Source organism: Mesorhizobium sp. 1B3, from assembly GCF_050958605.1.
Taxonomy (GTDB): Bacteria; Pseudomonadota; Alphaproteobacteria; order Rhizobiales; family Rhizobiaceae.
Window position 1 is genome coordinate 1 of the sequence record NZ_JBJHDO010000021.1, and the last position, 57,671, is coordinate 57,671.

The 57,671-nt window shown below is 64.3% G+C and carries 45 protein-coding genes and 1 other RNA gene (1 of these 46 running past the window's edge); 14 read left to right on the top strand and 32 right to left on the bottom strand.

What is annotated here, in order from left to right; all coding sequences use genetic code 11:
- Positions 1-160 precede the first annotated feature (160 nt).
- From ACCO56_RS31645 to ACCO56_RS31700, 12 genes are all read right to left on the bottom strand, one after another.
- Positions 161-904: an AzlC family ABC transporter permease gene (locus ACCO56_RS31645; protein ID WP_433644946.1), complete on the bottom strand. Its 744-nt coding sequence runs from the start codon at positions 902-904 to the stop codon at positions 161-163.
- Between the two features lie 45 nt (positions 905-949).
- Positions 950-1,249, bottom strand: coding sequence for an AzlD family protein (locus ACCO56_RS31650; RefSeq protein WP_433644947.1), 300 nt, complete (start codon positions 1,247-1,249; stop codon positions 950-952).
- Positions 1,246-1,962: an AzlC family ABC transporter permease gene (locus tag ACCO56_RS31655; protein WP_433644948.1), complete on the bottom strand. Its 717-nt coding sequence runs from the start codon at positions 1,960-1,962 to the stop codon at positions 1,246-1,248. Before ACCO56_RS31655 ends, ACCO56_RS31650 begins: the two co-directional genes overlap by 4 nt.
- A gap of 337 nt (positions 1,963-2,299) precedes the next feature.
- Complete coding sequence (gene ligA, locus ACCO56_RS31660) at positions 2,300-4,456, bottom strand: NAD-dependent DNA ligase LigA (protein ID WP_433644949.1); 2,157 nt, start codon at positions 4,454-4,456, stop codon at positions 2,300-2,302.
- A 287-nt stretch (positions 4,457-4,743) separates the two neighbouring features.
- Positions 4,744-6,420, bottom strand: coding sequence for a DNA repair protein RecN (recN, locus tag ACCO56_RS31665; protein ID WP_433644950.1), 1,677 nt, complete (start codon positions 6,418-6,420; stop codon positions 4,744-4,746).
- Between the two features lie 16 nt (positions 6,421-6,436).
- On the bottom strand, positions 6,437-7,291 hold the full coding sequence (locus ACCO56_RS31670) for an outer membrane protein assembly factor BamD (RefSeq protein ID WP_433644951.1): 855 nt from the start codon (positions 7,289-7,291) through the stop codon (positions 6,437-6,439).
- Between the two features lie 201 nt (positions 7,292-7,492).
- Positions 7,493-8,419 carry a UDP-3-O-acyl-N-acetylglucosamine deacetylase gene (gene lpxC / locus ACCO56_RS31675; protein ID WP_433644953.1) on the bottom strand — a complete coding sequence of 309 codons (927 nt, stop codon included), beginning with the start codon at positions 8,417-8,419 and terminating at the stop codon, positions 7,493-7,495.
- 270 nt (positions 8,420-8,689) lie between these two features.
- Complete coding sequence (gene ftsZ, locus ACCO56_RS31680; protein WP_433644955.1) at positions 8,690-10,357, bottom strand: cell division protein FtsZ; 1,668 nt, start codon at positions 10,355-10,357, stop codon at positions 8,690-8,692.
- A 52-nt stretch (positions 10,358-10,409) separates the two neighbouring features.
- Entirely contained in the window at positions 10,410-11,717 is a 1,308-nt protein-coding gene (gene ftsA / locus ACCO56_RS31685; protein WP_433644956.1) for a cell division protein FtsA, read from the bottom strand.
- Positions 11,714-12,649 carry a cell division protein FtsQ/DivIB gene (locus ACCO56_RS31690; protein WP_433644957.1) on the bottom strand — a complete coding sequence of 312 codons (936 nt, stop codon included), beginning with the start codon at positions 12,647-12,649 and terminating at the stop codon, positions 11,714-11,716. The genes ftsA and ACCO56_RS31690 overlap by 4 nt, the downstream gene beginning before the upstream one ends.
- Positions 12,637-13,563 carry a D-alanine--D-alanine ligase gene (locus tag ACCO56_RS31695; RefSeq protein ID WP_433644958.1) on the bottom strand — a complete coding sequence of 309 codons (927 nt, stop codon included), beginning with the start codon at positions 13,561-13,563 and terminating at the stop codon, positions 12,637-12,639. Before ACCO56_RS31695 ends, ACCO56_RS31690 begins: the two co-directional genes overlap by 13 nt.
- 527 nt (positions 13,564-14,090) lie before the next feature.
- On the bottom strand, positions 14,091-14,378 hold the full coding sequence (locus tag ACCO56_RS31700) for a GIY-YIG nuclease family protein (RefSeq protein WP_433644959.1): 288 nt from the start codon (positions 14,376-14,378) through the stop codon (positions 14,091-14,093).
- 419 nt (positions 14,379-14,797) lie between these two features.
- Here ACCO56_RS31700 and ACCO56_RS31705 point away from each other — a divergent pair, with 419 nt between their 5' ends.
- From ACCO56_RS31705 to ACCO56_RS31745, 9 genes are all read left to right on the top strand, one after another.
- On the top strand, positions 14,798-16,231 hold the full coding sequence (locus ACCO56_RS31705) for a xylulokinase (RefSeq protein ID WP_433644960.1): 1,434 nt from the start codon (positions 14,798-14,800) through the stop codon (positions 16,229-16,231).
- A gap of 20 nt (positions 16,232-16,251) precedes the next feature.
- Positions 16,252-17,169, top strand: coding sequence for a sugar ABC transporter substrate-binding protein (locus tag ACCO56_RS31710; RefSeq protein ID WP_433644961.1), 918 nt, complete (start codon positions 16,252-16,254; stop codon positions 17,167-17,169).
- Positions 17,170-17,360: 191 nt separating this feature from the next.
- The gene (locus ACCO56_RS31715) at positions 17,361-18,911 is read left to right on the top strand and encodes a sugar ABC transporter ATP-binding protein (RefSeq protein ID WP_433644962.1); all 1,551 of its coding nucleotides are present in this window, start codon (positions 17,361-17,363) and stop codon (positions 18,909-18,911) included.
- Positions 18,912-19,393: 482 nt separating this feature from the next.
- Positions 19,394-20,320, top strand: coding sequence for an ABC transporter permease (locus ACCO56_RS31720; RefSeq protein WP_433644963.1), 927 nt, complete (start codon positions 19,394-19,396; stop codon positions 20,318-20,320).
- A 196-nt stretch (positions 20,321-20,516) separates the two neighbouring features.
- The gene (locus ACCO56_RS31725) at positions 20,517-21,446 is read left to right on the top strand and encodes an endonuclease NucS domain-containing protein (protein WP_433644964.1); all 930 of its coding nucleotides are present in this window, start codon (positions 20,517-20,519) and stop codon (positions 21,444-21,446) included.
- 373 nt (positions 21,447-21,819) lie between these two features.
- On the top strand, positions 21,820-23,436 hold the full coding sequence (locus ACCO56_RS31730; protein WP_433644965.1) for an N-6 DNA methylase: 1,617 nt from the start codon (positions 21,820-21,822) through the stop codon (positions 23,434-23,436).
- Positions 23,426-24,721 carry a restriction endonuclease subunit S gene (locus tag ACCO56_RS31735; RefSeq protein WP_433644966.1) on the top strand — a complete coding sequence of 432 codons (1,296 nt, stop codon included), beginning with the start codon at positions 23,426-23,428 and terminating at the stop codon, positions 24,719-24,721. Before ACCO56_RS31730 ends, ACCO56_RS31735 begins: the two co-directional genes overlap by 11 nt.
- Before the next feature lie 3 nt (positions 24,722-24,724).
- The gene (locus ACCO56_RS31740) at positions 24,725-25,417 is read left to right on the top strand and encodes an abortive infection family protein (RefSeq protein ID WP_433644967.1); all 693 of its coding nucleotides are present in this window, start codon (positions 24,725-24,727) and stop codon (positions 25,415-25,417) included.
- Positions 25,417-28,539: a type I restriction endonuclease subunit R gene (locus ACCO56_RS31745; RefSeq protein WP_433644968.1), complete on the top strand. Its 3,123-nt coding sequence runs from the start codon at positions 25,417-25,419 to the stop codon at positions 28,537-28,539. Before ACCO56_RS31740 ends, ACCO56_RS31745 begins: the two co-directional genes overlap by 1 nt.
- A 340-nt stretch (positions 28,540-28,879) precedes the next feature.
- Here ACCO56_RS31745 and ACCO56_RS31750 read toward each other — a convergent pair whose 3' ends face one another.
- The 13 genes from ACCO56_RS31750 to mraZ form a co-directional block, all read right to left on the bottom strand.
- On the bottom strand, positions 28,880-29,296 hold the full coding sequence (locus ACCO56_RS31750; protein ID WP_433644969.1) for a hypothetical protein: 417 nt from the start codon (positions 29,294-29,296) through the stop codon (positions 28,880-28,882).
- Between the two features lie 306 nt (positions 29,297-29,602).
- Complete coding sequence (gene murB / locus ACCO56_RS31755) at positions 29,603-30,568, bottom strand: UDP-N-acetylmuramate dehydrogenase (protein ID WP_433644970.1); 966 nt, start codon at positions 30,566-30,568, stop codon at positions 29,603-29,605.
- Positions 30,565-31,971 carry a UDP-N-acetylmuramate--L-alanine ligase gene (murC, locus tag ACCO56_RS31760; RefSeq protein WP_433644971.1) on the bottom strand — a complete coding sequence of 469 codons (1,407 nt, stop codon included), beginning with the start codon at positions 31,969-31,971 and terminating at the stop codon, positions 30,565-30,567. Before murC ends, murB begins: the two co-directional genes overlap by 4 nt.
- Positions 31,968-33,095 carry an undecaprenyldiphospho-muramoylpentapeptide beta-N-acetylglucosaminyltransferase gene (gene murG, locus ACCO56_RS31765; RefSeq protein WP_433644972.1) on the bottom strand — a complete coding sequence of 376 codons (1,128 nt, stop codon included), beginning with the start codon at positions 33,093-33,095 and terminating at the stop codon, positions 31,968-31,970. Before murG ends, murC begins: the two co-directional genes overlap by 4 nt.
- 228 nt (positions 33,096-33,323) lie before the next feature.
- Positions 33,324-34,472 (bottom strand): putative lipid II flippase FtsW, encoded by a 1,149-nt coding sequence (ftsW, locus tag ACCO56_RS31770; protein WP_433644973.1) that lies wholly within the window; start codon positions 34,470-34,472, stop codon positions 33,324-33,326.
- A 260-nt stretch (positions 34,473-34,732) separates the two neighbouring features.
- Complete coding sequence (murD, locus tag ACCO56_RS31775) at positions 34,733-36,133, bottom strand: UDP-N-acetylmuramoyl-L-alanine--D-glutamate ligase (protein ID WP_433644974.1); 1,401 nt, start codon at positions 36,131-36,133, stop codon at positions 34,733-34,735.
- Positions 36,134-36,144: 11 nt separating this feature from the next.
- Positions 36,145-37,227 (bottom strand): phospho-N-acetylmuramoyl-pentapeptide-transferase, encoded by a 1,083-nt coding sequence (mraY, locus tag ACCO56_RS31780; protein WP_433644975.1) that lies wholly within the window; start codon positions 37,225-37,227, stop codon positions 36,145-36,147.
- A 19-nt stretch (positions 37,228-37,246) separates the two neighbouring features.
- On the bottom strand, positions 37,247-38,680 hold the full coding sequence (locus ACCO56_RS31785; RefSeq protein ID WP_433644976.1) for a UDP-N-acetylmuramoylalanyl-D-glutamyl-2,6-diaminopimelate--D-alanyl-D-alanine ligase: 1,434 nt from the start codon (positions 38,678-38,680) through the stop codon (positions 37,247-37,249).
- Complete coding sequence (locus ACCO56_RS31790; protein WP_433644998.1) at positions 38,677-40,131, bottom strand: UDP-N-acetylmuramoyl-L-alanyl-D-glutamate--2,6-diaminopimelate ligase; 1,455 nt, start codon at positions 40,129-40,131, stop codon at positions 38,677-38,679. Before ACCO56_RS31790 ends, ACCO56_RS31785 begins: the two co-directional genes overlap by 4 nt.
- A gap of 53 nt (positions 40,132-40,184) precedes the next feature.
- Positions 40,185-41,882, bottom strand: coding sequence for a peptidoglycan D,D-transpeptidase FtsI family protein (locus ACCO56_RS31795; protein ID WP_433644977.1), 1,698 nt, complete (start codon positions 41,880-41,882; stop codon positions 40,185-40,187).
- The gene (gene ftsL, locus ACCO56_RS31800) at positions 41,879-42,256 is read right to left on the bottom strand and encodes a cell division protein FtsL (RefSeq protein ID WP_433644999.1); all 378 of its coding nucleotides are present in this window, start codon (positions 42,254-42,256) and stop codon (positions 41,879-41,881) included. The genes ACCO56_RS31795 and ftsL overlap by 4 nt, the downstream gene beginning before the upstream one ends.
- Before the next feature lie 6 nt (positions 42,257-42,262).
- Positions 42,263-43,273, bottom strand: coding sequence for a 16S rRNA (cytosine(1402)-N(4))-methyltransferase RsmH (rsmH, locus tag ACCO56_RS31805; protein WP_433644978.1), 1,011 nt, complete (start codon positions 43,271-43,273; stop codon positions 42,263-42,265).
- Entirely contained in the window at positions 43,270-43,737 is a 468-nt protein-coding gene (gene mraZ / locus ACCO56_RS31810; protein WP_433644979.1) for a division/cell wall cluster transcriptional repressor MraZ, read from the bottom strand. The genes rsmH and mraZ overlap by 4 nt, the downstream gene beginning before the upstream one ends.
- A 404-nt stretch (positions 43,738-44,141) precedes the next feature.
- On the opposite strand from mraZ, the gene ACCO56_RS31815 reads away from it, so the two are divergent.
- On the top strand, positions 44,142-45,254 hold the full coding sequence (locus ACCO56_RS31815) for a cystathionine gamma-lyase (RefSeq protein WP_433644980.1): 1,113 nt from the start codon (positions 44,142-44,144) through the stop codon (positions 45,252-45,254).
- 435 nt (positions 45,255-45,689) lie between these two features.
- Here ACCO56_RS31815 and rnpB read toward each other — a convergent pair.
- From rnpB to ACCO56_RS31845, 6 genes are all read right to left on the bottom strand, one after another.
- Positions 45,690-46,138, bottom strand: an RNA gene (gene rnpB / locus ACCO56_RS31820) — RNase P RNA component class A.
- An 83-nt stretch (positions 46,139-46,221) separates the two neighbouring features.
- Complete coding sequence (locus tag ACCO56_RS31825; protein ID WP_433644981.1) at positions 46,222-46,893, bottom strand: lytic transglycosylase domain-containing protein; 672 nt, start codon at positions 46,891-46,893, stop codon at positions 46,222-46,224.
- A gap of 251 nt (positions 46,894-47,144) precedes the next feature.
- Positions 47,145-47,906: an N-acetylmuramoyl-L-alanine amidase gene (locus tag ACCO56_RS31830; protein ID WP_433644982.1), complete on the bottom strand. Its 762-nt coding sequence runs from the start codon at positions 47,904-47,906 to the stop codon at positions 47,145-47,147.
- Positions 47,903-48,622 (bottom strand): TerB family tellurite resistance protein, encoded by a 720-nt coding sequence (locus ACCO56_RS31835; protein WP_433644983.1) that lies wholly within the window; start codon positions 48,620-48,622, stop codon positions 47,903-47,905. The genes ACCO56_RS31830 and ACCO56_RS31835 overlap by 4 nt, the downstream gene beginning before the upstream one ends.
- A gap of 151 nt (positions 48,623-48,773) precedes the next feature.
- A complete protein-coding gene (locus tag ACCO56_RS31840; protein ID WP_433644984.1) occupies positions 48,774-49,160 on the bottom strand; it encodes a hypothetical protein in 387 nt (128 codons plus the stop codon).
- Positions 49,161-49,412: 252 nt separating this feature from the next.
- The gene (locus ACCO56_RS31845) at positions 49,413-49,613 is read right to left on the bottom strand and encodes a hypothetical protein (protein WP_433644985.1); all 201 of its coding nucleotides are present in this window, start codon (positions 49,611-49,613) and stop codon (positions 49,413-49,415) included.
- A 183-nt stretch (positions 49,614-49,796) separates the two neighbouring features.
- Here ACCO56_RS31845 and ACCO56_RS31850 point away from each other — a divergent pair, with 183 nt between their 5' ends.
- From ACCO56_RS31850 to ACCO56_RS31860, 3 genes are all read left to right on the top strand, one after another.
- A complete protein-coding gene (locus ACCO56_RS31850; protein ID WP_433644986.1) occupies positions 49,797-53,435 on the top strand; it encodes a hydantoinase B/oxoprolinase family protein in 3,639 nt (1,212 codons plus the stop codon).
- A gap of 78 nt (positions 53,436-53,513) precedes the next feature.
- On the top strand, positions 53,514-54,761 hold the full coding sequence (locus ACCO56_RS31855) for a DUF3419 family protein (protein ID WP_433644987.1): 1,248 nt from the start codon (positions 53,514-53,516) through the stop codon (positions 54,759-54,761).
- Positions 54,761-55,423 carry a class I SAM-dependent methyltransferase gene (locus tag ACCO56_RS31860; RefSeq protein ID WP_433644988.1) on the top strand — a complete coding sequence of 221 codons (663 nt, stop codon included), beginning with the start codon at positions 54,761-54,763 and terminating at the stop codon, positions 55,421-55,423. Before ACCO56_RS31855 ends, ACCO56_RS31860 begins: the two co-directional genes overlap by 1 nt.
- Before the next feature lie 109 nt (positions 55,424-55,532).
- On the opposite strand, the gene ACCO56_RS31865 is transcribed toward ACCO56_RS31860, so the two are convergent.
- Positions 55,533-56,918 (bottom strand): serine hydrolase domain-containing protein, encoded by a 1,386-nt coding sequence (locus ACCO56_RS31865; RefSeq protein ID WP_433644989.1) that lies wholly within the window; start codon positions 56,916-56,918, stop codon positions 55,533-55,535.
- 222 nt (positions 56,919-57,140) lie between these two features.
- Here ACCO56_RS31865 and ACCO56_RS31870 point away from each other — a divergent pair, with 222 nt between their 5' ends.
- Positions 57,141-57,671, top strand: the 5' portion of a protein-coding gene (locus ACCO56_RS31870) for a glycoside hydrolase family 25 protein (protein WP_433644990.1). The gene runs 276 nt beyond the window's last position; the window shows 531 of its 807 coding nt (coding positions 1-531); it begins with the start codon at positions 57,141-57,143; its stop codon lies beyond the right edge, outside the window.

Consider the following 57,671-nt stretch of genomic DNA (forward strand, 5'->3'; position numbering starts at 1 on the left):
GCTGGGGAGAAGGAGGCTGTCGTCTCGTCTTTCGCCATTCGCCAGCGTTGCTGGTTGGCGAAACCCAAGCGGCAGGCGTCTCTCGCCCCGCTTGCGGGGAGAGATGTCCGGCAGGACAGTGAGGGGGCGCTCGCGACCGGTCAAGGATTTGCGTCCCTGCTCAGACTTCCGCCTCCAGGCCGCCCTGGAGATTCGCCCGGGCACGCGGCGGCATCGCCGCGGCGAGGGCAACGCCGGCGGCGGCGCCGATCGACACATGCCAGGGCGAGCCGACGAATTTATAGGCGATGACGGAGACCACGGCGCTCGCTACGACGATCGGCAGCCAGAGCGGCCGCTTGCGGAATCCCATGACGAGGCCGAGGAAGTAGATCGGCAGGAGGAAATCGATACCGAGCGCGTGGGTATCGGGCAGCAGCCTGCCGAAGATCGCTCCCAACGCGGATTCGACAACCCAGAACAGGTAGATCGGCAGGGCCATGCCCATGTACCAGGCAAAGCCGACGCTCTCGCCCCTCTCCGCCTTCCCCTCCGCTTCCGCATATTGTGGATCGACGAGGAAAAAGAAGCCGATCGTCTTTTGCAGGAATGTCCAATGAGCGATGCGCCGGCCGACAGCGGCCGAATAGAGCACGTGCCGGAAATTGACCGCGAAGATCGAGAACACGACGAGCCAGGGCGGAATATCGTGGCCGAAGAGCTCGATGCCCACCATCTGGCTCGCGCCGGCGAAGATGGTCGCGCTCATCAGCGTCGCCTCGAAGACCGATATGCCGTTGTCGACGGCAAGCGCGCCGAACAGGACGGCGAAGGGCGCAGAGGCTATCACCACCGGCATTCCGAGCCGCGCCCCGCGCAGGAATTGGCTCGTGCCCGATCTCAAGAGGATTGCTTCTGCGGTCATGATCCATCCGGAACGGCAACGCCGCGAAATCTGGGGAAAGGGGCTTCAGCCGACGAAGTGGCGAAGCGCGATGAGGACGGCGGCGCCGGTCAGGAACATCGGCATCATGCCGCCCCAAAAAAGAGCGACGGCGCCGGCGGCGGCGAGGGAGATCATCTCGGCCGGGCCGCCCGACACGGCGGCCGGCGCGACAAGCGTCGTGAGCACGGCTGCCGGCACGGCGTTGAGACCGGCTTCGACGCGCGGATGAACCCTATCGAAACGCGACAGCACGAGATGTCCGCCGACGCGCGTGAGATACGTCATCAACGCGCCCGCCAGGATGATCCAGACCGTCGTGCTCATGCATTCGTCTCCACGGATTGAATGATACGCGGCGGCATCGATGCCGCCAGCAGGATGCCCGCAACAGCGCCGATCGACACGTGCCACGGGGAGCCGACGGTCTTGTAGGCGATGACAGAGGCCACCGCACTCACCAGAACGACTGGCAGCCATAGCGGCCGTTTGCGGAAGCTCATCACGAGGCCGAGGAAATAGATCGGCAGCAGGAAATCGATGCCGAGCGCGTGGCTGTCGGCGATGAAGCCTCCGAAATAGGCGCCGATTCCCGTCTCGGCCACCCAGGCGACCCACCAGAATGCGGCCATGCCGAAATACCAGGCGAAGCTGACACGCTTTCCGTTTTCCCTACGCCGCTCGGACTCGGCGAATTGGGGATCTGTCAGGAAGAAAAATCCGACGGCTTTTTCCAGCAGCGGCCAATCGCGAATCTCGCGCCCGAAGGCGGCGGAGTAGAGCACGTGCCGGAAATTGACGGCGAAGATGGAGAGTACGATCAGCCATGGCGCCACGTTCTGGCCGAACAGTTCGATGCCGACCATCTGGCTGGCGCCGCCATAGACGGTGGCGCTCATGAGCATGGCTTCCCAAACAGTGAAGCCGTTGCCGATCGCCAGCGCGCCGAACAGCAGGCCGAAGGGAACGACGGCCAGCACGACAGGCACGCCGGCGCGGGCACCCGCCATAAATTCGCTCAGGGTTGATTGCGCAACCATGGATCCTCCCGACGCGGACCGATCTAGGTCAGCCCGCCCCGCCTGTCATATGAATTCGCTTGAGCCACTCTTCAGGGAAAATCATTGAAGGGGCCGATTCATCCCACGATGTTGAGCGGTGGCGAGCCGCCCTTCACTGTCCTGCCGGACATCTCTCCCCGAAAGCGGGGCGAGAGACGACGGCCGTTTGGGTTTCGCCAATCGCCAACGGCGGGCGATTGGCGAAGGAGAAGACGACGTCGGTCTTCTCCCCGTCCTTCTGTTCCCGATGTCCCCAGTCCAAACACCTTCACGGGGAGAAGAAGCCGGCAGGCAGATGAGGGGCTTCCCCTCGACCTCACAAATTGTTCCCCACCCGCTCGAACCACTGCTCCTCGTCTATCACCTCGATGCCGAGTTCCGTCGCCTGCTTGAGCTTGGAGCCCGCGCCGGGCCCGGCGACGACGAGGTCGGTCTTCTTGGAGACCGATCCCGAAACCTTGGCGCCCAGCCTTTCTGCCATCGCCTTGGCCTCGTCCCGTGACATCTTTTCCAGCGCGCCGGTGAAGACGACCGTCTTGCCGCTCACGGGCGAAGAGACCTCGCCGACGCGCTCCTCGTCGAGCACCTTCACTTGAGCCAGCAAAGCATCGACGACTTCGAGATTGTGGCTTTCGTTGAAGAATTCGACCAGCGCCTCGGCCACGACCCCACCGATGCCGTTGACGCCGTTGATCTCCTGCCAGGCCGCATTGCCCTTGTCGCCCTTCCCTTCCGGGATCTCCGCCGCCCTTGCCGTTTCCATGAGAGCGGCGAAACCGATGAAGTGGCGCGCCAGCCTCTTGGCGTTGGTCTCGCCGATATGGCGGATGCCGAGAGCATAGAGGAAGCGCGAGAACTCGATGTTGCGACGATCGTCGATCGCCCCGAACAATTTGCGCACCGAGACCGCGCCGAATCCATCGACATTCTCCAGCTTGGTCAGCGAGCGTTCTTGCCGCTCCTTGAGCGTGAAGATGTCGGCCGGCGAGCGTACCCTCAGCGCCGGATCTTCCGCGTTGAAGAAGAACTCGATCTGCTTCTCGCCGAGGCCTTCGATATCGAAAGCATTACGCGACACGAAATGCCGGAGTCGTTCCACCGCCTGGGCGGAGCAGATCAGGCCGCCGGTGCAGCGACGCACCGCCTCGCCCTCCTCCCGCACGGCATGACTGCCGCAGACCGGGCAACGGTCGGGAAAGACGTAGGGTTTGGAATCGGCTGGACGTTTCTCCGGCACGATATCGAGGATCTGCGGGATCACGTCGCCGGCCCGCTGGACGATGACGGTGTCGCCGACGCGTATGTCGCGGCCGTCGCGGATGGGCTGGCCGGTGTTGCCGATGCCGCGAATATAATCCTCGTTGTGCAGCGTGGCGTTGGTAACGACCACACCGCCGACGGTCACCGGCTCCAGTCGAGCCACCGGCGTCATGGCGCCGGTGCGGCCAACCTGGATGTCGATGCCGTTCAGCACCGTCATCGCCTTCTCGGCGGCGAATTTATGCGCCGTCGCCCAGCGCGGGCTGCGCGAGCGGAAGCCCAGCCGCTCCTGCAAGTCCAGCCGGTCGACCTTGTAGACGACGCCGTCTATGTCATAGGGGATATCGGCCCGTTCCGCCTCGATCGCATGGTAATGCTTCAGCAGCGCCTCGACGGAATCGCAACGCACCATGCGGTCATTGACCTTGAAGCCCCAGTCGCCGAAGCGCCTGACCACGTCGTATTGCGTCTTGCCCAAGGGTTCGCTGGTCTCGCCCCAGGCATAGGCAAAGAATTTGAGCGGGCGCGACCGCGTGATCTCGGGATCCAGCTGGCGCAGGCTGCCCGCCGCCGAATTGCGCGGATTGGCGAAGACGCGGCCGGTCTCGGCCATGCGCTGGTTGAGCGCCATGAAGTCGTCACGGCGCATGTAGACCTCGCCGCGGACCTCGACCACGTCGGGCGCATCCTCCGGCAGGCGTTCGGGGATTTCCTTGATGGTGCGGATGTTCGCCGTCACGTTCTCGCCAGTCGAACCGTCGCCGCGAGTCGCCGCCGTCACCAGGCGGCGGCGCTCATAGCGCAAGGACATCGACAGCCCGTCGATCTTCGGCTCGGCGGTGAAGACAAGCTCCTGGTCCGGAGGGAAAGCCAGGAAGCGCCTGACGCTCGCCACGAAATCGCGCACGTCGTCATCGGAAAAGACGTTGTCGAGGGAGAGCATCGGCCGCGCATGGACGACTGGCCCAAAGGTGCCTGTCGGCGCCGGCCCGACCTTCAGCGATGGCGAATCCACACGCACGAGTTCGGGAAAAAGCGCTTCGATCTCGGCATTGCGGATCCTCAGCGCATCATAGGCGGCATCGGAAATGACCGGCGCGTCCTCGAGGTGATAGAGGCGGTCGTTCTCGGCGATCTCCGCGGCGAGCCGTGCCAGCTCCTCGCCGGCTTCTTCCGGGGTCAGTTGGTCGACAGGTTTTTCGGCAGGACTCATGGATATATCCCCGGCAACGTTTGCCGGACTATGGCCGTGGCTCGCGGCGAGTTGCAAGTGGCGGGCGCAACGTTGCTGCCAACCACCCCTCCTCCGACCGCGCTTCGCGACCTATCCCTCATCCGACCTCGCTTCGCGAGGCCACCTTCTCCCACAAGGGGAGACGGGAAGACCGGCCGCAGCGCCGATGCCAATCGCCAGCGTTTGCGATTGGCGGGAGCGCTTATGCAAAGCTCCCGCTTCTCCCCTTCTGGGAGAAGGTGGCCCGAAGGGCCGGATGAGGGTTCTCACTCCGCTGCCGCGGTATTCTCCCGCAGGAGCCGTTCGGCGGCGGCGCGTGCTTCCTCGGTGATCGTGGCGCCGGCGAGCATGCGCGCGATCTCTTCCTGCCGCGCCTGGCGGTCCATTTCGGACACGCCGGTGGCCACGCGATCGGCTCCGCCGGATTTCGAGATGAGGTAGTGCGTGTGGGCGCGGGCCGCGACCTGCGGGGCATGGGTCACCGACAGGACCTGGACGCGCTGCGACAGCCGCGCCAGGCGTTGGCCGATCGCATCCGCGACCGCACCGCCCACGCCTGTATCGATCTCGTCGAAGACCAGCGTCGGCGCCGAGCCGCGATCGGCGAGCGCGACCTTGAGAGCTAGGAGGAACCGCGACAGCTCGCCGCCGGAAGCCACTTTCATCATCGGCCCAGGACGCGTTCCCGGATTGGTTCGCACCCAGAACTCGACCTGATCGATGCCCTCTCCGGCCCGGTTGGCGGCGTCGCTGACGATCTCGACGATGAACTCCGCGCGTTCGAGCTTCAAGGCAGGAAGCTCGGCCATGACCGTGCGGGCAAGCACCTCCGCCGTCGCCTTGCGCTTTTCGGAAAGCCGGGCGGCAAGATCGTCATAGACGTCGCGCGCGGCCGCCGCCTGCTGTTCCAGCTGGGCGAGGCGTTCCTCCCCGGCGTCGAGGTCGGCAAGGTCCGCGACCATCGTGTCGCGCAACTTGGCGAGATCGTCGACTGGGACGGAATGCTTGCGCCCGGCCGCACGCAGCGCGAACAGGCGCTCTTCCGTAAGTTCCAGCTTCTTGGGGTCGTATTCGGTGGCGCGTAGCGCCGCCTCTACGCCCGCCTGCGCGGCGTCCAGCGCGATCAACGCATCGTCGAGCGCCTTCAGCGCATCGTCGAGCAGTCCGGGCGCGTCGCCCGCCTTGCGCTGCAGCCGCCGCATCAGGCTGGCCAGCATGGGCGACGGCGCGGACGAGCCGGTCAGGACCTCATTGGCCTCGTTTATGTCGGAGGCGATCTTCTCGGCCCGCATCATGACGGCGCGGCTTTCGGCAAGCTCGGTCTCTTCGCCCGGCTGCGGATCGAGCTTCGACAGTTCGGCGACGGCGGCGCGCAGATAATCGGCCTCGCGCGCCGCGGCCTCGACCTTGGCACGGTGCCGCGTCAGCTCCTGCTCCATGCTACGCCAGCGCCGCCAGGCCTCGGCCGTCGCCTGGGCATCGCCGACATGGCCGCCGAAGGCGTCGAGCAACTCGCGATGGGCGGCCGCGTCGACCAGGGCGCGATCGTCGTGCTGGCCATGGATTTCCACCAGCGCCCGCCCGACATCGCGCATCAGCGCCACGCTGGACGGCTGGTCGTTGACGAAGACGCGGGTGCGCCCGTCGGCCGCCTGCACGCGGCGCAGGATGATATCGCCGTCGTCATCGATGGCGTTGTCGGCAAGGATGGCCCGGGCCGGATGGTTGCGCGGCACGTCGAACACGGCCGTCACCTGGCCCTGCGCCGCGCCATGGCGCACCAGCGAGGCGTCGCCGCGCGCCCCGAGCGCCAGGGAGAGGGAGTCGAGCAGGATGGATTTGCCCGCGCCGGTCTCGCCGGTCAGCACGGAGAGCCCGGCTGAAAAGTCGATGTCCAGCCGTTCGATCAGGACGATATCGCGGATCGACAGATGCGCCAGCATCGATCGGCCGGGCCGGTCAAGTGCCGAGGATCAGCGCCCCGGCCTTGGATATCCAGGAGCCCGCATTCTCGCGCGGCTCCAGCCCGCCGCTCTGCAGCAGCTTGAAGGAATCCGCATACCACTGGCTGTCCGGATAGTTATGGCCGAGCACGGCCGCCGCCGTCTGAGCTTCCGATGTCAGGCCCATCGCGTAATAGGCCTCGGTGAGGCGCGCCAGCGCCTCTTCGACCTGGCGCGTGGTCGGATATTGCTCGACCACGTAGCGGAAGCGCTTGATGGCGGCGAGATATTCGCGCCGCTCGAGATAGTAGCGGCCGATCTGCATTTCCTTGCCGGCGAGTTGGTCGCGCGCGAAGCGGATCTTGGCCTTGGCGTCTTCCACATATTCCGAATCGGGCCAGCGGTTGACGACCTCTTCCATCGCCTCGATGGCGCGGCGCGACTCCTTCTGGTCCTGCGTGACGTCGCGGATCTGGCGGAAGTAGCTGAGCCCCACGATGTACTGCGCGTAAGCCGCGTCGGGGGTCGATGGATAGAGCTGGACGTAACGCTTGCCAGCGTTGATCGCCTCCTCGTACTTGCCCTGCCGGTATTCCGAGAAGGCGCTCATCACCATCGATTTGCGGGCAAATTCCGAATAGGGATGCTGACGGTCGACCGCGTCGAACTTCTTGGTGGCTTCCTTCAGACGCCCGGCTTCCAGGTTGGCCAGCCCCTGATTGTAGAGAACGTCCGCCGGCTCGGTCTGCTCCACATAGGTCGCGAGGTCGATGTCGTTGTCGGAAGCGCAGGCGGAAGCAAGGATCGGTAACAGGACGACCGGCAGCGCCTTCAGGGCGCGCCGGCTCTTGGCGGCATTCGCAAACAACATGGTCGGTTTCCGCCCCTCCGGCGTCATCGAAAACGTAAAGAAATTGGTCGCAGCCATAAATCACACAAGCCACGGCACGGCAACGCTATCGCCCTGCAATGGCGCGATTTTGTGGCGGAACCCGCCAAGATCGGCTGTTGGCGTGAGATGGCATCGCCGTGTTGCAGAAGCGACACGGCAATTGGTCCGCAAAACGACGAATCAGGGCGCCGGGACAGGCCTGCCCACGGCGATCGGCTCACGGCCGCGGCCGGAGGCCTCCACGATCTGATAGGCCGATGGATCCGATAGCAGGCGGCGCAGCGCGGTCGCGTTGAGCTTGTGCCCGCCGCGATAGGAGCGGAAGCAGCCGATGAAGCGCATTCCCGCCAGCGCCAGATCACCGACGGCGTCGAGCATCTTGTGGCGCACGAACTCGTTGGGATAGCGCAGGCCTTCCATGTTGATGACGCGATGATCGTCCCCGATAACGACGGTGTTCTCCAGCGACGAACCAAGCGCGTAACCTGCGGCCCACAGCCGCTCGACATCCTTCATGAAGCCGAAGGTGCGGGCGCGGCTGATCTCTCGGCGGAAATTCTCGGCATTGAGGTCGACGGCAAGAGACTGGCGACCGATCGCCGGGCTTTCGAAGTCGATCTCCACCTCGAAACGTATCCCGTCATGCGGCCGGAACTCCGCCCAGGAGCCGCCATTGTCGACCCGCACCGGCTTGACGACGCGGATGTAGCGGCGCCTGGCGGCAAGCTTCTGGATGCCGGCCTGGTCGAAGGCTTCGACGAAGGCTGCCGAGCTGCCGTCCAGGATCGGCACTTCCCTCCCGTCTATGTCGATCGAGACATTGTCGATGCCGAGCCCGAAAAGCGCGGCCATCAGGTGTTCGACCGTCGCGACATGGGCGCCGGCGGGATCGCCGAGCACGGTGGAAAGGTCGGTCGCGCCGACCATTGCCGATAACGCTTTCAACTCCACGGTCCCGTTGCGGCCCTGGCAGTGGAAGACGATACCGGAATCGGCATCGGCGGGGTTGAAATGGATGGAAACGGGCTTGCCCGTATGGACGCCCGTGCCCGAAAGCGACACGCGCGATTTGATCGTCGTCTGATGATCGTACAAGTTGAACCCCATATGCCCGCCCGCTTCAAATTCCGTTTCGCGGCGTCGCCGCGTTCACCGGTCGCAATGGCGGGACTCCATCCCCTTTCCCGCCAACGGGCCTAAGATTCCAGGAAAATAGTGGCCGCGCCGCACCCGGCCAAATCACGGTTTCTTACTCGATGTAACGGCCTTCATTGTCGCCGGCCGGCCGTCAAGCCTCTGATTTTGGCTATATTTCCAAAAAGTTCGGGCGGGTGCCGAAGCGCCCGCCCGAACTTTGTTGCGGCAATGTGACCCGACTCAGTTCGCTTGCCGGCGCAGGAATGCGGGGATCTCGAGCTGATCGTCTTCCTGGGTCATGCGCGGCTGCGGCGTCAGGCGGCCGTGCTCGTCGAGCTGGCCGCGGCGCGGGGCGTAGACCTGGGCGTCCTGCGGCGCGAGGCGACGGGCCTCGGGCGCCGGCTGTCGCAGCTTCGGCTCGCGCGGCTGGGCCGGTTGCAGGCGGGCAGGCTCTTCCTCGCGACGCGTCAGGCCGTTGGTCAGGCGCTTGAGGAGGCCCATCGGGCCGCGGTCCTCATGCTCGGCCGGACGCGGATTCTGCGCGGCCTGGATCTCGGCCTTGACGACCGGCGGGAAGTCCTCGACGCGCGGCATGCGCGGCTGGACAGGCGCGGGTGCGGGCATTTCACGCATGACTGGAGCCGCCTGGACGGGAGCCGGCTGCGGCTGGACGTGCGCGGCCGGAGCGGCGGGGGCCTGGAACAGCTTGCTCTGCGGGCGGAACTCCTCCTGCGGCGCCGGCGCGGTGCGCTGATGCGCGACCCCGGCGGCGCTGTTCTCGGCCATGCGGATCGCCTCGGCGACCGGATCCGCGGCACGCGGCTCCAGGCGCGCTTCCGGGGCGGGCTGCTGTACCGGCCGCGGCGGCTCGGCCGGACGCTGGGCCACCGGCTTCGGCTGCGGCTGGCGCATCTGGATCGGCGGCGCGGCGATGTCGGCCGCCGATTTGTCGATGCCGGTAGCGACCACGGAGACGCGGATAACGCCTTCCAGGCTCTCGTCGAAGGTGGCGCCCAGGATGATGTTGGCGTCCTGGTCGACCTCCTCGCGGATACGGGTCGCTGCCTCGTCCACCTCGAACAGGGTGAGGTCGCGGCCGCCGGTGATGGAGATGAGCAGGCCCCTGGCCCCCTTCATCGAGGTCTCGTCGAGCAGCGGATTGGCGATCGCGGCTTCCGCCGCCGCCATGGCACGGCCCTCGCCCGAGGCTTCGCCCGTGCCCATCATGGCCTTGCCCATCTCGCGCATCACCGAACGGACGTCGGCGAAGTCGAGATTGATGAGGCCTTCCTTCACCATCAGGTCGGTGATGCAGGCGACGCCCGAATAGAGCACCTGGTCGGCCATCGCGAAGGCGTCGGCGAAGGTGGTCTTGTCATTGGCGATGCGGAACAGGTTCTGGTTCGGGATGACGATGAGCGTGTCGACGCATTTCTGCAGCTCCTCGATGCCGGCATCCGCCGTTTTCATGCGGCGCTGGCCCTCGAAATGGAACGGCTTGGTGACGACGCCGACGGTCAGGATGCCCTTCTCGCGGGCCGCACGCGCCACGACCGGCGCCGCACCCGTGCCCGTGCCGCCGCCCATGCCGGCGGTGACGAAGCACATATGCGTGTTGGACAGATGATCCATGATCTCGTCGATGCACTCTTCGGCGGCCGCCCGCCCGACCTCGGGCTGGGAGCCGGCGCCGAGGCCCTCGGTCACATGCGCGCCGAGCTGGATCAGCCGCTCGGACTTGGTCATGGTCAGTGCCTGGGCATCGGTATTGGCGACCACGAACTCGACGCCGCGCAGCCCGGCCGTGATCATGTTGTTGACGGCATTGCCGCCGCCGCCGCCGACACCGAACACGGTGATGCGAGGCTTCAGCTCGGTAATGTCCGGCTTTTGCAGATTGATCGTCATTGTCCTCGTCCTTTTGCCTCTTCACGCCGCTTCGCCGTCGCGGCCGCTAACCCTAGAAACTGTCTCTCAACCACTGACTCACGCGCTGGAACCGTCCCCCGGTTCCGGTCAGGCGCATCCTGAATCCACCCTTGGCCTGATTGGTCTCGAAGGCCGCGACCTGCGGATAGATCAGCAGGCCGACCACCGCCGAGAAGGCAGGCCCCTTGGCCGCTTCCGGCAGGCCGGCCACGCCGAGCGGGCGGCCGATGCGCACGTTGCGACCCAGGATGCGCCGCGCCGCCTCCGGCAGCCCCGCCAATTGGGCGGCACCGCCGGTCAGCACGACTCGTCGGCCCACCGCATTGCCGAAGCCGGATTGCGCGAGCCTGTCGCGCACGATCTCCAGCGTCTCCTCGGTGCGCGCGCGGATGATGCGCGTCATCACCGAACGCGGCACCTGGAGCGGCACCTCGCCGTCGTCGCCGATCGGCTGCACCGTGACCACGTCGCGGTCGTCGGCGCTGCCCGGCAGCGCCGAGCCGTGCATGACCTTCAGGCGCTCGGCATCTTCGAGGCGGGTCGAAAGGCCCCGCGCCAGATCCATTGTCACATGGTTGCCGCCGAGCGGCACGGAATCGGCATGCACGAACTTGCCGTCGCAGAAGATCGACATGGTGGTCGTGCCGCCGCCCATGTCGATGCAGGCCGCGCCCATCTCCAGCTCGTCGTCGATCAGCGCGGCGAGGCCCGAAGCGTAGGGCGTGGCGACAAGGCGCTCGACCGACAGATGCGAGCGGTTGACGCAGAGCTCGAGGTTGCGCAGCGGCGCGGCGTCGGCGGTGACGACATGCATGTCGACACCCAGCGTCTCGCCCACCATGCCGGACGGATCGCGCACACCGCGTTCGCTGTCGAGCGAGAAGCCGGTGGCCAGCGAATGCACGACGTCGCGCTCGGCCTTCAGCGCCTGGCGGGCGCCGGCGGCGAGCACGCGGGCGACATCGCCGGCGGAAGCCTCATGGCCGCCGAGATTGATGGTGGCCGAGAAGGTCTCGCTCTTCAGCCGCCCGGCGGTGAGGTTCACGATGAGAGAATCGACGGTGAGCCCCGCCATGCGCTCGGCGGCATCGACGGCAAGGCGGATCGCCTGCTCCGCGCGGTCGAGCTCGATGATAACGCCCGATTTCACGCCCTGGGATTTCTGATGGCCGATGCCGATGACCCTGGCGCGATGCGTGCGCCCCTTCAGCACCTGGCTGCCGTCCTGCGGCTTGAGCTTGGCCACGACGCAGCAGACCTTGTTCGACCCGATGTCGAGCACGCTGACCACGCCGGAGCGGCGCGATGGATCCTTTGTCGGGCTGCCAAGCCAGCTCATATTCTCTTCCCCGCCGCGGACTTGCGTGCCTTCGCCATTTCGGCCAGCGCCTTCGCGCGGCGCACCACCGCATCCGGCGTGAGCTGGACCACGACACGATCTGAGAACCGGAGATCGACCGACTTGATATCGCGCGCGAGCAGCCCCTCTTCGCGATCCATCTCCAGAAGCGCCGTGATGGCTTCGTCCTCGCCACGTTCCGGCAGCTTGATGGTGACGCCGTTCTCCAACCAAAGGTCCCAGCGCCGCTCGGCGACGCGAATGTAGCCCTTCACGCGCCCGGCGAGCTCGGGATAACCCTTGACCTTCTTCACGAAAGCGTCGGCGGCCTGAGCCGCGCCGATGCCGACGACCAGCGGCAGGCCGGCGTGACGCCCCCCATTGAAAGGCGCGATCACCCTGCCCGCGGCGTCGACGATCGACAGCTCGCGCCCCTGCTGCCAGATGGCGAAGGGCTTGCGCTCCTCGATCTGCACTTCCAGCGTGTTGGGATAGACCTTGCGCACCGAGGCGACCTGCACCCAGGGCAGGCTCGCGACGCGCTCGCGGGCGGTTTCGGCATTGAAGCCGATCAGCGACGTCCAGCCGTCGAGCTCGAGCTTCTCCAGAATGTCGATCTCGGAGGTCTCGCGGTGACCGGTCACGCGCACCTGGTCCACTGCGAAGCCGGTGCGCGACGTGATCGCCTGGACGACGGTGGGGATATGCCCGCCGACATAGGAGCCGTAGAGACCCGTCACGGCGAAGAAGGTGGCGGTCATGATCGTGGCGGAATAGCGCGGCGGAACGATCTCGCCGCTGGTCAGGCGCGCGAGCACGCGCGCCGGCCGGCGCAGCAGGCGGGGCAGCACGAGCCCTTCGTCGGAATAGGAAAAACCGAGCAGGCCGGCACCGGCCATTCCCCGATTCCGTCCCGACCTCAACGCAAACACGAAGCGTCCTCCACCATCCAACTCAACAATTCACCGAACCTATGCCCCGCCTGGGCGGCAATCTCAGGCACCAGCGACGTGGGCGTCATTCCCGGCTGCGTGTTGACCTCCAGCCAGATGAGCTCGCCATCCTCGGAATGGCGGTCGTCGTAGCGGAAGTCCGACCGGGATACGCCCCGGCAGCCGATCGCTTGGTGCGCCTTGAGCGCCAGTGTCTGTATTTTTTGGTAAATATTCGGTGAAACTTTCGCGGGGCATTCGTGTTTTGAGCCCCCGACGACGTATTTCGAGTCGTAATCGTAGAAGGAATGCCCCATCGGGATGATCTCGGTGACGCCGAGTGCCACGTCGCCCATCACGGCACAGGTGAGCTCCCGGCCATGGACGTAGCGCTCCACCATCACCTGCGCGCCATAGCGCCACTCCGGCGAGGCGATGATCTGCGGCGGATGCGACTGATCCTCCTTGACGATGACGACGCCGAAGCTCGACCCCTCGCTGACCGGCTTCACCACATAGGGCGGCTTCATCGGATGCCTGTCTACGATGGCGAAACGATCGACCACCTTGGATTCAGCGACCGGAATGCCCGCGGCCCGAGCCACCGTCTTGGCCTGCTCCTTGTCCATGGCGAGCGCCGAGGCGAGCACGCCCGAATGGGTGTAGGGGATCTCCAGATATTCGAGGATGCCCTGAATCGTGCCGTCCTCGCCGAACGGGCCGTGCAGGGCATTGAAGGCGACATCCGGCTTGAGCTCGGCCAGCACCGAGCCGACATCGCGGCCGACATCGACGCGCGTGACGCGATAGCCCTCGGCTTCCAGCGCATCGGCGCAGGCCGCGCCCGACGAAAGCGACACAGGCCGTTCGGAGGAAAATCCCCCCATCAGAACGGCCACGTGCTTCTTACCCATACCCCGTCAATCCCCTCGGACAGGCGCCTCTCCAAGCTTCCCGAAAGTTGAATCGAAGTCCCCGCCGGCACTTAACAGCACCGACCGCAACGAACGCGTCAAACGACTCAAATCAGGAAACGCTCTAGGCCAAAGAATCAGAGACTGGATTCTCTGACAAGCCCTTATGATTCCGAACGATTCACTTTCTTGATTTTATTTCGACAGGAACGTGAGCGGGAGACTCTGCCTGGAGCGTCGGGCAGACGGCCACCGGAGTTCGGCACCGTCGGGCAGACGGCCGCAACGGAACGGAATGGATACTCGGATCACCTCGCTTCGCTCGGGTCCAGTATGACGAAGCTTCTATGGCGAATGCCTATCGTCAGCGTCGCAGTTGGCGTCAGGCCTCCTGCGCAATCGCCAACGCTGGCGATTGGCGGAGCACATAAACGCCATCGTCATACTCGGACCCGAGCGAAGCGAGGTGATCCGAGTATCCATTCCGTGCCGTTTCCGACAGCCGCCCGACGGCGCAGAACGACCGCCTACCACCCTGTCCCGCGAAACAGCTCGAACCACTCCGGATTGAGGCTCTCGATCAGCTCGATCTTCCATTGCCGCGGCCAGTGCTTCAGCGTCTTCTCGCGCTGGATCGCGTCGCGGATGTCGAAATGTTCCTCGTACCAGACGAGGCGCTGAACGCCGTAGCGACCGGTGAAGCGCGATCCCTCGCCGGCCTTGTGCTCCGGCATCCGCCGGCCGAGGTCGTTGGTCACGCCGATATAGATCGTGCCGCGCTTCTTGCTGGCGGTCATGTAGACATAGCCGGTCATGGAGCGATGGTACAATCGGGGCGCTGAAATGCAATCTTCGATTGCAGCGTTGTGGCAGTTGCGAGGTCACGGAATGGATACTCGGATCAACCTCGCTTCGCTCGGGTCCGAGTATGACGAGTTGCGTTTATTGGCTCCGCTAATCGCCAGCATTGGCGCTTGGCATGGGCGCGGAAGCTTTTATGGCGAATGCCAATCGTCAGCGTCGGCGATTAGCTGAACACATAAACGCCATCGTCATACTCGGACCCGAGCGAAGCGAGGTTGATCCGAGGATCCATTCCGTTCCGTCTCCGACAGCCACCCAACGGCGCAGAACTGCCCCCGCCACGCCCGACATTTTTTCCCCACCCCCGCTCCACCCCGATTGACATCCCGCCGCGCCTGCGGGATTCGGCATTCCAAAGGTTTAGCGAGCAATGGACGATCTTCTGCTCATATTCGACGTCGGCTCCTCGGCGCTCAAGGCGGTGCTGTTTTCCCGCACGGGCGCAGTGGTGGCGGCGGCGTCGAGCCCGGTGCCGACAGCGACCGCGACCGACCGTTCGGCCGAGCAGAATGTCGAGGACTGGTGGAAGGCGGCGCTGGAAGCCGCGGCTGCCCTGCCCCGGCGCGAGAATGTGGCGGCGATTGCGCTTTCCGGCTCGATGCAGAACCTCATCGCGCTCAAGGACGACGGCTCGGCCGTCGGCCCCGCCGTGCTCTATTCCGACCGGCGGCTCGACGCGGGCGATGTCGAAGCGATAGGCCGCGAACTGCCCGACGACTATGCGCTGCGCACCGGTAACAAGCTCGACGCCGCCCATACCATCCTCAAGCTCATGCGGCTCGACCGCTACTACCCGGCGGGCGCCGAAAAGGCGCATTTCCTGTTCGGCGCCAAGGACGCGGTGATCGAGAAGCTGACCGGCCAGCGCGTGATCGACCCCACAACCGCCACCACCACCGGCCTCTTCGACATCCGCACCGGCGCCTGGGATGCCGGCCTCGCGGCCGCCGCCAGCGTCTCGCTCGAACGCCTCCCCAACATCCTGCCGGCCGATGCGGTCGTCGGCGGGCTGCGCGACGCGCCCGCCGCGGCGCTCGGCCTGACGCCAGGCATTCCCGTCTTCAACGGCGCGGGCGACGGCGCGGCCGCCACCTGGGGTGCCTTCGCCGACCGGCCGGCCTCTGCCTATGTCTATCTCGGCACGACCGGCTGGGTGGCCGCGACCACCACGCTCGACGAAGCCGACCCGCCGCGCGACATCTACACGCTGGCCGATCCGATCCGGCCCGACCGCACCATCCTGATCTCGCCCTTCCTCACCGCCGGCTCGGCGCTGGAGTGGCTCGCCGATGTCGCGGCCGTTCCCGTCGAGACCCTGCTCGGTCAGGCCGAGCGCGAACGCTCCGGCCCGCTCTTCCTGCCCTATCTCGCCGGCGAGCGCTCGCCCTTCGAGGACCAGGCGGTGCGCGGCGCCTTCCTCGGCCTCGACCGCAATCATCGGCCCGGCGCACTCTGCCGCTCCGTGCTCGAAGGCATCGCCTTCGCCGTGCGCCACAATCTGGAAAATGCCGGCCTGCCGGTCTCGCCCCTCACGGCAATAGGCGGCGGGGCGAGGAGCCCGCTCATGCGGCAGCTGCTGGCGGATGCGCTCGGCCGCGGCGTGAGCGTGCCGCCGGAGAGCCGCGACGTGCCGGCGCTCGGCATCTACCGCATGGTGGCCGGCGAGCTCGGCTTCGCCCCGGTCGAGCCGCAGCACGAGGCCGAGACCGTCGAGCCGCAAGACGCCAAGCGCGCCGCCCGGCGCTACCGTGCCTATTGCGAGGCTTCCCAATTCGCGCGCGCCATCGCGCCTTCCCTGACATGATTTTCCGGAGGAGAACGACAATGAAACGCACTCTATCGACGCTAGCAGGTCTCGCCGCTTTGCTGCTTGCCGGCACCGCCCAGGCCGAGGACGTGGCCGTGCTCACGCCCTATATCAGCTCGGTCGCCACCAACGAGATGGTCGAGACCTTCAAGGCCGACGCCGCGGCCAAGGGCTGGACCGTGAATGTCGTCGACACGCGCGGCGACTTCCAGCAGCTCGCCAGCCGCGTCGAAGACGTCACCAATGCCGGCGTGAAGGCGATCGTGCTGGTGAGCGTCGACCCCAACCAGATCGCCGACCAGGTGGCCGCGGCGGCGGAAAAGAAGATCCCCGTCATCGCGCTGGATGGCGCCGTCGCGCCGGGCGTCGTCGCCAACATCACGACCGACAATTTCGCGCTGGGGACAATCCTCTCCGACTATTTGTTCAAGCAGCTCGGCAACAAGGGCAACATCGTCAAGTTCTTCCACTCGGCGCATCCCGGCGTGCGCCAGCGCGAGCTCGCGCTGGACAAGGCGCTGGAATCCCATCCCGACATCAAGGTGATTGCCGAACACTATGTGCAGGTGCCCGGCCCGATCGACAATGCGCGGCTTGCCATGGAAACCTTCATCCGCCAGCACGGGGCCGAGATCAACGGCGTATGGGCCGCCTGGGACGAGCCGGCCATCGGCGCGCTGCTCGCCCAGCAGAGCGACGCGCCCGACGCCAAGATGATCATCGCCGGCATCGACGGCAACCCGCAGGCGGTGGAGCTGATCAAGCAATGCACCAACCTCGTCGCCACCGTGCGCCAGGATTTCCCGGGCATCGCCAAGGCGGCCGTGGCCGAGATCGGCAACGTGCTGGAGGGCAAGCCGGTGAGCAAGCAGGAGATTTTCGTGGATGCGACGGTGGTTGATCGGGAGAGTCTGGGCGTGACGTGCGGGCAGTAGAATGAGCGGCCGAGTGGCGCCAACGCTTCCCTCCCCCTTGAGGGGAGGGTGGCTGCGAAGCAGCCGGGTGGGGTCGCCTCCGCCAGGCTCGACGTCACTTATGGCGTCGCGCGCTGCCGCTCGTACCCCCTCTGGGTGCTTCGCACCCATCTCCCCCTCAAGGGGGGAGAACGCGCCGCGCGCTCCATCCCATGCTTGAAATCACCAACCTCGCCAAACACTTCGGCGGCGTTGCCGCACTCGACGGCGTGCGCCTCTCCGTCGCTGCCGGCCGCGTCCACGCACTGCTGGGCGAGAACGGCGCCGGCAAATCCACCCTCCTCAAATGCCTCTCCGGCGCCTATCGCCCCGACCGCGGCGAGATCCGCCTTTCCGGCCAGCCCTTCGACCCGCGCAACCCCCGCGACGCCGAAGCCGCCGGCCTGCGCTTCGTCCACCAGGAGCTCAACCTCGTCCCCGGCTTCACCGCCTACGAGAACGCCTTTGTCGGCCGCCCCTACCCGCGCCGCTTCGGCCTGATCGACTGGGCCGGCATGCGCGCCCGCATGGATGCCGTGCGCCGGCGTCTCCGCCTCGACCTGCCGCTCGACATTCCCGTGCGCCGCCTCTCCGTCAGCCAGCGCCAGCTCGTGGAAATCCTGCGCGCGCTGATGGACGACGCCAGGATCCTCGTGCTCGACGAACCCACCGCCTCCCTCAGCGAGGCGGAAGCCGCGACTCTGCGCAAGGTGACGGCCGATCTGGGCCGGGCAGGCTGCGCCGTCATCTTCGTATCGCACCGCATGGACGAGGTGTTCGAGGTGGCGCAGGATTACACCGTGCTGCGCAACGGCCGCACCGTGGGCCACGGCGAGCTTGCCGGCACCACGCGCGACGAGATCGTGGCCATGATGGCGGGGCAGGCCCTGTCGCATCAGCGCCCTGCCGCCCTGCCCCCCACCGGCGCCCCGGTGCTGACGCTTTCCGGCTTCGCCGCCGGCCCGCACCGCAGGCCGCTCGACCTTACCGTCTCCTCCGGCGAGATCGTCGGGCTCTACGGCATTGTCGGCTCCGGCCGTTCGAGCCTGCTCAAATCCATCTGGGGCGCCACCCCCGCAGCGAGCGGCGGCATCGCCATCGCCGGCCGGGCGCTGCCGCCTTCCGGCATCGCGGCCCGCATCCGCGCCGGCGTCGCCTTCGCGCCGGAGGACCGCCGCTCGACCGGGCTGATCATGAGCCATTCCGTGCTCGACAATGCCGTGCTCCCACGCCTGCCCCGCTATCGCGCTTTGCCCCGCCTGCCCGTGCTTTCCCGCCCCGCCATGCGACGCGGCGCGCGCGCCATGCTCGGCGCGGTCAACGCCAAATTCGGCCGGCTTACGGACCGGATCGCCACGCTTTCCGGCGGCAACCAGCAGAAGGTGCTGATCGGCCGCTGGCTGTCCCCGGAGACGCGGCTTCTCCTGCTCGACGAGCCGACGCGCGGCGTGGACGTGCGCTCCAAGGCCGAGATCCATCAGCTCTGCCGCGACCTCGCGGCCCGAGGCACGCCGGTCGTCTTCGCCACCAGCGACATCGAGGAGCTGTTCATGCTAGCCGGCCGCATCATGGTGCTCGCCCACGGCGCGATCGCCCTGGACGCGCCGGCCGAAAGCCTCACGCGCCAGGACGTGCTGACGGCGACGTTTGCGGATGCCAAAGGCCCCCTCACCGGCCTGCCGGCCACTTCTCCCCGCGGGGGAGAAGAAGGACTGCCGCGATGATTTCGCCAATCACGACCGCCCCAAATTGCAAACCCTCATCGCGGCAAGCCTCCTTCTCCCCGTCGGGGAGAAGTGGCCGGCAGGCCGATGAGGGGGCTCTTGCAACCACCGCCCCACAATCACCAGCCATCGACGCCTCCGATTGCCAGCCGCCGTTGCGACAATCTCCCTTCTCCCCGCGAGCGGGGAGAAGGTGCCGGCAGGCGGATGAGGGGCGCTCGCAACCGCCGCTCCACAAATCATCAGACAACAACGCCTCTCACTACGAACCGCCGTCGCGGCAGGCCTCCTTCTCCCCAGCGGGGAGAGTGGCCGGCAGGCGAATGAGGGGGCGCTCGCAACCGCCGCTCCACAAATCATCAGACAACAACGCCTCTCTCTACGAACCGCCGTCGCGGCAGGCCTCCTTCTCCCCAGCGGGGAGAAGTGGCCGGCAGGCCGATGAGGGGGCCCACCCCACCGCCCCATAAGAAGGAACCCCCGTGGCCCTCACCACCCGTTACGGCACCCTCTTCGGCCTGCTGGCGATCATCGCGCTCTTCTCCGCCCTCTCGCCCGCCTTCGCCCAATACTCCAACCTCATCAACATCACCCAGCAGATGTCGCTTTTGGCGATCGTGGCGCTGGGCGCGACCTATGTGATGGCGCTGTCGGAATTCGATCTTTCCGTGGGCGCCGTTGTTTCCTGGGCCGGCATCCTGGCGGTGACCCTGTTCGGCGCGGGCTGGGGCTTGCCCTCAACGATTGCCGCCACGCTCGTCTCCGCCTTCGCCATCGGCTGCGCCAGCGGCTTCCTGGTGGCGCGCTTCCGCATGCCGAGCTTCATCGTGACGCTGGCGCTGGGCACCATCATGGGCGGCGCCACCTTCTGGCTGAGCAACGGCGCCACCCTCTTCGCCAACATACCGCCTGAGTTCCGCAATCTCGGCCGGGGCACGGTGGCCGGCATTCCCGTCCTCACCCTCTGGGCGCTTGCCATGACCGCCCTCACCGTCTTCGTGCTCGACCATACCGAGCTCGGCCGGCGCATCCACGCCATCGGCGGAAACCGCGAGGCGGCAAGGCTCACCGGCGTGCCCATCCCGCGCAACATGGTGGCGGCCTTCGGCCTCTGCACGCTCCTCGCCGGCATTGCCGGCCTGCTGCTCACGGCGCGGCTCGGCAGCGCGCACCCGACAGGCGGCAACGGCTTCCTGCTCCAGGCCTACGCCGCCGCCTTCCTGGGCATGACCGCCTTCCGCGACGGCGAAGCCAACGCCCTCGGCACGCTGCTCGGTGCGGCAATCATCGCGGTGGCGGCTAACGGCCTGACGATACTCGGGGTGCCGAACTACCTGCAGGACATTTTTACGGGGTTGATTATTGTGGCCGCGGTGCTGGTGCGGAATGTGGGGAGACGGGAGGAGTAGGTAGTGGAGCCTCGATCCTGACAGGCGGCTTGCATTATGGCGAGTACTTGCCGAGCTATACATAGCTGACGTCCGCAAGGAGCTGATTCGGCACGCCTATCCTGGTGTTGTCGGCGTGCTGCCGAACCAGATTTCTCAGGACTGCGCCGTTAGACAGGGTGATTTAAGTGCTGCTTTCCCGGGAAGGCCAGATTATATGAGGGCTTACTATCGTGTGATGTTGGGGAAAAAGAGTGCCTTTGCCAATGAATGCTTCACCGCTGGCTTCATCGGCGCCGATTTTGAGATCGGCGAGGACCTAACCAACAAACTTCCCGACGAGTGGCGCGCATTCAACAAGGCCTTCATTCCAGTCTATCTCGCCGGCCATCCCGGCAAATCAAAAGTGACTGCCGGCTTAGCCTGTGGCTCGTTATGGACCATCGCCAAAGGGATCAAGATCGGTGATGTCGTACTTTGCCCTGACGGCACAGGCTCTTATCGGGCCGCGGAGGTCACAGGCGGCTATGAGTTTGTTCCGGGCGGCCCGTTGCCCCACCGTCGTCCAGTAAAATGGTTCGATCTCGCGATAGCTCGGAGTGCGATGAGCGAGGCCCTACGGAACTCGACCGGATCGATTGGTACAGTAAGCAACATTTCAGCCTACGGGCCCGAAATCGAGACATTTCTAAACGCTGCGCCAGCTCCTTTGGCCATCATCGCAGCTGATCCATCTATCGAAGATCCCGTGGCTTTCGCGATGGAAAAGCACCTTGAAGCCTTTCTCGTCGCAAATTGGGATCAGACAGAACTCGCCAAGGACTTTTCTATCTTCGAGGAGGATGGCGAAAAGGTTGGCCAGCAATATGAGACCGATGCCGGGCCAATCGACATCTTGGCAATATCCAAAGACAAGAAGCGCCTGCTCGTCGTAGAGCTCAAGCGTGGTCGGGCAAGCGACGTCGTTGTGGGCCAAGTGTTGCGTTACATGGGGTACGTGAAGAGCGAAATCGCTGAACATGCCCAAATGATCGAAGGTGCGATCATCGCACTTGATGACGACCGGAAACTACGTTGGGCGCTAGCAGTCGTGCCGAACGTCTCGTTCTACCGCTACGAAATCAAGTTCAAATTGGTCAAAGCATAGCTGAGATGTGCAGCGCACTGAATAGGATTGGCGGTAAAACGCGTTGACCACCGTGCTGCTAGGCGATACCGCTGCCGCGGATCGGAACAACAAGGCCTTAAGCGAATGCACGTCTCACGACCGCCGCGACGCTTCTCGCCCGCGCAGCTCTGCGGAGCGCTCCGCCGATTGATCGAGTCGCTAAAACTTGTTGCCACGATTAGCTAGCGTTGTTAACGCTCCCGGGTGCAGCCGTAACGCGCATTCGCCGGTAGTCGGAGCGGTCCCACGGATGCCAAGTGGGAACAGTTTGGATGGGCGTTTCCGAGGTTGATCTCCTCACCGTCGCGTGATCTGTGCTTGACAGCCGCTAGCAGTGATTTGGAGACGGGGCATGCCAAGAGGCGAAGCAAAAACTAATCAAAAGCCTAACGGCAGGGATAAATCGACATCGCTCGGATTCGAAGCCAAGTTGTGGGCGATGGCCGACAAGCTGCGTTCCAATATGGACGCTGCGGAATATAAGCACGTCGTCCTGGGACTAATATTTCTGAAATTTATCTCCGACAAGTTCAACGCAAAATATGAGGACCTGAAGGCTCGCCAGGATACCGACTTCACAGACCCGGAGGAACGCGACGAATACGTTGCGGAGAATGTCTTCTGGGTGCCGAAGGGGGCGCGCTGGCAGGATATTCAGGATCGCGCGACGACGGCCGAAATCGGGCAGATCGTCGATGACGCCATGCGTGCCATCGAAGCGGAAAACCCGACTCTAGAAGGTGTTCTTCCGAAAGATTATGCGCGAGCCGATCTTGATAAGCGACTGTTGGGCGAGGTGATCAATCTCGTCGGCAAGATCGAGCTTGTTGCTAAGGAGGCGCACCATCAGGGCAACGACCTTCTCGGCCGCACCTACGAATATTTCATCGGTCAGTTCGCCGCTGCCGAGGGCAAGAAGGGCGGCCAGTTTTATACCCCGGCGCGTGTGGTCGAACTGCTCGTTCGTATGATCGAGCCTTACAAAGGGCGCGTCTACGATCCTTGCTGCGGGTCCGGCGGCATGTTCGTGCAGTCGGAGAAGTTCGTCGAAGCCCATGGCGGCGGGCGCGACGACCTATCCGTCTACGGACAGGAATCCAACCCACAGACCTGGCGTCTCGCTAAAATGAACCTTGCGATCCGGGGGATCACGGCCAATCTCGGTCCGCGCGCGGCAGACACATTCCACGACGATCTACACAAAGACCTCAAGGCCGATTTTATCCTCGCCAACCCGCCCTTCAATATCTCGGACTGGGGCGGCGAGCGGCGACGTTCAGACGTTCGCTGGAAATTCGGGGTGCCGCCTCTCTCCAACGCGAATTTCGCGTGGGTACAGCACATAGTGCATCACCTCGCGCCTCACGGATTGGCGGGCTTCATCCTCGCCAACGGGTCGCTGTCGTCGAACCAGTCGGGCGAGGGCGAAATTCGTGCCGAGATGATCCGCCACGACATCGTGGACTGCATCGTTTCGCTACCCAGCCAACTTTTCTACACGACACAGATTCCCGTCTGCATGTGGTTCCTTGCGCGCGACAAATCGAACGGCCTTCTGCGCGACAAGCGGCTCCGCGACCGGCGCGGCGAGACGCTGTTCATCGACGCGCGGTCACTTGGCCACATGGAAACACGTACCCTGCGGGCGCTGTCCAGCCCGAACGAGGTTGAGGAAAGCGACATCGGGAAGGTCGTGGAAGCTTATCATACGTGGCGTGAGGGGCGGTCCGAGTATGCTGACGTTCCCGGGTTCTGCAAGGCGGTGAAGAATGAAGACATCGAAGCGCAAGGCTTCGTGCTGACACCGGGTCGTTATGTCGGGGCGGCGGCCACAGAGGAGGACGATACGCCATTTGCAGAACACTTCTCTGAACTCAGAGAGCGACTCGAAGGACAAATTCTGGAAGGCGAGCGTCTGAACGCCATCATTAGATCGGGTATTCTTGGGGTTGTCTCGAATGCCCGCTGAACAGATCCAACTACTTGGCGAGGTTGCCGACCTGCTCTCTGGAGGGACGCCTAGTAAGTCAACACCGGAATTCTGGGGAGGTGACATACCTTGGCTGACGCCGAAGGACATGGGCAACTGGACCGGGGGAACCGAAGAAACAGTTAGCAATTCAGCAATCGGAAGCGGGACTCGACTTGCGCCGCCGGAGGCATCGTTTATTGCCGTGCGCGGGATGTCTTTGCATAACGAGATACGGATTGTTCGAGCTAGGAAAGCGATTGCTTTCAACCAGGATATTAAAGCAGTTGTTCCTCGCGCGGGCATTCACCCGGATTATCTGTTTCAAGTTCTAGTAAGTAAAAAGACCAAGCTCTTAGGGCTGGTTGAGTCAGCAGGTCACGGAACAGGGCGGCTGCCAACGGATCAACTGCTAGCCTTGGAGATTGCTCGCTTCGACCAGAAGACGGAGATGGCTATCGCCGAACTCATCTGTGCGCTCGACCAGAAAATCGAGCTGAACCGCCAGATGAATCGGACACTTAAGGCGATGGCGCAGGCGATCTTCAAAAGCTGGTTTATCGATTTCAATCCCGTCCGCGCCAAGATGGAGGGGCAGAAACCCTACCTTTCCCAAGAGATTTGGTCTTTGTTCCCGGACCACCTTAGCGAGGACGGCTCGCCATCGGGTTGGAGTCATAAGCCGCTAACACATTTCTTCGAGATCGTCGGCGGAGGTACGCCCAAGACTTCTGAGGTGTCCTACTGGGGCGGGGATGTTCCGTGGTTTTCAGTCGTCGACACGCCGTCCGGTGCTGACACTTACGTGATCGACACGGAGAAGACGATAACAGCGGAAGGCCTCCAGAATAGTTCGGCACAACTCATCGAAGCGGGCGCGACGATCGTCTCAGCGAGGGGAACGGTGGGCAACCTGGCTAGAACCGGACGTGCGATGGCATTCAATCAATCGTGCTACGGTTTGCGCGGCGCAAATGGCTATGGACCGTCGTTCGTGTTTCTCACCGCAAGCCACATGGCCTCAAAGCTACAGTCTTTGGCGCATGGCTCAGTTTTCTCAACGATAACGCGGCAAACATTCGAGGCTATTTCGCTCTTTGCGCCAAGCAGTGAACTAGCTGAACAGTTCGAGATAGCTTCCAGTCCCCTTTTTGATCGCATGCTGGCGAATGTTCAGGAGTCCCGCACGCTCTCTGCCATCCGTGATTTGTTGCTTCCAAAGCTCATGTCAGGCGAAATCTGCCTCAAGGACGCCGAAAAGCTTGTCGGCAAAGCGGGGGCATGATCGATGGTGTTCGTCATGCAGCAGATGCGGCGGGTGTGCGCCGAATTCGCTGATGGGACAGCAGGTTTCGTCCCGCATCTTGAAGCCGTTGAGGACGCGGCGGAGAAAGCGCCGTTCACTTCTGCAGAGCGGGCCAAGGCGCTTTTGGAAATCTGTTGCAAGACGATCGCCGAGGAACGTGGACTTCCCCGCGCCAAGGCCGATCTCAACGACCTCGTTTCCGACCTGATCAAGCAGATCCCGTTCGCTGGCCTCAATCATCCGGACGAAAAAAGCATTGAAGAAGCGCTCACTAAGCTGACGCGTTCCGTGAACGCGTCCATTGGCGCACTTGCACAATTAAACAACATCGAGGGCTTGCGCCACGGCGGATCGGCCAATTGGGAAACTCTCGCGTTTCACCATGGCGCTATGCTTCTGAGCCTGAGCGACGCGCTTTGCGCGTTTCTCTATGAGGCGCACCGCCGCACGGTGCGGCGCGAACCGATACGCGCTTATGAGGACGAGGCGGAGTTCAACGTTGAGCTTGATGAAAACCACGTCGCAGAGCGAGGTGAAATCGTCGTGGTCGGCGTGCCGTTCAGGCCAAGCGAAATACTTTGGATGCTGAACCGATCCCGCTATGATGAAGCGCTTCAAGCTTGGCAAGTGGAGGCATCCGAGGCGGGCGCAAACGATGCTGGCAAGGTGGTTTAGTGGTCGAATATCAGCAATCAGCGCCACGACCCTCGCTTGGCTTCCGCGAAGCCGCAGTCGAAAGCGCCGCCATGGCGTGGCTGGAAGTCGTCGGATGGCGCACGCTCGATGGAACCTATCTCGCTCCCGATGGTCCCGGTGCCCCACGCGGTACATATTCGGACGTCGTGCTCCTCTCGCGCCTTGAGGATACGCTTTTCAGGCTCAATCCCGATATTGGCTCGGACGGCATAACGGCGGCGCTGCGCAAAATTCAGGACGTCGAAAGCCAAGACCTGCTTGATCAGAACCGTCGCATGATGCAGCTGATGCGGGACGGCGTCGATGTTGAAACTAACAATCCGGAACACGGCGTCATAACCCGGAAGGTCCGCCTCTTCGATCTAGAAAAGCCAGAGCGTAACGATTTCCTAGCGGCAAACCAGTTTACGGTGGTGGAGAGCAAGGAGCATCGCCGGCTCGACATCGTCTGCTTCGTGAATGGATTGCCGCTCGCGATTATCGAACTCAAGGATGCGGTCAACGCCGACGCGACGCTGCTCAGGGCATTCAACCAGATACAGACCTACAAAACCTCGATCCCGACGTTCTTCCGTTATAACGGCGCAATCGTCATCTCCGACGGGATGGAGGCGCGGATCGGCTCATTGACGGCGAGCTTCGACCGTTTCGCGCCATGGCGCACAATTGACGGCCGCGACATCGCCGACAAAGGGGCAGCCGAACTCGAAACCATCATCAAGGGCGTGTTTCACCCGGACCGCTTCCTCGATCTCGTGATCAATTTCGGCGTCTATGAAGTGCGGGGCGGCGCGGCGCGGGCGAAGAAGCTCGCCGGTTATCATCAATTTCATGCCGTCAACAAAGCCGTCCGGGCGACCGAGAGCGCGACAGCGACCAGTTCCCACAAGGCTGGCGTCATCTGGCACACACAAGGCTCGGGCAAGAGTCTAACGATGGCGCTCTACACTTCGAAGCTGGAGCGTAGCGAACGGCTTAGGAACCCGACTGTCGTTGTCGTGACCGACCGCAACGACCTTGACCAACAGCTTTTCGGCACCTTTGCCGACCACCCCGACCTTTTTCGGGTTGCGCCGGAAAATGCCGAGGATCGGGAAGAACTGCGGCAGAAGCTAAATCGTGCGTCCGGTGGTATTATTTTCACGACGATGCAGAAGTTCGGGCCGGAGGGCGAGGCGCGCAACGACGTCATAAGCGACCGTGAGAACATCATCGTCATTGCGGATGAGGCGCACCGAACTCAATACGGGCTAGGCGCACGGATCGACAAGAAGACCGGTCAGACTAGCTATGGCCTGGCAGTCCATCTTCGGGACATGCTGCCGAATGCCACGTTCATCGGCTTTACTGGCACCCCTATAGAACTGGTCGGACGCGATACCTATCAGGTGTTCGGCGACGTAATCGACACCTATGATATTGCCCAGTCCGTTGAAGACGGCGCAACAGTGCCGATTTACTACACGGCCCGGCTTGTTCAGTTACATCTTGATGCGGACGCACGGGCGGTGTTGGACGAGGGCTCGGACGAGTTGCTCGAAGGGGAAGAAGAAACCGAGCGGGAGCGGCACAAATCGAAGTGGTCGCGGCTTGAAGCCGTCGCCGGAGCACCAGAACGGATCAAGATCGTAGCAGAGGATATCGTCTCGCATTTTGAGAAACGTCAGGATGCGATGGGCGGCGGCAAGGGCATGGTCGTAGCCATGAGCCGCCGCATTGCGGTTGCGCTATATGACGAGATTGCCAAGCTGCGGTCGGAATGGGCGGAAAGCGGCCGGATGAATGTCGTCATGACCGGCAATGCGTCTGATCCGCCCGAATTCAAGCCACATATTCGCAAGAAGAGCGAGAACAAGATACTCGCCAACCGCTTCAAAGACCCTGACGACCCGTTCAATCTGGTCATCGTTCGCGACATGTGGCTGACAGGGTTTGATGCCCCGTGCCTGCATACGCTTTATGTGGACAAGCCGATGCGCGGACACGGGCTCATGCAGGCCATTGCGCGCGTCAATCGTGTGTTCGGCGAAAAGCCCGGCGGGCTGGTTGTCGATTACATGGGTATCGGCGCTGAACTGCAACAGGCTCTTGCGGCCTATAGCCAAACTGACCGGGAGCAAACGGCACGGGATCAGGAACTGGCGATCCAGCAACTTGTTGCTCGCCATGAAGCTGTCAGCGATTTCCTGAGTGGCGTCAACTGGCGAGACTTCTTTAAGGGTGAGGCCGGTCGGCGACTGACCGTGTTGAAGCAGACCGTAGAGCTCGTCCTTTCGCAAGAGAGCGGGCGGAAGCGCTATCTCGATCTTGCTACGGCTCTGGCCAGTGCCTTCGCCCTTGCGGCTGGCACGCCGGAAGCCGCGCGCTTGCGTGAAGATGTCGCCTTCATGCTCGCGGTTAGGGCCAATCTCGTAAAATACACGGGTGGCCGTACCCGTGATCGTCATGAAATTGAGCTAGAGCTTTCTCAACTGCTGTCCCGTGCCGTGGTCGCGGACGGGCTATTGGACGTCTTCCGGGAAGCCGGGTTCGAGCAACCGAACATCGCTATTCTTTCCGATGAGTTCCTTGATGAGGTCCGGTCTATGGAGCAGAAGAACCTCGCGATTGAGGCGCTGCATCGCCTCATTAACGGCGAGATTCTCTCCCGCGAGAAACAAAACGTCGTGGAGGCGCGGCGTTTCTCCGAACGCTTGGAGGAAGCCATTGCCCGATACCACAACAGGGCAATCGATAGTGTCCAAGTCATCCAGGAACTGATCGATCTCGCCAAGGAAATGCGGGCATCACTTGGTCGCGGCGAAAACCTTGGTCTCGATGCCGATGAAATTGCGTTCTACGACGCGCTTGCCGAAAACCGATCGGCTATCGACGTGCTAGGCAGTAAGGGTTTACGCGAGCTAGCCCAAGAATTGGTGCGGCGGATGAAGCCTCTGGTGACCGTTGATTGGGCGGTGAAAGAAAACGTGCGCGCAAGGCTCCGTGTGGAAGTGCGCCGCCTTCTGCGTCGATACGGCTATCCGCCGGATTTGCAGCAAATGGCAATTGACCTCGTGATGGAGCAAGCTAACGTCGTTTGCGAAAAATGGGTGGATACCTGAGTGGGACCACTAAAGTGGTCGTGCGCTTCGCGATGCTCACAGATCAAGAACCTACTGGGCCATTATAACCACCGCGCTAGGGGTCCTAGTGAAGCCGCACTTCGAAATTCTCTAACCCGGCGGGCGCGCACGGCTTCAACCAGATGTGCGAGGCCGTGGCCGATGTCGATCAGGAAATTGTAGTTCCATGGGCGGCGATATCATTGGTCCGCCCCACAGCCCGCACAATACCCCACCCGCCGCGAGCTGATCCCTATCAGCACCGGTGAAGCTTTCCCCGTCTCCGTCTGTCCCACTGTCCCACTCCCTTAGGGCGTGGGACAGTGGGACAGTTCTCACCTCACAGCCTGCCCTCCGTTCGCAGCTTCGCCTGGATGCGGTTGATCTTGCTTTTGGAAAGGCCGGCTTCCTCCGCGATGTCGCGCACCGACATGCTCTCGCGGGTGAGTTCCTCGACCCTCTCCGCCTCCGCGTCGGTCAGGTCGCGGACGTGCCAGGAGGTCACGCCGTCGCGGATCTCCAGCCGCGCTTCGAAGGGCGCGGCGTCCTCGCCGAAGATGCCGCGCGCTTTGGTAAGATGAACCTCGAAGCAGGCGCCCTGCTGGAGCTGGTAATCCTCGCCGCGCTTGAGCTGGATGACGGTGTCGAGCACGTCTTCCCGCTTCGACGTACCACGCGCCTCGCCATTGCGCCCGGCAGGCTCCAGGATCAGCACGCTCAGGCCCTTGCGGCGCAGCTTGAGCAGCCAGGATTGCATCGAGTTCCAGGATTCCGCGTCGTTCTCGCGCCCGCTCGAAACAAGCGTCGAGCGGTTGTCGAGGGATCAGGAGCTCGGTGTCGCCGAGCAGGGCCTCGACGCACTTCTGGTCTTCGTCGGCCGCAATTTTGGCAGGCGCCCCAACTCCTGCTCGTCGATGGGCAGGCACGGAGCGTCTGGCTCGGCGCGGTCGGGCGGCGGCCGCGAGGGAACGGAATGGATTCTCGGGTCAGCTTCGCCCTTCGGGCTCAGCGCCCGAGAATAACGAAGGAGAAGGAGCGGCCTCTCGTGCGCTGAGGCGCGCCCCTACAACAACTGTCCCAGGAACTCCTGCACCTCGTGCCCCGGCTTGAACTGGCCGATGCGCTTGATTTCCCAGTGGAGTCGCTGGCCGGAGTGCTCCAGAACGCGGGCGCGGACGGTTTCGCCGAGATATTCGAGGTCGTAGCCGGTGGCGTTGCCGGTGTTGATCATGAAGTTGCAGTGCATGGGCGACATCTGCGCCCCGCCGATCATCAGCCCGCGGCAGCCGGCGTCGTGGATGAGCTTCCAGGCAGAGGCGCCCTCGGGGTTCTTGAAGGTCGAGCCGCCGGTCTTCTCGCGGATCGGCTGCACCGTCTCGCGGTGTTGCTGCACGGCGTCCATCGCCGCCTTGATGGCGTCCTGGTCCTCCGGGTAGCCTTCGAACACGGCCGAGGTGAAGATCAGCCCCGCCGGCGCGCCGGAATGGCGGTAGGCGTAGCCCATGTCGGCGTTGGAGAGCGTGCAGGGATTGCCCTTGCGGTCGAGCGCGCGCACTTCCACCACGCGCTCGCGCGTCTCGACGCCATTGGCGCCGGCATTCATGCGCAGCGCGCCGCCCACCCCACCGGGAATGCCGTGATAGAAATGGAAGCCGCCAATGCCGGCCTGGTGCGCCACCGCCGCGAGCCGCTTGTCGGGCGTGGCCGCCCCTGCCCTGATGCGCGTATCCGAAATCACCTCGGCCTCGCCGAAACCCTTCGCGGAAAGCCGGATGACGAAACCGGGAATGCCGCCCTCGCGCACAAGCAGGTTGGAACCGATGCCGACGACAGTGAGCGGGATCTCCTCGGGCACGGCGGCGAGGAAGGCCGCGAGGTCCTCCTCGTCGGCCGGCTGGAACAGCGCCTCGGCCTGGCCGCCGGCACGGAACCAGGTGATCTTTTCCATCTCGGCATTGGGCGTGATGCGACCGCGCAAGCCGGAGAGCTTGTCGCCCAGCCTCTCGATCAGTCTTTCGCCATGCATCATGACGTCGCCCCGGCCAATTCCTTCGGCAGGGCATATGCCCATTGCGTGATGTTGCCGGCGCCGAGGAACACCACATAGTCGCCCGGCCTGGCGAGCTCGCGCACGATGGGCGCGATCTGCCCCGGTCCTTCGATATAACGCGCGTCGCGATGGCCGCCGGCACGGATGCGGGAGACCAGCGCCTCGGAAGAAGCGCCGTCGATCGGGTCTTCGCCGGCCGCATAGACCGGCGCCACCATCACCGTGTCGGCATCGTTGAAGCAGGCAGAGAAATCCGCGAAGAGGTCATGCAGGCGCGTGTAGCGATGCGGCTGGGCAATGGCGATGACGCGCCCCTTGGCGGAATCGCGCGCGGCGCGCAGCACCGCCTTGATCTCGACGGGATGGTGGCCGTAATCGTCGAACACCTCGACGCCGTTCCAGGTGCCGGTATGGGTGAAGCGGCGCTTCACGCCGCCGAAGGCGCTCAAGCCGCGCCGTATCGCCTCGTCGGAAAGGCCGAGCTCATGCGCCACCGCGATAGCGGCCGTGGCGTTGGAGACGTTGTGGCGGCCCGGCATGGGCAGCCGGAGGTCGCGGATCGCGGTCTCGGCGCCGCTCTTGCGGTCGCGGATCACCACGTCGAACAGCGAGGCCCCGCCCTCGGAACGATGGTTGCCGAAGCGCACATCGGCCTGCGCATTCTCGCCATAGGTGATGACGCGGCGGTCTTCGATGCGCGACACCAGCGCCTGCACTTCCGGATGGTCGGTGCACATCACGCCGAAGCCGTAGAAGGGCACGTTCTCGACGAATTGCCGGAAGGCCTCGCGCACCTTCTCGAAGCTCCCGTAATGGTCGAGATGCTCGGGGTCGATATTGGTGATGACGGCGATATCGGCCGGCAGCTTGAGGAAGGTGCCGTCGCTCTCGTCGGCCTCCACCACCATCCATTCGCCGGCGCCCATGCGGGCATTGGTGCCATAGGCGTTGATGATGCCGCCATTCACCACGGTCGGGTCGAGGCCGCCGGCGTCGAGCAACGTCGCCACCATCGACGTCGTGGTGGTTTTGCCATGGGTGCCGCCGATGGCGACCGCGTTGCGGAAGCGCATCAGCTCGGCCAGCATCTCGGCGCGGCGCACCACCGGCAGCAGCTTCTCGCGGGCGGCGGCGAGCTCGGGATTGCTCTTCTTGATGGCGGTCGAGACGACAACCACCTCGGCATCCCCGAGATTCTCGGCCTTGTGGCCGACGAAGCAGGAAATGCCCTTGTCGCGCAGGCGCTGGACATTGGCGCTCTCGGCCTGGTCGGAGCCCTGCACGTGATAGCCGAGATTGTGCAGCACCTCGGCGATGCCGCTCATGCCGATGCCGCCGATGCCGATGAAGTGGACGAGCCCTATGGTCTGCGGCATCTTCATGACCGCACCCCCTTCTTGAATTCTTCTATGGTCTGACCAGACGCAATAGCCTCTGCGAGGTCGGCGAGCAACCGCGCAGCATCCGGCTTGCCCTGGGATCGCGCGGCCTCAGCCATATTGATGAGGCGGTCGGGCGCGTTCATCAGCCCGCCGATGAGTTCGGCAAGCCGCTCTGTGGAAAGGCTTGCCTGCGGGTGGACCTCGGCGCCTCCCGCAGCGGCAAGGGTGGCGGCATTGGCCGCCTGATCGTGGTCGAGCGCATGTGGATAAGGCACGAGCAATGCCGGCCGGCCGATCACCGCGATCTCCGATACCGTGGAGGCGCCCGAGCGCGAGATCACGAGATGGGCGGCGGCGAGGCGCGCCGCCATGTCGGTGAAGAAGGGCGAGACCTCGGCCTCGACGCCCATCGCGGCATAGGCGTCGCGCACCCCAGCCTCGTCTTCCCGGCGGGCCTGCTGTGTGATTTTCAGCCGCTTGCGCTGGGGTTCGGGAAGCTCCGCGAGGGCCGGCGGGATGGCCTCGGAGAAGAAGGACGCGCCCTGGCTGCCGCCGAAAACGAGCAGGCGGAAGGGCTCGTTCGCCGCCGGCGCGGCGAATGGTGTGTTGGCCGCTTCGAGCACGGCCGGGCGAACGGGGTTGCCGGTAACCACGATCTTCGCCGCATAGGGCCCGGCCGCGTCTGAAAGGAAGCCGCCGGCAATGGCTTTGACCCTGGCGGCGAGCGCCTTGTTGGCGCGGCCCATCACCGCGTTCTGCTCATGCAGCATGGAAGGCACGCCGCGGCGCGCGGCGGCATAGAGCGGCGGCAGCGTCGGGTAGCCGCCGAAGCCGATCACGGCGGCGGGCTTGATGGCGGCGATGACCTGGGAAGCCTGGCGCACGCCGCGCCAGATCGTCCAGAAGGCGCGAGCGAGCGCGACCGGGTTGCGCGACCCGATGGTGGAGGAGGAGATGGCGTGCACCGCGTCGGCCGGAAAGCCGCCGGCGAAGCGCCCTGCCCGGTCGTCGGCGGCCAGATGCACCGCCCACCCCCGCGCCTTCAACTCATGCGCTAGCGCCTCGGCCGGAAACAAATGCCCGCCGGTGCCCCCGGCAGCGAGCAGGATGGTGCGTTGGGGCATTAGGATGGTCGTCCCGCATGGCCGTCATTGTGAGGGCGGTGCTTTACGACGCCCCCCTCTGTCCTGCCGGACATCTCCCCCACAAGGGGGGAGATTGGCAGTTTTGGTGTCGGCACCTCTTCTGTCACGTCGACGATTGGCGAAAGCACGCGTGACAGCCGATCTCCCCCCTTGAGGGGGAGATGTCCGGCAGGACAGAGGGGGGTGTCGTAGAGCACCATCGCCACCCTATTCCGTCGCCACCGCCCGCCGCGAGAAGCCGAACTGCGTGCGGCTTTGCGGGCGTTTGCGGGTCAGGGCCAGCACCATGCCCATGGAAATCGCGATGGCGATGAGCGAGGAGCCGCCATAGGAGATGAAGGGCAGCGTCATGCCCTTGGCCGGCATGAGCTGCAGGTTGACGCCCATGTTGATGACCGACTGGAAACCGAAATTGGTGACGAGGCCCGCCACCGCGTAGCGCGTGAAATCGTCATGCTCCCTGAGCGCGGTGCTCAGGCCCCGCAGCACGACGAAAGCGAAGATGCCCATGATGAGGAAGAGCAGGATGATGCCGAATTCCTCGCCGGCCACGGCGAAGACGAAGTCGGCATGGCTGTCGGGGATGATGCGCTTGATGGTGCCCTCGCCCGGGCCGACGCCAAACCAGCCGCCATTGATGACGGCCTCGCGGCCCATATCGACCTGGAAGGTGTCGCCCTCGCCGGTGATGAAGCGGTCGATACGGCCGGCAAAGTGCGGGAAGAACGTATAGGCGCCTGCGGCGCCCGCGATGCCCACGGCGCCGAGCAGGATGATCCACAGCCACGGCATGCCCGCCATGAAGAACATCACGCCCCAGGTGCCGAGCACCAGCAGGGTCTGGCCGAGGTCGGGCTGGGCGACGAGGAGCGCCAGCACCACGCCGAGCAGGATCATGGCGAAGAGATTGCCGGGAATGTCGGGCTGGCGCTGATGTTCGGCGAAGAGCCAGGCGCAGATGATGACGAAGGCGGGCTTCAGGAACTCCGAGGGCTGGATGGAGAGGCCGGCGATCGACACCCAGCGGCGCGCGCCCTTCACTTCGACGCCGACATAGAGCACGGCGAGCATCAGGAGCAGCGACACGCCGAGCATGACGATGGCGAGCCGCCTTATCTGGCGGGCATCGAGGAAGGAGACCGAGAGAAGTGCCACCAGGGCCGGGATCATGAAGACGATCTGGCGCGTGGCGAAGTGGAAGCTGCCCAGCCCGATGCGCTCGGCCACGGCGGGGCTCGCCGCGAAGGAAAGCACGATGCCGAGCCCCATCAGCGACAGGAATGCGGCGAGGAACCAGCGGTCGACTGTCCACCACCATGTTGCGACCGGGCTGCGGTCGAGACGGCTAGCCTGCATTTCTCACGCTCCATGTGGTCGGGTTGTGATGGACGATCGGGCGGAAGAGGACTCTGGACGCCCCCTCATCCGACCGCGCTTCGCGCGGCCACCTTCTCCCCTAAGGGGAGAAGAGAAGGCTGGCCGCAACGCCAGTGCCGATCGCCAGCGTTTGCAATTGGCAGGAGCGCTTGTGCAAAGCTCTCCCTTCTCCCCCGGGGGGAGAAGGTGGCCGCGCAACGCGCGGTCGGATGAGGGGGATCTGGCGAAACGCTGCGCCACTAGCCGGCTCCTCCAATGGGCTTCACGCCGGGAATAGCATTCACGGCTTGCCTGAAGGCTTCGCCGCGGATTTCGAAATTCTTGAACTGGTCGAAGCTGGCGCAGGCCGGCGAGAGGAGCACCACCGCCTCGCCGCTCTCGTCTTGCGCGGCTTCCGCCGCGGCATGTTCCACCGCCGCGGCCAGCGTGCCGGAAATCTCGTAGGGAACGGTCTCGCCAAGCGTCGCGGAGAAAGCGGGCGCTGCCTCGCCGATCAGGTAGGCCTTGGCGATGCGCGGGAAGAAGCTGCGCAGCGGCTCGATGCCGCCTTCCTTGGCAAGCCCCCCGGCGATCCAGTAGATGCGGGGGAAACTCGACAGCGCCGGTGCCGCGGCATCCGCGTTCGTTGCCTTGGAATCGTTGACGAAGAGCACGTTATCCTTGCGCGCCACCTGCTCCATGCGGTGCGCAAGGCCGGGGAAGCTTTCCAGCCCCGACTGGATCTCGCCGAGCTCGAGGCCGACTTTCAGGCAGGCGACGACGGCGGCGAGCGCGTTCTGCGCATTGTGCTGGCCGCGAAGCGAGCCGATGCCCTCGAGGAAGCCGATGCGCTCGTAGCGCCCGTGCACGGCCTCCATCAGGTCGGTGCCGTCGGCGAAATAGCCGTCGGTCAGCGGCAGGCGCTTGGAGATGCGAACGACCTCCTTGCCGGCGCGCTCCAGCCGGTCGGCGATCTGCTGGCAATAGATGTCGTCGACGCCGATGATGGCCGTATCGCTGCCGGCCACCAGCCGCTCCTTGATCGTCGCGTAGTGCTGCATGGTGCCATGGCGATCGAGATGGTCGGGCGTGAGGTTGAGCAGCACGCCGGCGGTCGGGTCGACCGAAGGCGCGAGGTCGATCTGGTAGGACGAGCACTCCACCACATAGTGGCGGCTATTCTCGGGCGGATCGAGCGTCATCACCGCCCGGCCGATATTGCCGCCCATCTGCGTGTCGCGGCCGGCCGATTGCAGGATATGGGCGGCAAGCGCCGTGGTGGTCGACTTGCCGTTGGTGCCGGTGATGGCGATGAAGGGGGCGGACGGCGCGCGAGCGCGGCGCTCGCGGGCGAAGAGCTCGACGTCGCCGATGACTTCCACGCCGGCCCCGCGTGCGAGTTCCACCGACCAGTGCGGCTTGGGGTGGGTGAGCGGCACGCCGGGCGACAGGATGAAGGAAGCGAAGCCAGCCCAGTCGGCGCCGCGCAGGTCCGCGGTATCGATGCCGGCTTCGGCCGCCTTGGCCACGCTTTCGGGATTGTCGTCCCAGGCCAGCACGCCGGCCCCGCCGGCCTTGAGCGCCAACGCCGTCGCGATGCCCGAGCCGCCCAGGCCGAAGAGAGCGACCCTTTTGCCCTTGAAGGACATTGCTGGGATCATAAACCGGCCTCTTAGCGCAGCTTGAGCGTGGACAGCCCGATCAGGGCGAGGATCACGGCGACGATCCAGAAGCGGATCACCACCTGGCTCTCCGTCCAACCGAGCTTTTCGAAATGGTGATGGATCGGCGCCATCAGGAACACGCGGCGGCCGGTCATCTTGAAGAAGCCGACCTGGATGATGACCGACAGCGCCTCCATCACGAACAGGCCGCCGACGATCGCCATGACGATCTCGTGCTTCGTGGCGACGGCCACCGTGCCAATGAGGCCACCCAGCGCCAGCGAGCCCGTGTCGCCCATGAATATAGCCGCTGGCGGGGCATTGAACCACAGAAACCCGAGGCCGGCGCCGATCACAGCTCCGAGAACGACGGCGAGCTCGCCGGTGCCCGGTACGAAATGGATCTGAAGATATTCGGCGAAGACCGCGTTGCCGGAGAGATAGGCGATCACGCCGAAGGAGGCGGCGGCGATCATGATCGGCACGATGGCCAGGCCGTCGAGCCCGTCGGTCAGGTTCACCGCATTGCCGGCGCCGACGATGACGAAGCCGGCGAAGGGGATGAAGAACCAGCCGAGATTGAGGAGAAGGTCCTTGAAGAAGGGGAAGGTGAGCGAAGACGAGAACGGCGACTGGCCGGCGCGCATGATCACCCAGGCGGCGATGCCGGCGATCACGAACTCGATGCCCAATCGGGTCTTGCCGGAAAGGCCGAGATGCGACTGCTTCGTGACCTTGAGATAATCGTCGTAAAAACCGATCGCGCCGAAGCCGAGGGTGACGAGCAGCACCACCCAGACATAGACGCTGGAGAGATTGGTCCACAAAAGCGACGAGCCGATGATGCCGGTGAGGATCATCAGGCCGCCCATGGTCGGCGTGCCGGCCTTCTTGAAATGCGTCTGCGGGCCGTCGGCGCGGATCGGCTGGCCCTTGCCCTGGCGGATACGCAGCGAATTGATGATCGCCGGACCGAAGATGAAGACGATCAGTGCGGAAGTGATCAACGCGCCGCCGGTGCGGAAGGTGATGTAGCGAAACACGTTGAAGACCGAAATCTCCTCCGCGAAAGCAACGAGAAGGGTCAGCATGAAATCTCTTTCAGCCGGCTCATGCCGGTGTGGATCGTTCGGCCTCGGCCGCGAATTGGGTGACGAGCGCATCGACCAGCCTGGAGAAGCCGATGCCCTTGGACGATTTGACCATGACGGTGTCGCCCGGCCGCAGCGCGTCGAGCAATACCGGTTTCAGTTCCTCGGCGCCGGCGCGATAGCCGGCCACGAGGTCGGGGGGCAAGGTTTCGGCCAGCGCCTTCATTTCAGGCCCGGCCAGGAACACCAGATCCGTCCTGGTTTCCCTGAGAACGTCTGCAAGCGCCTGATGCAGCTTGGCCGAATGGCTGCCGAGCTCCAGCATGTCGCCGAGAACGGCGATGCGCCGCCCATGGCCCTGCACCGGCGTCGCGTCGAGCAGCGCGATGGCCGCGCGCATCGAGGCGGGATTGGCGTTGTAGCTTTCGTCGATCAGCGTGACCTCGCCGCCGGACAGGCGCAGGAGATGGCGCCTGCCGCGCCCGTTCTCGGCGGTGAGATCGCCGAGCGCCATGGCGACGCGGTCGAGATCGGCTCCCAAGAGATAGGCCGTGCCAAGCACGGCGAGCACGTTCTGCACCGTGTGCCGGCCGGGCACGCCGACCCTGGCGGCCAGCTCCTGGCCTTCTATGCTCGTGGTGATGGTGGACTCCTCGGCGTGCAGCTTGCAGGCCAGCAGCCGGAAATCGGCCTCTTCGTTCTCGCCGAAACCCAGGACGCGCTCGATCCCTCGCGCGCGGGCAAGCCCTGCGAGAAGCTCGAAGCGGCTGTCGTCGCGGTTGAGGAGCACCGTGCCGCCGGGTTCCACGCCCTCGAAGATCTCGGCCTTGGCCCGGGCGATCTCGTCGAGGTCGCGGAAATGGCCGAGATGGGCGGCCGCGATCAGCGTGACGATGGCGATCTCGGGCCGGACCAGCTTTGCCAGCGGCCGGATCTCGCCGCTATGGTTCATGCCGATCTCGAAGACCGCATAGTCGCAATCTTCCGGCATCCGGGCCAATGTCAGCGGCACGCCCCAATGGTTGTTGAACGACTTGTCGGCGGCATGCACCTTGCCGACGGCCGAAAGCACATGGCGAAGCGCCTCCTTGGTGGAGGTCTTGCCGGCCGAGCCGGTGATGGCGACGATCCTGGCGCGGCTGCGCTCACGCGCGGCGGCCCCTAAGCTTTCCAGCGCGGCAAGCACGTCGGGCACGACGATCATCGGCGCGGTCAGCCGGCCGAGCGCCGGCAACTTGCCTTCCGCCACGACCAGGACCGAGGCGCCGGCCTTGACGGCCGCGGTCGCGAAATCGTGCCCGTCGAGCGCGTCGCCCTTGATGGCGAAGAAGGCTTCGCCGGGCTTGAGGGTGCGCGTGTCGATCGAGATCCCCGATATGCCCGGCGGCACGCTGCCGAGTGGCCGGCCACCCGTCGCCTCGATCAGGGCTTTCGACGTCCAGAGATAATTCATGCCGCCCGCTCCGTCAGCGCTGCGCGCACTTCCGCATGATCGGAAAAGGGAAAAGTTTCGGCGCCGATCGTCTGGCCTTCCTCATGCCCCTTGCCGGCGACGATCAGCGTATCGCCGGCTTCGAGCATCGACACGGCCTTGCGGATCGCCTCACGGCGGTCGCCGATCTCGATCGCCCCGGGCGCGGCGGCGAGAATGGCGGCGCGGATCTCGGCAGGCACCTCGGAACGCGGATTGTCGTCGGTGACAACAGCGACATCGGCGAGCCGCGTCGCGATCTCGCCCATGATCGGGCGCTTGCCGCGGTCGCGGTCGCCGCCGCAGCCGAAGACCACCATCACCCGTCCGGTGGTGAAGGGCCGTACCGAGGCGAGAACGTTCTCCAGCGCGTCCGGCTTGTGAGCATAATCGACATAGACCGGCGCACCTTTGGACGTGGTGCCGACCAGCTCGAGCCGGCCCGACGCGCCCTTCAGATTCTCCAGCGCGGCGAGCGCCTTGGCAGCCGGCGTACCGGTTGAAATGGCAAGCCCCGCCGCGACCAGCGCATTGGCGATCTGAAAATCGCCGGCGAGCGGCAGGTCGATCTCGTGCAGCACGCCGCCGGCCTCGACCTCGGCGCGCTGGCGGAAACGCTCGTGCTCGACACGCTTCAGCGTGAGGAAATCGCCATGGCGTCCGACGGTCAGGACCTCGAGGCCGGCTGCCTTCGCGGCTTGAACCGTCGGCGCCGACCAGGGGTCGTCGGCGAAGATGACGGCTGGCGCCCCCTTGGGCAGCAGCGCCTCGAACAGGCGCAGCTTGGCCTTGTGATAGTGCTCGACGGTCGGATGGTAGTCCATGTGGTCGCGGCCGAGATTGGTGAAAGCGCCGGCGGCCAGGCTGACGCCGTCGAGCCGGTGCTGGTCCAGTCCGTGGCTCGAAGCCTCCATCGCCGCATGGGTGACACCGGCCTCGGCCAATTCCTTCAGCAACCGGTGCAGTGCGACGGGATCGGGCGTGGTCAGGGCGCCATAGTCGTTGCGGCCGGGCGCGATCACGCCCGTCGTGCCGATGCTCGCCGCCGCCAAGCCGGCCTGCTCCCACACTTGGCGGGTGAAGGACGCGACGGACGTCTTGCCGCTGGTGCCGGTCACCGCCACCATGGTCTTGGGCTGGCGGCCGAAGAAGCGCGCCGCGGCGAGCGCCAGGGCAAGCCGCGGCTCGTCCACTTCGAGGATCGGTATGTCGAGGGCCGTTCCGACCGCGCCCCTGCCGGCGACGACCGCGGCCGCTCCTCGCCTCTGCGCATCCGCCGCATAGGCCGCGCCATCCGTCTTGGTGCCGGGAACCGCGACGAAGAGGGTCCCTTCCCCCGCCTCGCGCGAATCCGATGAAATTCCGGTGATCTCAATACTGCCCGGGCGCACCCCTTCGACAGGCAGGATACCGGCGAATTCTCTCAGGTCCATCGAGTTCCAGTCGTCAGTTTTGGAGGCCATCCCCGTGCGCCTCCGCAGAATCATCAATAGGAGACCAGCAACGGCGTATTTTCATGGCCGAAATCAGGCTTTACGCCAAGAAGAGCCCCGGAACGGCGGATAATATTGGCGACGATCGGCGCCGCGTTGAGGCCGGATGTCGCCGCCATGCCGGGCTTTTCCGGCTTCGGCTCGTCGATGACGCTGAGCACGATATATTGCGGATCGTCCATCGGGAACGCGGCGAGGAAGGCGTTGAAACGCTTGTCGGCGGCGTAGCGGCCGTTGACCACCTTCTCGGCCGTGCCGGTCTTGCCGCCGACGCGGTAGCCTGGCACCTCGGCGCGCTTGCCCGAGCCCTTTTCGGCGTTCAACCGATAGAGGTAACGCATGTCCTCGCTGGTCTTTTCCTTGATCACCTGCTCGGCGATCTGGTCCGCCTGGGCCTCGCTGCGCGGCAGGAAGGTCGGTGGGATCAGCTTGCCGCCATTCATGAGCGCCGCGGCCCCCACCGCCGTCTGCAGCGGCGTGGTCGACATGCCGTGGCCGAAGGAGATCGTGATCGAATGGACCTTCTTCCACACTTTCGGCTCGGTCGGCCGCGCCACCTCGGGCAGTTCCGTCTGCAGGCGGTCCAGCAGGCCGATGCGCTTCAGGAATTCGCGATGTCCTTCGATGCCGACCACATCGGCCTCACGCGCCGAGCCGATATTGGAGGAATAGATGAAGACTTCGGGCACGGTGAGCACCCGACCCTTGCCGTGGAAGTCGCGGATCGTCTGGCGGCCGATGGTGATGGGACGGGTCGCGTCGAAGGTGCTGGCCAGCGTCACCTTGCCGGAATCCAGCGCCATGGCGGTCGTGAAACTCTTGATGGTCGAGCCCATCTCGTAGACGCCGGCCGACATGCGGTTCAGCCGGTCCTTCTCATGGGCGTTGTAAGGGTTGTTGGGGTCGTAGTCCGGCAGCGACGCCATGGCGACCACCTCCCCCGTCTTGGCGTTCAACACCACCGCGCCGGCCGCGATCGCGTGGTATTTCTCCATGGCGCGGGCGAGCTCGTCTCGCACGATGTGCTGCACGCGGATGTCGACGGAGAGGCGCACCGGCTCGAGATCGGTGGCGAGGCCGATCGCCTGGAGGTCGGCCAGGCCCTGGCCGTCGATATATTTCTCCAGCCCCGAGATGCCCTGGTTGTCGATATTGGTGAGGCCGAGAATATGCGAAGCCGTCGGGCCGCCGGGATAGAAGCGGCGCTTCTCCGTGCGGAAGCCGATGCCCGGAATGCCGAGCGCCATGATCTCGGCCTGCTGCTTCGGGGTGAGCTGGCGCTTTAGCCAGACGAAACCTGCCCCGCTCTTCAGCTTGTGATAGGTCTGCTCCACCTCGATGTCGGGCAGCACGGTCGACAGCTTCTCGATGACCTCGTCGGCATCGACGATCCGGCGCGGCTCGGCGAAAAGCGAGGACGTCTTGATGTCGGTGGCGAGCACTTCACCGTTGCGATCGACGATGTCCGGCCGGTTGGCGGTGACCCGCGTGCCCGGTCCGTTGCCCTGTTCCGGCTCCAGCACGCCCAGATAGACAAGACGGCCCGCGATCGCGCCATAGAGCGAGAAGAACACGGCCATGGTCATCATCACGCGGGTGCGCGCCCGCCCGCCCGTCGCCTTGCCGGCGCCGTCGACCACGATCGCGGCGGCTTCTTCCTCGGTGCCTCGCTTGCGGCGGAAAAGCTTCATTGAACGATCGCCCCCGTGACGGTGTGGTCCTGCCCGCTATCGGCCATGCCGCCGAGAGGCTGGCTGGAAATATCTTCGATCTCGACCGGCGGCTTCGACGGCAATTCGTCGAGCCCGACGATCTGGTGCGCCTCGACCGGCGCCAAGGCGAGCTCGCCCTGATAAATCTCGGTCAGCCGCTGCAGCCGCGACGGCTGGGTGAGCAGGCTCCAGTCGGCCCTGAGAAGATCGGTCGTGTCTTCCTCGAAGCGGATCTGCTGCTGGAGACGGCGCACCTCCGCCTGCCAGTTCTCGGCCTCGTGCTTGGTCTTGTAGGTGAAGGCCGCGGCCGAAACCATGACGGCGATCAGGACGATGTCGCTGGTGCGGAACATTATCATTCAGCCCTCTCCGTGGACGCTGGGCAATTTCGGCAGGCCGAAATCCATGAGATCCGCCGCCCTGGCGGGTGCGGCCGTGCGCAATGCGGACCGGAGCTTGGCCGAACGCGCGCGCGGATTGGCGGCCACTTCCGCATCGGAAGGACCCACCGGCTTGGCGGCCCGTTCGAAGGTCTGCGGCTCGGCTCGGGTTTCCGGCAGGTAGCGCGAGCCGGCCTGCCGGCTCGAACGATCGGCAATGAAACGCTTGACGATGCGGTCTTCCAGCGAATGGAAGGTGACGACAGCAAGCCGTCCGCCGGGTTTCAGCGCGCGTTCAGCGGCGAGCAGTGCCCGCGCGAGCTCGCCGAGCTCGTCATTGACGAAGATGCGCAGGGCCTGGAACACGCGCGTCGCCGGGTGGATCTTGTCCTTCGGGCTGCGTCCGATGAAGGTCTCGATCGCGTCGGCAAGGTCGAGCGTGCGCATGAAGGGCCGGCTTTGCCGCCGCTTCTCGATCATCCTGGCGATACGGCCGGCATGCCTTTCCTCACCGAGGAAACCGAAGATGCGGGCGAGATCGCCGGCCTTGAAGCGGTTGACCACATCGGCGGCGCTTGGCCCCGACTGCGCCATGCGCATGTCGAGCGGACCGTCGGCCCGGAAGGAGAAGCCGCGCTCGGCCTGGTCGAGCTGCATCGAGGAAACGCCGATATCGAGCACCACGCCGTCGACGAGCTTGACATGCTGGTCGAGTTCGGAGAACGGCGCCTGGACAAGGCGCAGCCGCCCCGCCGACGCCGCCTCCAGCTCGCGGCCGGCCGCGATCGCGTCGGGATCCCGGTCGATGGCGACCACTCCGGCGCCGCGCGCCAGGATCGCTCTGGTATAGCCGCCGGCCCCGAAAGTCCCGTCGACGATCGTCTCGCCTTCCGACGGGGCAAGTGCGGCAAGCACTTCGTCGAGCAAAACAGGAATGTGGCGGGCCGGTCCGCCACCGGCATCGGCGTTCGAGCCGGGACCCGCCATCATTCCGCCCTCTCCGGGCTGCGTGAAGCCACGGCCGCCTGCCGCAGCTTGAGAAGCCGGGCACGAACCTCGGCCCCATGGGCCTGCAGCCGCTCCGGCTCCCAGATCTGGAAGAAATGACCGCGACCGACGAAAGCCACCTCCGTCGTGATCCCGGTGTGGTCGCGCAGGAAATCGCTCACCGTGATCCGGCCATCCTGGTCGAGTTTCAGGAAGCTGCCGTCGCCGTGACAGAAAAAGGACATGTCGTCCGCCGTCTGCAGAAATGGATCCTCCAGCGCGATGCGCGCCTCGTAGCGATCCAAGAGGTCCGGCCCGCCGACATCCAGCGCAGGCACGTCCAGCGCACGCAGGGCGTAGAGGTCCTGATAGCCGCGCTTCTGCAGGACAGCGCGGAAATGCGCCGGCACGGAAACCCGCCCCTTGGCGTCGATCCTGTTCACTGCATTCGACAGAAACCGGTCCATTTTTCGAAACGGCCGCTTCCGCCGCCGCGTCCCTCTCCATCGGACCATCCACGCCGCCGCGGCGCGATCCCTTCAGCCTGCCCCTTCCTTCGTTCCCGTGATGAAACGCGCGATGTCGGGCGGCCGCTGAGGCTGCCCTTCCGGTGAACGCTTCACCCTTTACCGAAACGAATTCCTGGATGGGTTCATGGGATAACATGGGGCTATATGGGCGTCAACGGGAACAAGCTACACGAACGGGCCGCGCACCCTCACTTCGGACGGTTCTTGCGGTAATCGTCATTTATCGGCGATTAACCCTAACAGTTCGTTATCTCGCTCTTCTGCGGGTACGTTCGCGCTTGCCGCTCGCTCTCGGCAGGAATAGCGTCCGGCACCGCGAATCCGTGGAACGAAAGTCAGTCATGTCCGACAGCAATCAGTCGCGCGCCGCACGCCTCGCCCATCTTCGTCGCGAGCAACTCGCCAAGGGCGACCCCGTGCCCCTGCCCTTGACGATGGCATCGATCTTCCACCTCCCGGGCGACCCCGCCGGCTTCAACCAGTATGGCCGCTTCGCCAACCCGACCTGGGATGCGGTCGAGAAACTGCTCGGCCATCTCGAACAGGCGACGGCGGTCGCCTTCCCCTCGGGCATGGCCGCGATATCGGCGGTGTTCTTCGGGCTGCTGAAGAGCGGCGATCGGATCCTGTTGCCGAGCGACGGCTATTACACGACGCGCGTGCTTGCCGACCGTTTCCTGAAACCGCTCGGCATCACGATAGATACACGGCCGACGGCCACCTTTCTGGAGGGCGGCTTCTCCGGCTATCAGCTCGTCTTTGTCGAGACGCCGGCCAATCCGAGTCTCGACATATGCGACCTCCCCGCCGTTTCGGCGATGGCCCATGCGGCGGGCGCGGTCGTGGTGGCGGACAACACGACGATGACGCCTTACGGCCAACGGCCGCTCGATCTCGGTGCCGATGTGGTGGTCGCCGCCGACACCAAGGCGCCGAACGGGCATTCCGACGCGCTGTTCGGACATGTGGCGAGCCGTAGCCCTGAGATCATCGGCGGGGTCATGGACTGGCGCAAGCTGGCCGGCGGGATTCCGGGCCCCTTCGAGGCGTGGCTCGTCCATCGCGGGCTCGAGACGCTCGAGGTGCGTTTCGACCGCATGTGCAGTTCGGCGGAGACCTTGGCCGAACGGCTGGCCGGACACCCGGCGATCGAGGCGATTCGCTTTCCCGGCCTCAATTCCGATCCCTCGCACACGCTGGCCCGCGCGCAGATGGAGCGTTTCGGTTTCATGATCGGAATCACTCTGGCGTCGGAGGCCGCCGCCGAGGACTTCATCAATCGCTGCGCCCTGATCCAGCCGGCCACTTCCTTCGGCGGCGTGCATACGTCGGGCGAGCGCCGCGCCCGCTGGGGCGACGCCGTGCATCCCGGCTTCGTCAGGTTGTCGATCGGCTGCGAACCGGCAGAAGAACTCTGGGCGGCGATGAAGGAGTCGCTGGATCAGTTGGGGTGAGGTGAACGAATTGGTGCGCTGCGATGCCCATTCCCGCTGTCGGGGCACCTTGCCCCAATCGTCATCTACGAACCGGCAAGCCGGACGTGACGAAGCTACTGCGCCATGCCAAGCACCAACGTCTGTGATTAGCGTCCGGCCATGCTGCCGTCGTCATCCTCGGGCCTGAGCCCGAAGGGCGAGGATGACCCGAGGATCCATGCCGTTACGTCGCGGGCGGGCGCCCGACCGGGTAGGAAGACCGACAAGCGCAGAAATCGTCACCGCCGTCCGGATGAAGGCGTAACGGATTGGATACTCGGATCAACCTCGCCCGCTAGCGCGGGCTCGGGTCCGAGTATGACGACTGCGTGGGGCGCCTAAGCCGATCCCCAACATTGGCGAGGCATCGCCCTCTCCACGTGGTCATCCCCGTTCCAGAGAACAAAGAAATTAAGTGCCAGCCGGCCTGTAAGCCGGGTTCTGTATGGCCTCGATGCCTTGCGGCACCGCGACGTGGCGGCCATTCTTCTTGGGCGCATGTTGCCATGCGCCTCACGCAACCCACCCGGATGGCAGGCAGGAAACCGCCTTGAAGGTCGCCCTTCGCGCCATCCCTATTCGGTTTTGCTCCCGGTGGGGTTTGCCGTGCCACAACTGTTGCCAGTCGCGCGGTGGGCTCTTACCCCACCCTTTCACCCTTGCCCCGCCAGTATTTCGGCTCGTCCGCTGCAAGAAATGCACGGCGGATCAGCCGAAAAACAGGCGGGGCGGTTTGCTTTCTGTTGCACTTTCCCTGGGGTTGCCCCCGCCGGATGTTATCCGGCACCGTGTTTCCATGGAGCCCGGACTTTCCTCACCCACTGCCTTTCGGCGATTGCAGGTGCGGCCGCCCAGCCGACTGGCACCCCGTATAAAGGGGCTCCGCCACCAAAATGCAAACGAAAACCAGCGCCGTCCCCAATCCGGCCAGCGACTTCCCGCTGCCTTACAGCCCCGTCGACAGGCGTTTCACCTTGGCGCAGTAGGCCGCCGAAACCGGATTCATCCGCTTGGCGGCATGACCGGCATTGTATTTGAGGATCGTCTGGCAGAGCGCGCCGCCGCCGAGCTTCTGGGCTTTCGCGAGATAAAGCATGCCGTACTTGATGTTGGTCTCTGGATCGAAAAGACCCTTTGTGGAGCCGCTATAACCCATCATGCGCGCCGTGGCGGGCTTGATCTGCATCAGCCCGATCTCGCCGGCCTTGCCACGAGCATTGGCGCGATAATTGCTCTCGACGCGAACGACCGCGTGGGCGAGGGAAAGAGGTATGCCGTAAGACGTCGCGTAGCGGTGGATGATGTCGTGGTAGTCCCCGCCCATAATGGGTCCGGCCTGAGGCTTGGATTTCGGCGCGTCGACCGATTTCTTTAGCCCGGCGAGGTTGCCGAGCGGGAAGCCGACGGTGCTTTTTTCGGCCTTTGATGATTTCTTAGCACTCTTGGTGGAACCTTTTTTAGCCTTGGCGGTTTTCGGTTTGCTGGGCGCCGCCTTCCCTTTGGCGGTGTTCTTTGAACTTTTTTCCGTGCTGGCAGGCGCGGGAGCGGCTTGGGTATGGGCAGCAAACGTCATGAGGCCGGCAGCGAGAGCTGCCGCCACAATGGCAATTTTTCTCATTTCGGATTACGGTCTCTATCTGGACCCGCCGCAGATCAGCGAAGATCAGGCGAGTGGTTGACATCGAGGCCGCCGGACGGTCGACCCTCACTTCCCGGACGACACACAAAATTCCGTCCGGCATGGAATGCCTGTCGCAGCCGAAATGGAATCAAGAATGGCACGCCAAGTCACTTTAAGTGACGGGTCGCAATATTTATCTATCTACGTGGTTTAATTAGATAAAACCTGACGTAACGTCAGACGGTTATTTACGTTAGGGCAGGAAGTGCCGACAACAGCCCGTGCAATGTCTCGATTGTCGAGCGGTCGGCAACCCCATCGATCCTTGCCGGCCGAAAGTGTCGTTGGAACGCTTCGACCACCGTTGCAGTGAGCTGATCGAATTCTCCGGTGATGTCGACCCCGTAGCCATAAAGCGCCAGCATCGACTGCAGCGCCTCCACCGGTTCGCCGCGGTCGCCCGAAGCCAGGAACCGTCCTCCGCCGATCGGCAACGGCTCGATGAGATGACCGACGCCTGCCGCATGAAGGACGGGCCAGGGGAACTTTTCGCCGGGATCGATCTTGCGGCCCGGCGCGACATCCGAATGGGCAAGCACGTGCTCTGGCCGCACGGCATGGCGCTCGGCTATGTCGCGGCACAATGAAATGACGGCTTCGATCTGTGCATCCGGGAAATCGGGATAGCCGAAGGCGTGGCCGGGATTGACGATCTCGATCCCTACCGAACGGGAGTTGATGTCCGACCGGCCGCGCCAGGAACCTTTGCCCGCATGCCATGCACGGTCGCTCTCGCGCACCATCTGGACGACGCGCCCGTCCTCATGGACAAGATAATGCGCCGAAACCTCGCTGACCGGGTCGCACAGCCAGGCCTCGGCGGATTCTCCCGTGAGCATGCCGGTATAATGGAGAAGGATGATATCGGGGGCACGGCAATCGCGCCGGGGCCCGAAATTGGGCGAGACTCTGACCTCGGCCCCGGCATGGTCCGGAAGAAATCCGGTCATACGTGCCTCAACCCCTTTTCTATCAGCTCGTAGGCGGCATTGATGGCGGCGATGCGCGTCGTCGCGATCGCGATGAATTCCTGCGGCAAGCCGCGCGCGATCAATTTGTCCGGGTGGTTTTCGGCCACCAGCTTGCGATAGCGCCGGCGGACTTCGTCGAAGGGTTGCCCTCTCTCGATTCCCAGCACCGTGTAGGGGTCGATCTCGCCGAGGTCGACATGCCGAGCCAGGATCGACTGGTAGCGTTCCTCTCCGATCTCGAATATCTGCGCGATCCGGTGCAGGAACCGCCCTTCCCGTTCGTGCAGGACACCGTCGGCCTTGGCGATGAAGAATAGCCCGTCGAGTATATCGGTGAGAATGGCGCAGTTCGGTCTGCCCGAACCGCAGAGCGCAGCCAGGCGCTCTGCATAGGATTCGAAACCGGCCATATCCGCTTTGGCGAGATCGAAGAGCCTCGCCACGTTGCGCGCCTCTTCCCGTGGAATGCTGAAGATCTGCTGGAAGGCGCGAACCTCGTCCTGCGTCACGATTCCGTCGGCCTTCGCCATCTTCGCCGACAGCGCGATCATCGCCACGGAGAACGCCACCCTGCGGCGCAGCTCCGGATCCCCTGAAAACAACGTACGCACGGCCTCGACCACATCCGTGACGCCCGATCGCGTGGAGGATGAGATGCGTGTTACGAATTCCCCGAGGCGGATCCAAATCGACATGGCCGCTTCTTAAGGTCTAACGCTGGAAATGGCGAGGCGGTTTTGCGCCGCAAGGACACGCCGTGCCCGCACAGCTTGGGGGGCAGGACGGCGGGCGAAGCAAGGAGCGGCAGACCTGCGGCCGGCCGCCCCTGCGAGATCGAGGCGTAGACTACTCGATGCCAAGAGCCTGTCTGGCGGCGGCCTCGGCCTGATCGCCGATCTGCTTGATCATCTCTTCGCTCTGGCCTGCGCTCTTCGCAGCCGCTTCCGCATTGGTCCGCGCGGCCGAGATCGTCTGCTGCTTCTGCTCGTCGGTCATCGAGGCGGTGGCATCCTTGAGTGCCTTCTGCGCGTCCTGGATCGCCTGGTTCGCATCGGGTGCCGGGCTGGTGGTCTGGCTGCTCGTCGTCGAGGCCGGCGCGGTCTGGTCCTGGGCAGGCTGGGCCGGCTGCTCGGCCGCGGCCGGGGTACTTTCGCTCTTCTGCTCACCTTCGCCGCAGGCAGCGAGTGCCAACAGGGAAATTCCTGCCAGCGAAGCGACAATCAATTTCGTCATAATGTCCTCGTTCAATTTGCCGTAGCCCGCCTCGTTTCGGGCTACATCGGCCAATTGAGGCAAAGTTGCGTCCGAGGATCAAACTATCCACCGGTTGTAACGCGCGTCCCCGGGCGAAGCGCACACGGTGAAAAAAGAGAGGAGCGCCGTGCAAATGGACACGGCGCTCCTCGCGCAAAACAAGCCGACTCGTCCCGAGCAAGACGGACGGAGAACAACTCCGCCCGCCGGCCGTTGCTCTCAGTCAGCCGATTACTCGGCCGGAGCGGACGGTTGTGTCGGAGCAGGCGTCGCCTGCGGTGCCGGCTCGGTTGTGGTCGCCGGTGGATTGGCCGGCTGTTCAGCCGGCGGCGTCGTGCTCTGCGTCGTCGTATTATCGGTCCCGCTGTCGCTACAGGCTGCTATGCTGAGCAGCGCGAGAGCGGAAAACGAGGCAAGGACAATCTTCTTCATGATATTTCTCTCCTTCACAATCGACACCCGGGGGCGAGGCAGTCAGCTGATGAATGCCGTTGCGCGCGAGAGGTTGCGTCACTTACGCTAACCAAAATTAACATTCTGTCAGAAGGACTTGCGGCAATCGGGTGGCGCAGCGGCGCCAATCGAAGGGAATGCGCCGGAATGGAAGGAGTTCCAGTGGCCACGGGAAAATGGGATTTTTGGATCGATCGCGGCGGAACCTTCACCGACATCATCGGCAGGGATCCGCAGGGTTTCCTGCATGCGCGCAAACTGCTTTCCGAGAATCCGGAAGCTTATCGCGACGCGGCAATCCAGGGCGTTCGCGACCTGCTCGGAATCGCGTCCGGCGCGCCCATACCTCCCGCCCTGCTTGGCGACATCAAGATGGGCACGACCGTCGCCACCAACGCGCTCCTCGAGCGCAAGGGTGATCGGGTCCTGCTGCTGGTCACGAGGGGGTTCCGCGATGCGTTGCGAATTGCCTATCAGGCTCGCCCCGACATCTTCGCCAAGGAGATCGTCTTGCCCGAGCAGCTCTACGAGCGGGTGATCGAGGTCGACGAACGGATTCGTGCGGACGGGTGCGTCGAACGGCTCCTCGACATCGCCGCGATCGAGCCTGCTGTCCTCAAGGCAAAGGCCGACGGCATAGATGCCGTCGCGATCGTCTTCATGCATTCCTGGAAATATCCCGAGCACGAACAGGCGGTGGCGAAGATGTGCCGTGCCATCGGCTTCGGCCAAGTGTCCGTCAGCCATGAAGTCTCGCCGCTGATCAAGCTGGTCGGCCGGGGCGACACGACCGTGGTCGATGCCTATCTGTCGCCGATTCTTTCCCGTTATGTGCATCAGGTCGCAGGCGAGCTCGGTGTCCTTTCATCCGCCGCGACGGAGAACGACGCCCGGCTGATGTTCATGATGTCGTCGGGTGGCCTCACCGCCGCCGACCTCTTCCAGGGCAAGGACGCGCTTCTGTCCGGTCCGGCCGGCGGGGTTGTCGGCATGGTCGAAACAGCCAGGCTTGCCGGGTTCGAAAAGGTGATCGGCTTCGATATGGGCGGCACATCCACCGACGTCGCCCATTACGACGGCGAATACGAGCGAGCCTTCGACACCGAGGTTGCCGGCGTGCGGGTGCGCGCCCCGATGATGCGGATCCACACGGTCGCCGCCGGGGGCGGCTCGATCCTGCATTTCGACGCCGGACGCTTCCGCGTCGGCCCGGATTCGGCGGGAGCCCACCCCGGCCCGGCCGGTTATCGCCGCGGCGGCCCTCTGGCCGTCACCGATGCCAACATCATGCTGGGCAAGCTTCAGCCCGATCTCTTTCCTGCGATCTTCGGACCGGATCAGGACGAACATCTCGACGCCGAGACCGTACGGGGAAAATTCGAGCAGCTCGCCGCCGAAATATCCGACGGCCGCAGCCCGGAAGCAGTCGCCGCAGGGTTCATCACCGTCGCCGTCGAGAACATGGCGAACGCCATCAAGAAAATCTCGGTTCAGCGCGGTTACGACGTCACCGAATATCTGCTGAACTGCTTCGGGGGCGCCGGTGGCCAGCATGCCTGCCTCGTCGCCGACGCGCTCGGCATCGAAGCCGTGCTCATTCATCCCTTTTCCGGCCTGCTTTCGGCCTACGGTATCGGTCTGGCATCGGTCTTCGCCTCGCGCCAGCAGGCGGCGCTGCTGCCGCTTTCGAACACCTCGCTTGCCGCTGTCCAGGACCTGATCGAAAGCCTTCGGCGGGATGTGTTCAGGGAACTCGAAGGCCAGGGCATCGCGACCGCCGATATTTCCTGGCGGCCGATCCTCCACATCCGCTACGACGGCACCGACACCGCGCTGCCCGTCGATTTCACCGCCGGCGACATCGAGCAGGCGCAAGCCGCCTTCGAGAACGCCCACAAGGCGCAGTTCGGATTCATCTATGGCGACAAGCCCATGGTGATCGAGGCGATCGGCGTGGAAGGCGTCGACCGCAGCAAACGGGGCCGCGATGAACGCGCCCTTCCCCTGTCGACGCAGGCCCCCCGCGCGGCGGAAACGAGGCGGCTCTACTGCGACGGGGCCTGGCGCGACGCAACAATCCATCATCGGGAGAAACTCCAGCCGGGCCACAAGATTTCGGGTCCCGCGCTCATTATAGAAGCGCATCAGACGATCGTCGTCGAACTGGGATGGCAGGCAGAGGTCACGGCCCGGGATCATGTCCTGATGCGGCGGATCGAAAGGAAACGCCGCCTGGCGGCGCTGGGCACGGATGCGGATCCGGTCATGCTCGAGGTCTTCAACAATCTCTTCATGTCGATCGCCGAGCAGATGGGGGTGACGCTTCAGAACACAGCCTATTCCGTCAACATCAAGGAACGCCTGGATTTTTCCTGCGCGGTTTTCGATCGAAGCGGTGCGCTCGTCGCCAATGCTCCACACATGCCGGTCCATCTCGGCTCCATGGATCGCTCCGTCGAAACGATCATTCGCCTCAACCAGGGCCAGATCCGTCCGGGCGACGTCTTCGCGATCAACGCGCCCTATAATGGCGGCACCCACCTGCCCGACATCACCGTGGTGACCCCGGTATTCGATGATGACGGCACCGACATTCTCTTCTACGTGGCCTCGCGCGGCCACCATGCCGACATCGGCGGCACCGCGCCCGGCTCGATGACGCCGCTAGCCACGACCGTCGACGAAGAGGGCGTGCTCTTCGATAATTTCCGCCTCGTCGAAGGTGGGCATTTCCGAGAGACGGACCTTCGACGGCTGCTGACCGACCACCCCTACCCCGCACGCAACCCGCAGCAAAACATCGCCGACCTGAAGGCCCAGATCGCCGCCAACGAGAAAGGCGTGGCCGAACTGGGCAAGATGGTGGCGCATTTCGGCCTCGACGTGGTCGAGGCCTATATGGGCCATGTCCAGGACAATGCCGCCGAAAGTGTGCGGCGCATCCTCGACCGCCTGCCGGACAGCTCGAGCTGCGAATACCCGACCGACACCGGCCAGATGATCAAGGTCCGGATCACCGTCGACCGGAAGAGACGCGAAGCGACCGTCGACTTCACCGGCACCTCGCGCGTGATGAAGAACAATTTCAATGCTCCCGAACCGGTCACGCGAGCGGCCGTGCTTTATGCGTTCCGTGTGATGGTCGAGGACCGGATTCCGATGAATGCCGGTTGCCTGAGGCCGATCAACATCGTCATTCCCGAGGGATGCATGCTGAAGCCGGCCTACCCCGCAGCCGTCGTGGCCGGCAATGTCGAGACCTCGCAGCACGTGACGAACGCCCTCTTCGCGGCGATGGGCGCGCTTGCCAACGCGCAGGGCACCATGAACAACCTGACATTCGGCAACGAGCGGTACCAGTATTACGAGACGATCTGCTCGGGCTCTCCGGCCGGGCGCATGAACGACGGACGCGGTTTTGCCGGCACCTCCGGCGTCCACACCCATATGACCAATTCGCGGCTGACCGATCCCGAGATCCTCGAACTGCGTTTCCCCGTGCTGCTGGAGGATTTCCACATCCGCGAGGGATCGGGCGGCAAGGGCCGCTGGCCGGCCGGTGACGGAACGCGCCGCACCATCCGTTTCCTCGAGTGCATGGAATGCGCCATCCTTTCCTCCCATCGCTCGCATCCGCCGCGCGGACTGGACGGCGGAGGCGACGGTCAGGTTGGCTCCACGCAAGTGCGCCGGTTGGACGGCTCGGTCGAGACTTTGAAAGCATGCGATCAGACCCGGCTCGAAGCTGGCGAAGCCGTCATCGTAACGACGCCGGCCGCAGGAGGGTTCGGCGCTCCCTAGCTTGGCGCCACCGGCCTGTCACGCGTCTGTCATCACGTCACGGTACCCGCTTGTTCCAGCACAACGGGAATCGTTTCCATGACAGAACTGTCGGGGGAAATCGGGCTGCTCCGCAGGAACCGCCGCCTTGGCACCGCCATCTACCACAACAGAGCCCTGTCCAAGGATGGCCTTTCGGAGCGGCTCTTCGCCTGGCTCTTTTCCGGTCTCGTCTACCCGCAGATCTGGGAAGATCCGGATATCGACGTGGAAGCCATGGCCCTTGCGGAGGGTCACCGAATCGTCACCATTGCCTCGGGCGGTTGCAACGTGCTGGCCTATCTGACCCGCTCGCCTGCATCGATCGATGCCGTCGACCTCAACACTGCTCATGTCGCTCTCAACAGGATGAAGCTCGCCGCCGTCAGGCACCTGCCCTCGCACCGCGACGTTTTCCGCTTCTTCGGCGAGGCCGGCCATCCCGTGAACTCCGCAGCCTACGACCGCTTCATCGCGCCCCATCTCGACGAGCCGACCCGCGCCTATTGGGAGCGTCGCAACTGGCGGGGCAAGCGCCGCATCGCCGTCTTCGAGAAGAATTTCTACCAGACGGGGCTGCTCGGCCTCTTCATCGCGCTAGGCCATCGGGTCGCCCGGCTGCACGGCGTCGATCCTGCGGAAATCATGAAATCGCAGTCTCTCGACGACCAGCGCCGGTTCTACCGGGAAAAGCTGGCGCCGATCTTCGGCAAGTTCCTGCTGCGGCGGGCGACCGCGCTCAAGGCATCGCTTTTCGGGCTCGGCATCCCGCCTGCGCAATATGACTCACTGATCACCGCCGGCGACGGCACGATGGCCAGCGTTCTTTCGGCCAGGCTTGAAAAACTCGCTTGCCATTTCCCGCTCAACGACAATTATTTCGCCTGGCAGGCTTTCGCCCGTCGCTACCCCAAGCCGGACGAAGCATCGCTGCCTGCCTATCTCGATGCGCGCCATCATGCGGTCATCAAAGGCAATATCGAACGCGTCGCCGTCCATAACGTCAACTTCACGGAGTTGCTTGCCCGCAAGGATGCAGGCTCCGTCGACCGTTATGTCCTGCTCGACGCCCAGGACTGGATGAGCGACAGCCAGCTCAACGCCTTGTGGACGGAGATCACCCGCACCGCGGCACCAGGCGCCCGGGTGATCTTCCGCACGGCGGCGGAGCCGAGCCTGTTGCCTGGCCGCCTGTCCCCGAGCATCCTCTCCCGGTGGGTCTACGAGGAGGAACTGTCGCGCAACCTTACTATGCGCGACCGCTCCGCCATTTATGGCGGCTTCCACCTGTACGTACTGGGAAGCTGATGAGCGCGCTCGAAAGTTCGGCCCACGCATCGCTGATGAATGGCGTCTATCGCTACCAGCGCCATATCTACGATCTCACGCGTAAATATTATCTTCTGGGCCGGGATCGCATGATCGCCTTCATCGAGCCGGCCAGCGGCGCCGTCCTCGAACTCGGCTGCGGAACCGGTCGCAATATCGTGCTCGCCGCGAGGCGCTATCCCGAAGCCCGCTTCTTTGGCCTGGACATTTCGTCAGCCATGCTGGACACCGCCGCCTTCGCCATAACGAGGGAAGGGATCGCATCGCGCGTGAAACTGGCGCAAGGCGACGCCACCAGCTTCGACTTGGGTGAGTTGTTCGGATCTCGCGCCGTCGATCGTGTCTTCATCTCCTATTCCCTGTCGATGATCCCGCAGTGGGAAGATACCATTGCGGCGGCGCTCACCGCGATCAAGCCGGGTGGCTCGCTGCACATCGTCGATTTCGGGCCGCAGGAGCATCTACCCCGCTGGTTCAAGCGGGTCTTGCGGGCGTGGCTTGCGAGCTTCCATGTCTCGCCACGGGATTCACTGCGTGAGGTTCTTGAATCGACTTGCCAGCATCGCGGCGCAAGCCTTTCGTTCGAAACGCTTTACCGCGGCTATGCGGTCCACGCCGTGGTCACCCTGCCGACAACCTGATACGAGGAACGATTGCCCGTTTGGACACGCGAATAACTGCCTCAACATTTTGTTGCCGCGCCCTACGAGACCCGTTGAAAGCGATTCGATTGATCTCAGACCGGCAGAATCAGTCGAGTGCCTTGACCAGCGCCGAAACGAGGGCCTGCGACCTGTAGCCCAACTTGGACGGCGTCAGGCCGAGCCGGACCACGACCAGCTGTCTTGAGGGAATGATGGCGATCGACTGCCCGTCATGGCCGAGAAACCAGTAGGTATCGTCGGGTAAATCGAAGCCCTCGTCCGGCTCCTGTCCCGCGGGCGCCCCTGCATCGGAGCCGTGGAGCCAGACCTGGCCGCGGCCATATTCCCCGTTGGACGCAGGAACCGGTTCGCGCATCCAGGAAACGAAGCCGGGCGGCAGGATTTCCCGCCCCATCCATACGCCGTCCTGGAGCATCAGCAATCCGAATCGCGCCCAGTCGCGCGCCGTCGCGTAGAGATAGGACGAACCGACGAAAGTGCCCCGGGCATCCGTCTCCAGCACGGCGCTGGTCATGCCGATCGGATCGAACAGCGCTTGTCTCGGCCACACGAGCGCCGCAGCGGGATCCCCCAGTGAGGCCTGCCAGATTCTGGAGAGAATGTTCGTGGTGCCGCTGGAATAGCTCCACACCTCGCCGATCTCGCTGGTCAGCGGCTTGGACGCCGCGAAGCCCGCCATGTCGGGCTCGAGATAGAGCATGCGGGTGACGTCGGTCACGTCGCCATAATCCTCGTTGAACTCGAGCCCGCTCGACATGGCCATCAAGTCGGAGAGACTGATCGCTGCGCGCCCGTCCCCGTTCCACTCCCCCACCAGATCCTTCTGATCGATGGAGAGCTTGCCTGCCTTGACCAGCGTGCCGATGATGGCCGCCGTTACCGATTTGGTCATGGACCAGCCCAGCAGCGGCGTTTTCGCGGAGAACCCTGCGCCGTAGCGCTCCCCGATGATGCGACCGGCATGGACGACCACCACGCCGCGCATGCCCGGCCCCGTCATGGCCGGATCGTCGAGGATCTTCATGACAGCAGGATCCTGCGACGGCTCGACGGTCTCACCGTCGGGCCAGATCCCGGCGGTTGGCTCCGCCGGCGCCGCCGCCTTGGGCAGGGGTGCCACTGCGGCGAGGTTGCCGTCTGGCACTTCGGAGCAGCCATAGCCGTCGCGAGCCACTGCCGTGCCCTCGCCGAACAGGCCGAGCAGGCTCGCCGTCACGACTTTGGCGTCCTCGTCCACCGAGACCCTCATGAACTTGAGCAAGGGATGGCCGGGCGCCTGCACGTCGAGTTCCAGCACCTCCGGCGCGTCGCGGCCGACGATGAAGACGTTGGAGCAGACGATCTTTGCCGAATAACCGGCCCCAACCTGGAACAAGGCTGGCGGCCTGAGATAGAGCCAACCGGCCGCGCCGATGGCGGCGACCAGAAGCAGGGCAAACAGCCATCTGAAAAGTCTGAAGGCGACGCGCATCACATTCTCTCCGTACGCTTCGCAATCTCGCCATGGTTTTGCCGCGATTTTTCGGGCAAGTTCGGGCTTCTGTCGAGGGTGATCAACCGAAAATCAACCTTAGTGGTTGATGAAGAGGGGAATGTCGGAGCCGCAGCCTGGGGAGCGGACCGTCCCACCGCAATGAAATCTGACCGATCGGCACGAAGTGCATGCCGGCGGCCGATGCCAGGGGGAAATGCGATGCGCCGTCTCGCTGCCTTGTTGTCTCTCAGCGTGCTCGCCGCCTGCACCTCGATCGACGATCTCGCTCCCAAGACGGAACTTTCAACCACCTCCACGGCTTCGATGGTGGCAGTGCGCGCTCCGCGCTTCAGCGACAACGACCCGCAAGACTGGAGGGGCCGCACGCCCTGGCATTATGAAGTCCACGGTACGGACGTCTCCAAATATCAGCCGTCGGTCGACTGGGACCGGGCAAAGAGCAGCGGCATCTCCTTCGCATTCATCAAGGCTACCGAGGGAGGCGACAGGCTCGACGACAAGTTTGCCGATCATTGGAACGGCACCAAGCTGGCCGGTATCCCCCGGGCCGCCTATCATTTCTATTATTTCTGCCGGCCTGCCACGGAGCAGGCGGCGTGGTTTATCCGCAACGTGCCGCGTGAAGCAGCGGCCCTGCCGCCCGTGCTCGACATGGAGTGGAACCCGCATTCGCCGACCTGCAAGCTCCGACCCGACCCGGAGACCGTACGCAAGGAAATGCGCACCTTC

Bases quoted from the DNA above. Each gene is read 5' to 3' on its own strand.
- mraY (WP_433644975.1), bottom strand. From the start codon at position 37,227: ATGCTGACCCTTCTCGTTGCTTTCGCGGAGGAGATTTCGGTCTTCAAC.
- ACCO56_RS31750 (WP_433644969.1), bottom strand. From the start codon at position 29,296: ATGCAATCCTGGCTGCTCAAGCTGCGCCGCAAGGGCCTGAGCGTGCTG.
- ACCO56_RS31650 (WP_433644947.1), bottom strand. From the start codon at position 1,249: ATGAGCACGACGGTCTGGATCATCCTGGCGGGCGCGTTGATGACGTAT.
- ACCO56_RS31830 (WP_433644982.1), bottom strand. From the start codon at position 47,906: ATGACCGGATTTCTTCCGGACCATGCCGGGGCCGAGGTCAGAGTCTCG.
- ACCO56_RS31715 (WP_433644962.1), top strand. From the start codon at position 17,361: ATGCTTGAAATCACCAACCTCGCCAAACACTTCGGCGGCGTTGCCGCA.
- ACCO56_RS31855 (WP_433644987.1), top strand. From the start codon at position 53,514: ATGACAGAACTGTCGGGGGAAATCGGGCTGCTCCGCAGGAACCGCCGC.
- ACCO56_RS31645 (WP_433644946.1), bottom strand. From the start codon at position 904: ATGACCGCAGAAGCAATCCTCTTGAGATCGGGCACGAGCCAATTCCTG.
- ACCO56_RS31705 (WP_433644960.1), top strand. From the start codon at position 14,798: ATGGACGATCTTCTGCTCATATTCGACGTCGGCTCCTCGGCGCTCAAG.
- ligA (WP_433644949.1), bottom strand. From the start codon at position 4,456: ATGAGTCCTGCCGAAAAACCTGTCGACCAACTGACCCCGGAAGAAGCC.
- murC (WP_433644971.1), bottom strand. From the start codon at position 31,971: ATGAAGATGCCGCAGACCATAGGGCTCGTCCACTTCATCGGCATCGGC.
- ACCO56_RS31835 (WP_433644983.1), bottom strand. From the start codon at position 48,622: ATGTCGATTTGGATCCGCCTCGGGGAATTCGTAACACGCATCTCATCC.
- ftsZ (WP_433644955.1), bottom strand. From the start codon at position 10,357: ATGACGATCAATCTGCAAAAGCCGGACATTACCGAGCTGAAGCCTCGC.
- ACCO56_RS31840 (WP_433644984.1), bottom strand. From the start codon at position 49,160: ATGACGAAATTGATTGTCGCTTCGCTGGCAGGAATTTCCCTGTTGGCA.
- ACCO56_RS31790 (WP_433644998.1), bottom strand. From the start codon at position 40,131: ATGGACCTGAGAGAATTCGCCGGTATCCTGCCTGTCGAAGGGGTGCGC.
- ACCO56_RS31795 (WP_433644977.1), bottom strand. From the start codon at position 41,882: ATGAAGCTTTTCCGCCGCAAGCGAGGCACCGAGGAAGAAGCCGCCGCG.
- ftsA (WP_433644956.1), bottom strand. From the start codon at position 11,717: ATGAGCTGGCTTGGCAGCCCGACAAAGGATCCATCGCGCCGCTCCGGC.
- mraZ (WP_433644979.1), bottom strand. From the start codon at position 43,737: ATGGACCGGTTTCTGTCGAATGCAGTGAACAGGATCGACGCCAAGGGG.
- rsmH (WP_433644978.1), bottom strand. From the start codon at position 43,273: ATGATGGCGGGTCCCGGCTCGAACGCCGATGCCGGTGGCGGACCGGCC.
- ACCO56_RS31655 (WP_433644948.1), bottom strand. From the start codon at position 1,962: ATGGTTGCGCAATCAACCCTGAGCGAATTTATGGCGGGTGCCCGCGCC.
- ACCO56_RS31825 (WP_433644981.1), bottom strand. From the start codon at position 46,893: ATGAGAAAAATTGCCATTGTGGCGGCAGCTCTCGCTGCCGGCCTCATG.
- recN (WP_433644950.1), bottom strand. From the start codon at position 6,420: ATGCTGGCGCATCTGTCGATCCGCGATATCGTCCTGATCGAACGGCTG.
- murD (WP_433644974.1), bottom strand. From the start codon at position 36,133: ATGATCCCAGCAATGTCCTTCAAGGGCAAAAGGGTCGCTCTCTTCGGC.
- ACCO56_RS31860 (WP_433644988.1), top strand. From the start codon at position 54,761: ATGAGCGCGCTCGAAAGTTCGGCCCACGCATCGCTGATGAATGGCGTC.
- ACCO56_RS31735 (WP_433644966.1), top strand. From the start codon at position 23,426: ATGCCCGCTGAACAGATCCAACTACTTGGCGAGGTTGCCGACCTGCTC.
- ACCO56_RS31845 (WP_433644985.1), bottom strand. From the start codon at position 49,613: ATGAAGAAGATTGTCCTTGCCTCGTTTTCCGCTCTCGCGCTGCTCAGC.
- ACCO56_RS31695 (WP_433644958.1), bottom strand. From the start codon at position 13,563: ATGGGTAAGAAGCACGTGGCCGTTCTGATGGGGGGATTTTCCTCCGAA.
- ACCO56_RS31815 (WP_433644980.1), top strand. From the start codon at position 44,142: ATGTCCGACAGCAATCAGTCGCGCGCCGCACGCCTCGCCCATCTTCGT.
- ACCO56_RS31725 (WP_433644964.1), top strand. From the start codon at position 20,517: ATGAGGGCTTACTATCGTGTGATGTTGGGGAAAAAGAGTGCCTTTGCC.
- lpxC (WP_433644953.1), bottom strand. From the start codon at position 8,419: ATGGGGTTCAACTTGTACGATCATCAGACGACGATCAAATCGCGCGTG.
- murG (WP_433644972.1), bottom strand. From the start codon at position 33,095: ATGCCCCAACGCACCATCCTGCTCGCTGCCGGGGGCACCGGCGGGCAT.
- ACCO56_RS31670 (WP_433644951.1), bottom strand. From the start codon at position 7,291: ATGTTGTTTGCGAATGCCGCCAAGAGCCGGCGCGCCCTGAAGGCGCTG.
- ftsL (WP_433644999.1), bottom strand. From the start codon at position 42,256: ATGTTCCGCACCAGCGACATCGTCCTGATCGCCGTCATGGTTTCGGCC.
- ACCO56_RS31700 (WP_433644959.1), bottom strand. From the start codon at position 14,378: ATGACCGGCTATGTCTACATGACCGCCAGCAAGAAGCGCGGCACGATC.
- ACCO56_RS31710 (WP_433644961.1), top strand. From the start codon at position 16,252: ATGAAACGCACTCTATCGACGCTAGCAGGTCTCGCCGCTTTGCTGCTT.
- ACCO56_RS31730 (WP_433644965.1), top strand. From the start codon at position 21,820: ATGCCAAGAGGCGAAGCAAAAACTAATCAAAAGCCTAACGGCAGGGAT.
- ACCO56_RS31785 (WP_433644976.1), bottom strand. From the start codon at position 38,680: ATGAATTATCTCTGGACGTCGAAAGCCCTGATCGAGGCGACGGGTGGC.
- ACCO56_RS31740 (WP_433644967.1), top strand. From the start codon at position 24,725: ATGGTGTTCGTCATGCAGCAGATGCGGCGGGTGTGCGCCGAATTCGCT.
- ACCO56_RS31865 (WP_433644989.1), bottom strand. From the start codon at position 56,918: ATGCGCGTCGCCTTCAGACTTTTCAGATGGCTGTTTGCCCTGCTTCTG.
- ftsW (WP_433644973.1), bottom strand. From the start codon at position 34,472: ATGCAGGCTAGCCGTCTCGACCGCAGCCCGGTCGCAACATGGTGGTGG.
- murB (WP_433644970.1), bottom strand. From the start codon at position 30,568: ATGATGCATGGCGAAAGACTGATCGAGAGGCTGGGCGACAAGCTCTCC.